General features: G+C 30.9%; 40 protein-coding genes and 1 pseudogene. 31 read left to right on the top strand and 10 right to left on the bottom strand.

Going from position 1 to position 41,486, the window contains the following annotated elements; all coding sequences use genetic code 11:
• Positions 1 to 296: 296 nt before the first annotated feature.
• Complete coding sequence (locus FYJ26_RS09610) at positions 297 to 2,258, bottom strand: sodium-translocating pyrophosphatase (RefSeq protein ID WP_154541897.1); 1,962 nt, start codon at positions 2,256 to 2,258, stop codon at positions 297 to 299.
• A 171-nt stretch (positions 2,259 to 2,429) separates the two neighbouring features.
• On the opposite strand from FYJ26_RS09610, the gene FYJ26_RS09605 reads away from it, so the two are divergent.
• The gene (locus FYJ26_RS09605) at positions 2,430 to 3,803 is read left to right on the top strand and encodes a leucyl aminopeptidase (RefSeq protein ID WP_154541895.1); all 1,374 of its coding nucleotides are present in this window, start codon (positions 2,430 to 2,432) and stop codon (positions 3,801 to 3,803) included.
• Positions 3,804 to 4,304: 501 nt separating this feature from the next.
• Here FYJ26_RS09605 and FYJ26_RS11465 read toward each other — a convergent pair.
• The 3 genes from FYJ26_RS11465 to FYJ26_RS09590 all read right to left on the bottom strand — a co-directional run bounded on the left by FYJ26_RS11465 (position 4,305) and on the right by FYJ26_RS09590 (position 5,575).
• Positions 4,305 to 4,643 (bottom strand): helix-turn-helix domain-containing protein, encoded by a 339-nt coding sequence (locus tag FYJ26_RS11465; protein WP_154541893.1) that lies wholly within the window; start codon positions 4,641 to 4,643, stop codon positions 4,305 to 4,307.
• A 290-nt stretch (positions 4,644 to 4,933) separates the two neighbouring features.
• Entirely contained in the window at positions 4,934 to 5,323 is a 390-nt protein-coding gene (locus FYJ26_RS09595) for a DUF5633 domain-containing protein (RefSeq protein WP_154541891.1), read from the bottom strand.
• 111 nt (positions 5,324 to 5,434) lie between these two features.
• Positions 5,435 to 5,575, bottom strand: a complete 141-nt coding sequence (locus FYJ26_RS09590; RefSeq protein ID WP_154541889.1) for a hypothetical protein — start codon at positions 5,573 to 5,575, stop codon at positions 5,435 to 5,437.
• A 212-nt stretch (positions 5,576 to 5,787) separates the two neighbouring features.
• Between FYJ26_RS09590 and FYJ26_RS09585 the strand changes: the two are divergent.
• From FYJ26_RS09585 to FYJ26_RS09490, 20 genes and pseudogenes are all read left to right on the top strand, one after another.
• Positions 5,788 to 6,020: pseudogene (locus tag FYJ26_RS09585) on the top strand (transposase); the annotation flags it as partial.
• 145 nt (positions 6,021 to 6,165) lie between these two features.
• Positions 6,166 to 6,570: a tRNA (adenosine(37)-N6)-threonylcarbamoyltransferase complex ATPase subunit type 1 TsaE gene (gene tsaE / locus FYJ26_RS09580; RefSeq protein WP_154541887.1), complete on the top strand. Its 405-nt coding sequence runs from the start codon at positions 6,166 to 6,168 to the stop codon at positions 6,568 to 6,570.
• Positions 6,571 to 6,583: 13 nt separating this feature from the next.
• Positions 6,584 to 7,252 carry a tRNA (adenosine(37)-N6)-threonylcarbamoyltransferase complex dimerization subunit type 1 TsaB gene (tsaB, locus tag FYJ26_RS09575; RefSeq protein ID WP_154541885.1) on the top strand — a complete coding sequence of 223 codons (669 nt, stop codon included), beginning with the start codon at positions 6,584 to 6,586 and terminating at the stop codon, positions 7,250 to 7,252.
• Positions 7,245 to 7,682, top strand: coding sequence for a ribosomal protein S18-alanine N-acetyltransferase (gene rimI / locus FYJ26_RS09570; RefSeq protein WP_154541883.1), 438 nt, complete (start codon positions 7,245 to 7,247; stop codon positions 7,680 to 7,682). Before tsaB ends, rimI begins: the two co-directional genes overlap by 8 nt.
• On the top strand, positions 7,682 to 8,692 hold the full coding sequence (gene tsaD, locus FYJ26_RS09565; RefSeq protein ID WP_154541881.1) for a tRNA (adenosine(37)-N6)-threonylcarbamoyltransferase complex transferase subunit TsaD: 1,011 nt from the start codon (positions 7,682 to 7,684) through the stop codon (positions 8,690 to 8,692). The genes rimI and tsaD overlap by 1 nt, the downstream gene beginning before the upstream one ends.
• Before the next feature lie 15 nt (positions 8,693 to 8,707).
• Positions 8,708 to 9,070 carry a hypothetical protein gene (locus FYJ26_RS09560; protein ID WP_154541879.1) on the top strand — a complete coding sequence of 121 codons (363 nt, stop codon included), beginning with the start codon at positions 8,708 to 8,710 and terminating at the stop codon, positions 9,068 to 9,070.
• On the top strand, positions 9,054 to 10,448 hold the full coding sequence (locus tag FYJ26_RS09555; protein WP_154541877.1) for a S41 family peptidase: 1,395 nt from the start codon (positions 9,054 to 9,056) through the stop codon (positions 10,446 to 10,448). Before FYJ26_RS09560 ends, FYJ26_RS09555 begins: the two co-directional genes overlap by 17 nt.
• 1 nt (position 10,449) lies before the next feature.
• Complete coding sequence (locus FYJ26_RS09550) at positions 10,450 to 11,301, top strand: ROK family protein (protein WP_154541875.1); 852 nt, start codon at positions 10,450 to 10,452, stop codon at positions 11,299 to 11,301.
• 517 nt (positions 11,302 to 11,818) lie between these two features.
• Entirely contained in the window at positions 11,819 to 13,045 is a 1,227-nt protein-coding gene (hemA, locus tag FYJ26_RS09545) for a glutamyl-tRNA reductase (RefSeq protein WP_154541873.1), read from the top strand.
• Positions 13,042 to 13,641, top strand: a complete 600-nt coding sequence (locus FYJ26_RS09540; protein ID WP_154541871.1) for a precorrin-2 dehydrogenase/sirohydrochlorin ferrochelatase family protein — start codon at positions 13,042 to 13,044, stop codon at positions 13,639 to 13,641. Before hemA ends, FYJ26_RS09540 begins: the two co-directional genes overlap by 4 nt.
• Positions 13,634 to 15,976 carry a hydroxymethylbilane synthase gene (gene hemC, locus FYJ26_RS09535; RefSeq protein WP_154541869.1) on the top strand — a complete coding sequence of 781 codons (2,343 nt, stop codon included), beginning with the start codon at positions 13,634 to 13,636 and terminating at the stop codon, positions 15,974 to 15,976. The genes FYJ26_RS09540 and hemC overlap by 8 nt, the downstream gene beginning before the upstream one ends.
• Positions 15,973 to 16,938 (top strand): porphobilinogen synthase, encoded by a 966-nt coding sequence (gene hemB / locus FYJ26_RS09530; RefSeq protein ID WP_154541867.1) that lies wholly within the window; start codon positions 15,973 to 15,975, stop codon positions 16,936 to 16,938. The genes hemC and hemB overlap by 4 nt, the downstream gene beginning before the upstream one ends.
• Complete coding sequence (gene hemL, locus FYJ26_RS09525; protein WP_154541865.1) at positions 16,938 to 18,215, top strand: glutamate-1-semialdehyde 2,1-aminomutase; 1,278 nt, start codon at positions 16,938 to 16,940, stop codon at positions 18,213 to 18,215. The genes hemB and hemL overlap by 1 nt, the downstream gene beginning before the upstream one ends.
• Positions 18,216 to 18,632: 417 nt before the next feature.
• The gene (gene asrA / locus FYJ26_RS09520; protein ID WP_154541863.1) at positions 18,633 to 19,673 is read left to right on the top strand and encodes an anaerobic sulfite reductase subunit AsrA; all 1,041 of its coding nucleotides are present in this window, start codon (positions 18,633 to 18,635) and stop codon (positions 19,671 to 19,673) included.
• Positions 19,673 to 20,509: an anaerobic sulfite reductase subunit AsrB gene (asrB, locus tag FYJ26_RS09515; protein WP_154541861.1), complete on the top strand. Its 837-nt coding sequence runs from the start codon at positions 19,673 to 19,675 to the stop codon at positions 20,507 to 20,509. Before asrA ends, asrB begins: the two co-directional genes overlap by 1 nt.
• Positions 20,510 to 20,518: 9 nt before the next feature.
• Complete coding sequence (gene asrC, locus FYJ26_RS09510) at positions 20,519 to 21,544, top strand: sulfite reductase subunit C (protein WP_154541859.1); 1,026 nt, start codon at positions 20,519 to 20,521, stop codon at positions 21,542 to 21,544.
• A gap of 9 nt (positions 21,545 to 21,553) precedes the next feature.
• Entirely contained in the window at positions 21,554 to 22,033 is a 480-nt protein-coding gene (locus FYJ26_RS09505) for a ferritin-like domain-containing protein (RefSeq protein WP_154541857.1), read from the top strand.
• Between the two features lie 111 nt (positions 22,034 to 22,144).
• A complete protein-coding gene (locus FYJ26_RS09500; RefSeq protein WP_154541855.1) occupies positions 22,145 to 22,348 on the top strand; it encodes a helix-turn-helix transcriptional regulator in 204 nt (67 codons plus the stop codon).
• A 6-nt stretch (positions 22,349 to 22,354) separates the two neighbouring features.
• Positions 22,355 to 22,771, top strand: a complete 417-nt coding sequence (locus FYJ26_RS09495) for a histidine kinase (protein ID WP_154541853.1) — start codon at positions 22,355 to 22,357, stop codon at positions 22,769 to 22,771.
• A gap of 166 nt (positions 22,772 to 22,937) precedes the next feature.
• Entirely contained in the window at positions 22,938 to 23,888 is a 951-nt protein-coding gene (locus FYJ26_RS09490; RefSeq protein ID WP_154541851.1) for a magnesium transporter CorA family protein, read from the top strand.
• Positions 23,889 to 24,197: 309 nt separating this feature from the next.
• On the opposite strand, the gene FYJ26_RS09485 is transcribed toward FYJ26_RS09490, so the two are convergent.
• The 6 genes from FYJ26_RS09485 to FYJ26_RS09460 form a co-directional block, all read right to left on the bottom strand.
• The gene (locus tag FYJ26_RS09485) at positions 24,198 to 24,458 is read right to left on the bottom strand and encodes a kinase to dihydroxyacetone kinase (protein WP_154541849.1); all 261 of its coding nucleotides are present in this window, start codon (positions 24,456 to 24,458) and stop codon (positions 24,198 to 24,200) included.
• A gap of 15 nt (positions 24,459 to 24,473) precedes the next feature.
• A complete protein-coding gene (locus FYJ26_RS09480) occupies positions 24,474 to 25,583 on the bottom strand; it encodes a toxic anion resistance protein (RefSeq protein ID WP_154541847.1) in 1,110 nt (369 codons plus the stop codon).
• Complete coding sequence (locus tag FYJ26_RS09475) at positions 25,576 to 26,691, bottom strand: 5-bromo-4-chloroindolyl phosphate hydrolysis family protein (RefSeq protein ID WP_154541845.1); 1,116 nt, start codon at positions 26,689 to 26,691, stop codon at positions 25,576 to 25,578. The genes FYJ26_RS09480 and FYJ26_RS09475 overlap by 8 nt, the downstream gene beginning before the upstream one ends.
• Positions 26,692 to 26,819: 128 nt before the next feature.
• A complete protein-coding gene (locus FYJ26_RS09470; RefSeq protein ID WP_154541843.1) occupies positions 26,820 to 27,332 on the bottom strand; it encodes an IS630 family transposase in 513 nt (170 codons plus the stop codon).
• A gap of 5 nt (positions 27,333 to 27,337) precedes the next feature.
• Entirely contained in the window at positions 27,338 to 27,871 is a 534-nt protein-coding gene (locus tag FYJ26_RS09465) for a helix-turn-helix domain-containing protein (RefSeq protein WP_154541841.1), read from the bottom strand.
• Positions 27,872 to 27,892: 21 nt separating this feature from the next.
• Positions 27,893 to 30,754, bottom strand: coding sequence for an insulinase family protein (locus FYJ26_RS09460; protein WP_154541839.1), 2,862 nt, complete (start codon positions 30,752 to 30,754; stop codon positions 27,893 to 27,895).
• Between the two features lie 167 nt (positions 30,755 to 30,921).
• Between FYJ26_RS09460 and FYJ26_RS09455 the strand changes: the two genes are divergently transcribed.
• The 10 genes from FYJ26_RS09455 (at position 30,922) to FYJ26_RS09410 (ending at position 41,361) form a co-directional block, all read left to right on the top strand.
• On the top strand, positions 30,922 to 31,926 hold the full coding sequence (locus FYJ26_RS09455; RefSeq protein WP_154541837.1) for a PTS sugar transporter subunit IIB: 1,005 nt from the start codon (positions 30,922 to 30,924) through the stop codon (positions 31,924 to 31,926).
• Positions 31,927 to 31,935: 9 nt separating this feature from the next.
• Positions 31,936 to 32,748, top strand: coding sequence for a PTS mannose/fructose/sorbose transporter subunit IIC (locus FYJ26_RS09450; RefSeq protein WP_154541835.1), 813 nt, complete (start codon positions 31,936 to 31,938; stop codon positions 32,746 to 32,748).
• 8 nt (positions 32,749 to 32,756) lie between these two features.
• Positions 32,757 to 33,686, top strand: coding sequence for a PTS system mannose/fructose/sorbose family transporter subunit IID (locus FYJ26_RS09445; RefSeq protein WP_154541833.1), 930 nt, complete (start codon positions 32,757 to 32,759; stop codon positions 33,684 to 33,686).
• Positions 33,687 to 34,073 (top strand): DUF956 family protein, encoded by a 387-nt coding sequence (locus FYJ26_RS09440; RefSeq protein ID WP_154541831.1) that lies wholly within the window; start codon positions 33,687 to 33,689, stop codon positions 34,071 to 34,073.
• Between the two features lie 310 nt (positions 34,074 to 34,383).
• On the top strand, positions 34,384 to 36,447 hold the full coding sequence (gene fusA / locus FYJ26_RS09435; protein ID WP_154541829.1) for an elongation factor G: 2,064 nt from the start codon (positions 34,384 to 34,386) through the stop codon (positions 36,445 to 36,447).
• Positions 36,448 to 36,478: 31 nt separating this feature from the next.
• On the top strand, positions 36,479 to 38,470 hold the full coding sequence (locus tag FYJ26_RS09430; protein WP_154541827.1) for an alpha-amylase family glycosyl hydrolase: 1,992 nt from the start codon (positions 36,479 to 36,481) through the stop codon (positions 38,468 to 38,470).
• On the top strand, positions 38,470 to 39,009 hold the full coding sequence (locus tag FYJ26_RS09425) for an SGNH/GDSL hydrolase family protein (RefSeq protein ID WP_154541825.1): 540 nt from the start codon (positions 38,470 to 38,472) through the stop codon (positions 39,007 to 39,009). Before FYJ26_RS09430 ends, FYJ26_RS09425 begins: the two co-directional genes overlap by 1 nt.
• A complete protein-coding gene (locus FYJ26_RS09420; RefSeq protein ID WP_154541823.1) occupies positions 38,972 to 39,799 on the top strand; it encodes a mechanosensitive ion channel family protein in 828 nt (275 codons plus the stop codon). The genes FYJ26_RS09425 and FYJ26_RS09420 overlap by 38 nt, the downstream gene beginning before the upstream one ends.
• A gap of 1 nt (position 39,800) precedes the next feature.
• Positions 39,801 to 40,028 carry a DUF951 domain-containing protein gene (locus tag FYJ26_RS09415; RefSeq protein WP_154541821.1) on the top strand — a complete coding sequence of 76 codons (228 nt, stop codon included), beginning with the start codon at positions 39,801 to 39,803 and terminating at the stop codon, positions 40,026 to 40,028.
• A gap of 13 nt (positions 40,029 to 40,041) precedes the next feature.
• The gene (locus FYJ26_RS09410; RefSeq protein WP_154541819.1) at positions 40,042 to 41,361 is read left to right on the top strand and encodes a glutathionylspermidine synthase family protein; all 1,320 of its coding nucleotides are present in this window, start codon (positions 40,042 to 40,044) and stop codon (positions 41,359 to 41,361) included.
• The last annotated feature ends 125 nt before the right edge of the window (positions 41,362 to 41,486 follow it).

Below are 41,486 nucleotides of genomic sequence, written 5' to 3'. Positions count from 1 at the left end.
AGTGAAGGTAAACATCATCTAGTTGCTACAAATGCTGTTGCTAGAAAACTTTGTCATACTATTTACGCTGTTTTAACTAAAAACGAAGATTATCAAGTTCAAGCTTAATTTCAATACTTATTTTTAGACTAAGTCTTTAGGTTTGTTTCTCATGCCTATTTTTAGTTTTTATTATGTTATTTTTATTCAATATCTTTTTCTAATTTTTTTCATTTTTACTCTTGACTTTTAATGGTTAGTCTTTTTTTCTTATAATAGGCTAAAAAAAGAAAGCCCTAGGGCTTTCTTTAATATAATTAGATAAATAATCCTGCACAGACTACAGATACTACTGTAATAAGTTTTATAAGGATATTTAATGATGGACCTGAAGTATCTTTGAATGGATCACCTACTGTATCACCTACTACTGCTGCGTGGTGAGCTGGTGAGTTTTTACCACCTTCTTCTCCAGATTCTATGAATTTCTTAGCATTATCCCAAGCACCACCAGCATTTGACATAAATATTGCCATTAGTACACCAGTTACAAGGGATCCTGCTAGAAGACCTCCTAATGTTTCTGGTCCGAATACTTTTCCTACAAATAGTGGAACTATTATTGCAAGAGCTCCAGGGATAATCATTTCTTTTAGTGATGCTTTTGTAGAAATATCAACACATGAAGCATAGTCTGGGTGCTCAATTCCTTCAAGGATACCTGGTTTTTCTCTAAATTGTCTTCTTACTTCATTTATCATTTCTGTTGCAGCTTTTCCAACTGAATTCATTGTTAAAGCTGAAAATAAGAAAGGAAGCATACCACCGATAAACATTCCTGCTACTACTTTTGAGTCAAGTAGGGAAAGTGTGTCAAGATTTACTGTTTCTGTATATGTTACGAATAGTGAAAGTGCAGTTAAAGCTGCAGATCCTATTGCAAATCCTTTACCAATAGCTGCTGTTGTATTTCCTACTGAGTCAAGTTCATCTGTAATTTCTCTTACTGATTCATCAAGTCCACTCATTTCAGCAATACCACCAGCGTTATCTGAGATTGGACCATAAGCATCTACTGTTACTGTTGTTGCTGTAATTGAAAGCATACCTACTGCTGCAAGTGCTATACCATACATTTGCATTGTGTGATATGAAACAAGTATTCCTATGGATATAAGGATAATTGGTCCTACTGTTGAAAGCATACCACTTGAAAGACCTGCTATGATGTTTGTGGCAGCTCCTGTTTGGCTTTCTTCTGCTATTCTTTTGACTTGGTTGAATTTTTCAGATGTAAAGACCTCTGATAAAAATCCTATTAATATTCCTACAAGTATTCCGACAACTACACATATAGCTGCTTTCATATTACCAAAATACATACTTGAAAGTATAAATGATGCTATTAGTACAATTGCCCCTGATATATAGATTGTAAACATAAGGGCAGATTGTGGTGAATTTTGTCTTTTTCTTAAGAAAATGAAAGCTGCCAAAATTGATGAAAATATGCCTATAGATGATAGTACAAGTGGAAATTTGATACCATTATCTCCAAATAAGGCAAAACCTAATACCATAGCTGAAAGAATTGCTCCAGCATATGATTCAAAAAGGTCAGCCCCCATTCCAGCTACATCTCCTACATTATCTCCTACGTTATCAGCGATTACAGCTGGATTTCTTGGGTCATCTTCTGGGATTCCCTCTTCTACTTTTCCTACAAGATCAGCTCCAACATCTGCAGCTTTAGTATAAATTCCTCCGCCTACTCTTGCAAAGAGTGCTACAGAACTTGCACCAAATGAGTATCCCATAAGTGTTGCAGGATCTCTAAAGATTAGATAAACCAAACCTACTCCAAAAAGTCCAAATCCTGTTACTGCAAATCCCATTACAGAACCTCCAGCAAAAGCAACTTTCAAAGCGTCAGGAAGTCCCTTACTCATTGCTTCGTTTGTACATCTAGCGTTTGATGCGGTTGATATTCTCATACCTACGTATCCTGCTAGCATTGATAATAAAGAACCAAAGATATAGCAAATCATAGTGTTTATATCAATAAAAACAGCTATAAGAATTGCAACTATGACTACAAATAAGATTACATATTTATATTCACGAGATATAAAAGCCATGGCTCCTTCTTTGATATTTCCTGATATAGCCTTCATTCTTTCATTGCCTTCGCTTACTGGAAGAATATTTGATTTAATTTGAAATAACATAAATAAAACTGCAATGATTGCTGCTATAACAGGTAAAAATTCTGAAAACATAAACTCCTCCTATTATTTAATAAGTTTTACTTATCTATTATATAACATATTAATAGTGAAAACAATTTATTTTAAAAAAATTCACATAATAAAATTAAAAAAGCAAATAAGCAAGGTAATAATAACTTAAAAATTTCTAAAATTGGCGTATGATAAAAAAGGGAGGATATTATGAATTATAAATACAATGATAGTAATAGAAATCTAATAGAATTTGTTTTCGAAAATGAAAAAGGAAATCCATTTTTTAAGGGAAATATGGGAGAAATCTTTCCAAATATTGGAGAAGATAAAATTCTTTTAGGGCTAGGAAAAAAGAATGAATTTAGTAAAGAAGTTCTAAAAGAAGCAGTGTATAAGTTAATAAGATATATAAAATCAAAAGATATAGAAGAGATAAGCTTTATTGAAAATCAATTTAACTTTAAAGATAAGGAATATCTTTTAAGTATAGTTGAGGCGATAGAATCTGGTATTTATGAATTTGACCATTACAAAAAAGAAAAAAGTCTAGTAAAGCTTGAGAATATAAATCTTCCTAAAAACTTAGAAGAATATAAGGAAGACTTAGATGAACTTTTAAATGTACTTTTAGGACAAAAACTTGCTAAGGATTTAGTAAATTTAAGATCTAATGATATTTACCCAGAAACTTTAGCAAATTACGCTAAAAAAGAGCTAGAAGATCTTGGTGTTGATGTAAAAATATATCAAAAAGATGAGATTCTTAATATGGGTCTTACTGCCTACTACAATGTTGCTAAAGGCTCAGATAATGAACCAAGATTTATAGTAATGGAATACCTACATGGAAAAGATGATGAAAGACCTTATGTATATGTAGGAAAGGGTCTAACTTATGATTCAGGTGGATATTCTATAAAAACAAGTGATGGAATGAAAACAATGAATTCTGATATGGGTGGATCTGGTACAGTTATTGGAGCAATGAAGGCCATATCGAAAAATAAACTTAAGAAGAATATAGTTGGCATAGTTGCAGCTTGTGAAAATTCGATTTCTGGAAGATCCTATAAGCCTGGTGATATAATAAAGGCAAGAAATGGGATGACCATAGAGGTTGACAATACAGATGCTGAAGGAAGAATAACTCTTGCTGATGCGGTAAACTATGGTGCTACAGAATATAATCCAGAGCTAATGATTGACCTTGCAACCCTTACAGGAGCAGTTTTAGTAGCTCTTGCAGAAACCTATACAGGAGCTATAACAAACAATGATGAAGCCTTTGCTAAGGTTATAGAAGCAAGTAAAGTTAGTGATGAAAAAGTTTGGCAACTTCCAAATGATCCATTTATTAGAAAATACAATGAATCAGAAAATGCCGACATCAAAAACACAGGCGGAAGGATGGCAGGTTCAATTACTGCTGGACAATTTATAGAAAACTTTGTGGAAAACACTCCTTGGGTTCACTTAGATATAGCAGGAACAGCTTATCTTTCAGCTCCACAAGGTCTAAATCAAAAAGGAGCAACAGGAGTTCTTGTAAAAACTCTTTATAATCTAGCAAAAAATAAATAATCATAGAAAAAAGCTTGTTGCAAGGACTAATTATCCTGCAACAGCTTTTTTACGTTCATGAATAAGCGGAATCAGACTACTTACTTCGAACGCAGTGAGATAAAACCCCTATCACAATTGAGGAATTGAATTGATGAAGGTGTTATGTAGTAGCAGTCTTTGTATAGTTAGACTGAGGTTTTGTCTAGGAAAGTAGATTAGGTTAATACAGCTATTCACTAAATATAAAAGCTAAACATATAGGTATTATAAAAATCACGGAGACTTCTCCTTACAGTCGAAGTAAGGGGTGTGACCATAGCTTATTTCAATATAAATAAGCCATAGACTCTCTAAGACAACCCCAAAAAGTTGTACCAAATACCAGATTGAGTTTTTACTTACTCTGGTATTTATTTGCCTTTCCTACCCCTAGGGGTAGGAAAATTTTCATGCTGAATTCTTCTTTCTAAACTCTACTGGACTTAAATATCCTAATTTTTCTATTATTCTTTTAATTCTTCATATGAATAGAATTTTCTTCCATAATATATTTCTTGTTTTAAAATTCCAAATTAAAGTTGGATTATTGAATTTAAGTTCATTTGCTAGGCTTTGATAGGACATTCCTCCTATTATATACAAGTTTACTACTTTTAGTTTAAATTCTAAAGTATATTTGTTATTTTTTCTTGATACTTTTAGCCCTTTATAGCCTTGTGTTTGATAAGAGTTTACCCATCTTCTAACAATAGATTCTTGTGGTATTTTATATTTTTTAGCTAATTGATTGTATCCTATTGTGTTTTTTAGATACTCTTTTACGACCATCACTTTAAATTCTGTACTGTATTTTGCCATTAAAAAACTGACCTACTTAAGTTGGTTTTTAGATCCAACTTTTGGGGGTCAGTTCACAAATGGGAGATCTTCTTTTTTTGATTATGGTAAATTTACGAGCAGTAAGAATTAAGTTTAATTCTAAAGTATATTCGATAATTGACACTATTAGTATAACAAAAACAATAAACTTTTTCACAGTAAATACTTACCTATATGAAATAATAAAAAAATGATACTACAAAGAAATAGGGAATTTGTAGCATCATTTTCTTTTTTTATTCTCGAATGTGAAAGATTATATAAGGCAATTATTTATTTTTCTTTTTTGTAGCTAAAAATTCAGCTAAGCTTAGGCCTAACATACCACCAATACCAGCTATAGAGCCAACACCTGTTCTTACATTGTTAGATCTATTAGTAGGATTGTTTACTTTTTTAACTTCATTTTCGTTTTCTACTCTTCTAACTTTTTTATCATCTTTATTATGATCATCTTCGGTTTTTTGAACGATTTTAGTATCTTTACTGTGATATTTTTCCTTATTTTCCTTATCTTCTTCTACAGCTTCAACTGGAGAAAGGGCTACATAATATTTACCATCTTTTTCTTTAGATATAGAATAAGACTTATTAATTTCATCATTTTCTAAAACTTTCTTAGCAGCATTTTCAGCTTCCTTTTTAGTAGCAAAGCCCATATCTGTAAGATCAGCTGCAGTTAAAGGTTTATTTTCTTCTTCCTTTTTACCATCTTGAGGATTTTTAGGATTTACTTTAGTACCATCATCCTTTTTACCATCACTAGGGTTTTATGGATTTACTTCAGTATTATCACCCTTTTTATCATCGCTAGGATTTTCAGGATTTGCTTCAGTTTTATCGTCTTTTTTATCTTCTTTAGGTTTTTCAGGATTAGCTACAGCTTCACCTTCTTCATTTATTTTATACATAACAACTGTTACATTATCTAAATTGTTATAACCTACTACTGGAACATCAAATACTCCCTCAACGAAATACTTTGAGCCTCTTTCGGATGTAGGTTTTATTTTAAAAGTAACTGTTGTCCCTCTTTTAGCTTCATAATCTACAACACTATGTGGATTAAAAGATTGGTCTACTCCATTTACACTTACAACAAGGTTCTCATTATTCTTTAGACACCTTAGATGAAGGCTTTGAAGATGCTTTTTCCTATTTATTAATGGAGTAATTCATAGTAGACTTAAATCAACCAATTGCTTAGAAAGACTAAACGAAGAAGTTAGAAGGCGTGAAAAAGTGATTAGAATATTTCCAAATCAAGAATCGGCTATTAGACTAATAGGAGCAATCCTCATTGATATCAATGAGGATTGGATAACTTCTTCTAAATTGTATATTAGAATGAAATAGTAAATATTGGACTAGTAATTTTTACACAATATTATGGACTTGACTGTAAATTTTTCTTGATTTTTTAATCTACTTGTATAATAATATATTACTATTAAGCTTTAATTTGAACTTCTTGTAGTATAATGAAAGTTAAGGAGTAAGTATGAGAATTAATTCTTTAAATGAAATGAGAGATTTTGCCTTTGATTTTGCTAAAAAGCTTAGGCCAGGTCAGGTTATAAATTTAGTTGGAGATATGGGAGCAGGTAAGACTACTTTTGTATCTTTTGTAGGTGAATATTTAGAAGTTTCTGATACTTCATCACCTACTTTTGCTATTGTAAATATTTACAATGTCAAGGATTTTGATATATACCATCTAGATCTTTATAGGTTTGAAAATGAGGATGATATTTTGGATATAGATTTTGAGACTTATTTTTATCCGGAAGATGCCATTACATTTATTGAATGGGCCGATAGGGCTAAGTCTTATCTACCAGATGATATGATTGAAGTTAGAATTGAAAAAATCAACGAGAACACAAGAGATATTAGTATAATTTAGTATAGGAGATAAAATGCGAGTTTTAGCCATTGATACATCTACTATGATTTCTACTGTAAGTATTAGTGAAGATGGTAAAATTATAGGAGATTTTAATGTAAATCAAGAAAAAACTCATTCCGAATCCCTTGTTCCTATGATTGAAAGTTTACTTTCATTTTTAGGACTTAGGCTTTCAGATATAGATATATTTGCTGTTGCAAAGGGACCTGGATCTTTTACAGGTCTTAGGATTGGGATGACTATAGCAAAGACATTTGCCCAAGTAAGGAATAAAAAGTTGATTCCTATTTCAACTCTTAAGGCACTAGCTTTAAATTCTTCAAGTAAGTACAAGGCAAGCATGTTAGATGCTAGGGGAAATAGGGTTTATGGAGCACTTTACGGTGAAAATTTAGAAGAAATTGTTAAGGAAGATCTATATAATATAGATGATTTTTCAAATTTTTGTAATGATTCAGGACTTTCTTTTGATCTAGTTTCAGAAATATCTATTAAGTATAAGGATAAGTTTAAAAGAGCTAATATCTTAGATTTTTCTTATACCTCGTGTATAGGTAGGAACTTATGTAAGCTTGCCATAGATATGAAAGATGAGGAATTTGAATTATTTAAACTTGTTCCTAATTATATGAGAAAGTCCCAAGCTGAAATAGATAGAAAGAAGAAGTTGAATGATTAGAAATATGACTTTGGCTGATTGTGATAATGTTTATAGGATAGAAAATGACTCATTCTACGAGCCTTGGAGTAAAAAAGACCTTATAAAAGATTTACAAATGAATAAACACAAAAGACACTTTGTCTACGATAAGGGTGGAGAAGCTGTTGGTTTTTACATAGTATCTGTAATTTTGGACGAGGCTGAAATATATACTATAGCTGTAGATGAGGCTTTTAGAGGTCAAAATATAGGTTCTTTTATGCTTGAAAGACTTATAAATGATTCTATAAGAACCGGAGTAAAAAAGATTTGGCTTGAGGTTTCTACTGAAAATGTCCCTGCCTTAAATCTTTATGAAAAATTTGGCTTTGAGAAGATAAGACTTAGGAAAAATTATTATTCTAAGATAAATGAAGATGCTTATATAATGTTAAAGGAATTAAAGTAATGAAAGACTTTTATACAATGGGAATCGAAACTTCTTGTGATGATTCTTCTGTAGCTATTTTAAAAAATGATAGGGAAGTTTTATGTAATTTAATATCTTCCCAAATTGATATACACAAGATATTTGGAGGGGTTGTTCCAGAGATTGCATCAAGAAAGCACCTTGAGGCTATAAATCCACTTATAGAAAAGGCCCTTATGGATACTGGACTTTCTTATGATGATATAGATTTAATATCAGTAACCAAAGGTCCAGGTCTTATAGGTTCACTTTTGGTTGGAATTTCTGCAGCCAAGGCCCTTTCTCTTTCAACCAATACTCCAATGATTGGAACAAATCATATGCAAGGTCATATTTGTGCAAACTATCTTTCAAATAAAAAATTAAAACCTCCTTTTATATCTTTAGTTGTAAGTGGAGGACATACTTATCTTGTAAGAGTTGATGATTATACAGATTATGAAATAATAGGACAAACTAGAGATGATGCCGCTGGAGAGTCTTATGATAAGGTGGCAAGGGCAATAGGTCTTGGATATCCAGGTGGACCAAAGATTGATAAACTTTCCAAAGAAGGAGATAAGGAAGCTATAGACTTTCCAAGGGTAATGCTTGAAAAAGACTCCTATGATTTTTCGTTTTCAGGACTTAAGACTTCAGTTTTAAATTATTTAAACCAAAAAAGCCAAAAAAATGAAGAAATAAATAAGGCGGATGTCGCTGCAAGCTTCCAAGAAGCTGTAGTAGATGTTTTAGTAGCAAAATCTATGAGATTGCTTGATGAAACAGGTCTTAAAACTTTGGCTGTTTCAGGTGGAGTTGCTGCAAACTCAAGACTTAAGGAAAGACTTAAAGAAGAATGTGACAAAAGAGATATCAGATTTTATAATCCAGATATAATCCTTTGTACAGATAATGCAGCCATGATTGCCATGGCAGGATATTTAAATTACAAGGCAGGGGAAAGATCTGACTCTTATTTGAAAGTATATCCAAACCTTGGTTTATAATGTTATAATATAGATATGAAAAAAGATGAGAAAAAACTAGTTTCACAAAAACTGAGAAATTATAATAAAAAAAATAAAATAATGTACTTTCTTTACTTTTTATCATCTATATCAGTTTTTGCTTTTGGTCTTTATTATAGAGAAGTTCTCGAACTTGTAGGAGGTGTATTTTTGGCCTTAAGATGTATTTATTTAATGAACAGGCACAGGGCCAATACAAGCTCTCTTATAAGGTTTGAAAGAAGGAAATTGTCATTTTTATTACTTATGATAATAATTTTTTCTCTCATTAATCCTATAGGTATTCTTCCATTTATAATGGAGATAGGAAAAAGAGATTGGGTTATAAATGGAGGATTAAATGAAGAAAAGAAGTAAACTAAGTCTTTTAGTCTTAAGCTTTTTAATTATTTTTTCATCTTGTGCCCAAAGAAGGATATCCTATCTTGAAAATAGAAGAGAAACATTTATCCAAAAAGAAAATAAGGATAAAAATGAGATAGTTAATTTTAATCCAGATGATTTAAATAAATTTAAAAATATGGAAGATTATTTATCTTGGTATAGGAAACTTAAAGGACCAGCAAAATTAAGCTTTGAAGATAAAAAGGAGAAAAAAGCCTTAAGTCAAGAGGAAATGGTAGAAGACTTTAATTATTTTTTTAAGCAAATTAAGGAAAATTATCCTTTTTTTGGTGTAATTAAAAGACAATATGGTATCGATTTTTTAGCAAATTACTCTTCCTACTTAAATGAGATAAAGTTTTGTAAAAATGACGATGAATTTATAAAAACCATGAAAAAAATAGTTAAAGACTTGAAAAATGACCATGCAAACATAGCAGACAAGAACTATGTAGAAGATAGCCTTGACTACTACTCTCATTTTTGGAAAGATCCTTCCATGTACTATGAATTCTTGGCTATGAACCAAGAATCTGTAAGAGATAGGTACAATATAAAAGGACTTCAGTCAAGTGAGTTAAGTGATGGAAATAGGAAAAGAAGTGATGGAAATTTAATATATGAAAATGACAATATAAGAATTGAAAATATAGCAAATGGCATAGGAATGATAAGGATAAAAGAGATGCTTGCAGAATATGAGCTAGATGATGATATGAATGCAATTGATAAATACCTCAATGATAATCCAGACCTCAAAGCTATTGTCATAGATATAAGAGATAATTCTGGTGGAAATATAGAATATTGGAAAAACTATCTTCTCCCAAGACTTATAAATAAAAAAGTAAGCTTAGACAATCATATGTTCTTTAAAGATGGAATGAGATCTAGAATGCTTTTAGAAAGTGAAGGAGTAGTATTTGAAAATATTTCAAATATAAATCTTGAAAAAATGAATATTAAACATAAGGAAGATTTAAAAGACTTTACTTACTATAGCAAAGATAGGGTGGAAGTTATACCATTAGAGGGAGTTAAATTTAAGGGAAAATTATATCTTTTGGTAAATAAGGGAGTATATTCGGCAGCAGAAGGGCTTGCAAATTTTTGCAAAAATACTCATATAGCAAGTATTATTGGAGAAAAAACAGGTGGAGATGGAATAACCTTAGGGATTATAAATGATGTCATGCCAAACTCAGGTCTTGTATTTACCTACACAAATACTTTAGGATATGCCCCAGATGGAAGCATAAATGAAGAAAGTAAGACTGAGCCTGATATAAAAGCAGAAAGTTTCAATGAGTCATTAGAATTTATAAAGAAGGAAGAAAATATAGGTAACTAATATGTATGGATCAATAGAATTTGGTGGAACCAAGATAAAGTGTGCTGCATTTGATGAGAATGGAAAGATGACTTCTGATATTTGGATTGATACAGGAAATCCTACTAATAATCTTAAAAAAATAGGAGAATTTTTTAAGAAAAATCCAGTAGAAAAAGCAGGAGTTGGAGCATTTGGACCAATAGACTTAAATGAGAAATCAAAAACTTATGGCCATATACAAAATACCCCAAAAAAACTATGGGTTGACTTTAATCTTTTAGAAAATCTCAAAAAAGAAGTATGTGAGAAGATAGGACTAGTAACAGATGTAGGACTATCTTTGATAGGAGAAAGTCAAAAGGGAGCTGGATTAGATACTAACTCAAGTTTATATCTTACCGTTGGTACAGGAATAGGAGGAGCATATGTCCAAGACGGAAAACTTTTAAATGGATACTCTCATCCAGAAATGGGACATATAAGTGTAGAAAGATTAAAAGATGATGATTTCAAATCAAGCTGTACCTACCATAAAAATTGCCTAGAAGGACTTGCATCAGGGCCAAGCATAAACAAGAGACTAGGTAAAAACCCAAAAGATGCAGACCTTAAAGAAAAACCATTTAAAATAGCAGCAAACTACATAGCCAAAGCAATCTACACCTATACTTTAGTACTTAGACCAGAAGTTGTAATAATAGGTGGTGGACTTATAAACAAAGAAGGCTTTATAGAGCTAATAAGAGAAGAATTTGACAAAATAAAAGGCGATTACGTAGAAGTAAAGACAAGCGAAAAATATATAGTAAAGCCAAAGCTTGGAAATGATTCAGCCCTTATAGGTGGGTATTTATTGGCGAAGTCTTTGTAGATAAGGCTTAAAAATTAAGGTGTTATGCCGATTTCATAATATTGATAAGATTGATTAATTGTTAGTTTTTCAATGCTTTAAAAACTTTGCTTTAAACTTCAATAAAAGCACAATCATTATTAATAAACGCAGGTATTACTGGGATAATATGCTCAATAAGTTTTTCTGCTTTAATAATAAGTTATTTTAATTTTAGTGAAACTTTTTGGATTGATGCTATTTTTTGATGATTGATTTGTTAAAATTTATTAAGATTTTATTTTAAAAAAAATTATTAAAGTTATTTACTTTTTTACTTTGCTATGATAGAATTTATAGCAAGAAGTACTTTTATTTATTGTACTTTTTGAAAAGGGCCTTTCTTTAGTTAATCCCCGAAATTATTAAAATTATATCTTTATATTGGCTCTTTCCTAGCTCGCTTACGGCGGGCTTTTTTTGTTTATCATTTTTAATGCTATAATAATAATATCAGTAATAATGCTGATAATAATATCAGTAATAAGGAGGGATTTTATTGTTTTTTTATTCTTTTGGTCTAAATCACCACAAAGCAGATATAGAAATTCGTGAGAAGGTTCACTTTAGGGACTCTGAGATTATTGATGCAAGTGAAATTTTAGAAAATAAGGGTATGGAGGAGGTCTTGATTCTTTCAACCTGCAATAGGTCAGAGATTTTTCTTGTAAGTCAGAGAAATATTGTTGACAGGAACTTTGCTATAAGCTTTTTTGAAGACTTTTTTAAGCTTAGAGGACTTTCTGAATTTATTACTTTCAGGAAAGATTTTGTAGCTATAAATCATTTATTTAGACTTGCAGCAGGTCTTGATTCGTTAATTGTAGGAGAAGACCAAATTCTAGGTCAAATTTCTGATTCATTTGAAACTTCTCTTTCTTTAGGATATGCAAAAAAAATTTTAAGTGAGATTTTTAGAAGAGCTATCAATCTTTCAAAAAACATTAAAACTGATTCAAATATTTCTCATATACCCTTGTCTTTACCATATATAGCTGTAAAAAAGGCTGGGGAGATTATGGACCTATCTAATAAAAATGCCCTTGTTGTTGGTATTGGATCAATTGGAGAGCTTACTATTAAAAACCTTTTAGAAACTGGGGCAAATATTTATATTTCAAATTGGCATATGGAGAAGTCTTTTGAGTTTAAAAGAAAGTATCCTGAGATTTCTATAATTGATTATGAAAAAAGAGTAGATTCTATAAAGGATATGGATTTTATTTTTTCATCAACTGCATCACCCCACCTTGTTTTTAAGAAAAATCAATTTAAGGACATAGATAAGAAAGTTTACATATTTGACTTGGCCCTACCTCGTGACTGTGAGCCGAGTATTGGAGATTTAGAAAATGTATTTTTAAAAGACATAGACTCTATTAAGGATATATCGAAGAAAAATTTGAACAAAAGAAGGGATATTTTAAATTCTTATATTCCAGAGATAGAAGACAAGGCAAAGGATACTTTGAAGTGGATGAAAGAAGTTAAGATTGACTATATTTTAAAATCTTTAAATGAAAGGTGCGATGAATTGGCAGATAAGACCTTAGACTATATTTTTAGAAAGACCGATATGACTACTGCTCAAAAGATTAAGGTTGATAAGGCTGTAAGAAATGCCTTAAAAAAGGTCGCAAGAGAGCCTATTTTAAGTCTTAAGGAAAACTATTATGAAGATTTTGATAGTGCTTTAAAAATTTTGACAAAGGTGTATAAAAAATGAGATATTTTCCAATTTCTATTGATTCTAAGGATAAGATATGCCTATTTTTAGGAGCAGGTAAGATTGCCTTTAGAAAGATTAGGTCTCTTTTAAAGGGAAACTTTGACTTTCTTGTTTTTGCTAAGGATATAAATGAGAATATTAAGCTCTTAAGTGAAACATACCCAGAAAGATTTGTAATAAATATAGGAGAATTTGATGAAAATTTCATCTTTCCTTCATGTGATTTTGTATTTTTGGCAAGTGGAGATGAAGTTTTGAACAAAAAACTTTTTAAAAAAGCCCAAGATAGAAATCTTTGGGTCCTAGATTTAACAAATTCTTCTGATAGCGACTTTTATTTAAGAAATAATATTAAAAAAGATTTTATAGATATTTCTATTTCAACCAATGGAAAGCTACCATTTTTATCAAAGATGATTGGAGATGATATAAAAAAGTACCTTGACGGGCTTGATATGGAAAAAATTTCTCTAATTATTAATATTAGGGATAAACTTAAGGTTAAGGGAGTCAATAGTAGGGGATTTTTACAAGATCTTTATAGAAAAGATAGAAAATTCTTGGATAAGTATTTGGAGAGTTTAGATGAATAGAGTAATAAAGATTGGGACTAGGGCAAGTAATCTTGCTATAAAACAGACCAACATTATTAAGGAGATTTTAGATTTGGAAGGAATCTCCACTAAAATTGTAAAGATTTCAACCAAGGGAGATAGGATTCAAGATAGAAGAATAGATGAGATTAATTCTAAGGGAGTTTTTGTAAAAGAGATTGAAAAGGCTCTTCTTGAAAAAGAAATTGACATAGCAGTTCATTCTCTAAAAGATATGCCATCTAGAATTGATGATAGGCTGATTTTTGCTCCACCTTTAAAGGCAGAAGATCCAAGGGATTCTTTTGTAGGTCGTGACTTTATTAAAAGTATGGATGATATGGAAAATACTCTGGTTGGGACAGGATCAAATAGGAGAACATGTCAGGGGATAAATTATTTTTCTAACATAGATTTTAAGCCAATAAGGGGGAATGTAGAAACAAGGATAAAAAAGATAGAAGATGAAAATCTTGATGGGATAATCCTTGCAAAAGCTGGTCTTATTAGGTCAAATTTAACTCATCTTATAAATTTTGACCTTGATCCTAAAATTTTTACTCCCTCAGTCTGCCAAGGTATTTTGGGTATTGAGATTAGAAAAGAAGATAGGGATATTTTTCAAATATTTAAAAAGTACTCAGACTTTAATACTCTTGTAAGGATGGAGACTGAAAGAGCATTTCAAGAGGAGCTTGGTGCAGATTGTTCAACCCCTATGGGGATTTTTACTGAAATTGATGGTGACAATATAAAACTTACTGGATCTATGGCCTATGATAGAGAAGGTAAAATATTTTATAGGGAAATTTCCGGAAAAATTGATCAAAGAATTAATCTTGGGAAAAAACTTGCAAGAAATTTGAAAAAGGCCCACTATAAAAAAATCATTATTGCAGGAGCTGGAATTGGCTCAAGAGATAATATTACTATAGCTTGTAAAAAGGCTTTAGATGATTCTGATGTCATAATATATGATAGGTTATTAAATCAAACAATTCTTGACCCTTATAGAAATAAAGAACTTTACTATGTTGGAAAGTCTATGGGAGAGCATATATTAAGTCAAGATAAGATAAATGAACTTATGGTGGCTAAGGCAAAGGAAGGAAAAAAAGTAGTAAGACTTAAGGGAGGAGATCCTTATGTTTTTGCAAGAGGGTCAGAAGAGGCAATCTTCATTAAAGAAAATGGACTTGAATTTGAAACTATACCTGGTCTTACATCAGGTATAGTTTGCCTTAATACTGCAGGAATCCCAGCAAGTCATAGAAATATATCAACATCTATATCTTTTATAACAGGACATAGGCAAAATGATAGTTCAGAAGATTTCAAGAAATTTGCTAAACTTCCAGGGACTCTTGTTTTTTATATGGGACTTAAAAATCTTCCAAACATTTTAGGTGAGCTTAAAAAAGGTGGTATTGATATGAAAAAAAAGCTTGCTATAATATCAATGGGCTCATCAAATCAGCAAAAAACCTATGTATCAACAATAGGAAATTGCCTTGATAAGATAGACTTAGGAAAAATAAAAAGACCAGCCCTTATAGTAATTTCAGATACAGTTGGACTTAGGGAGAGTTTAAATTACTTTGAAAAAAAAGTTCATTTTGGTAAAAAAATCGCCCTAACTCGTGACTATGAATCAGGGATAAAAGATAGGGAAACGTTTGAAAAACTAGGTTTTAGAACAATCATAATTCCAACTATAAAGATAAAACCTATAAACTTAGATAAGCTTGATGAGAAAATAAACGAGTTTTCCTATGACTATTTGCTATTTACATCTGTAAATGCTGTAAAAATATTTTTTAAAAGATTAACTTGTAAACATGATATAAGAAGACTCGGTCAAGTTAAGATTTGTGCAATAGGTGAAAAAACTAAAAAAGAGATAGAAAACTACCATCTTAAAGTAGAAATTATTCCGAAATCTTTTCTTGGAGAAAATTTAGTAGAAGAGATGAAAAAAAGGGTGAATAAAGATGATAGGATATTTTTTCCACACTCAAACCTATCTAGAGCAAAGATTATAGATAAGCTGAGAGAAATAGCTGATTTGGACGAGATGGTAATTTATGATAACCTAGTAGCAAAAAAAATAAAAGATGTTGATCTTGATTTTGATGCCATAATTTTTACATCATCATCAACTGTCAACAATTTTATAAAACTCTATGGAAAAGATTCACTTAAGGATACAAAGATATTTTCTATAGGAGAGATTACAAGTAGGACCATAAGAAATTACGGACTTGAAGTGTTTAAAGAAAGTAAAAAACAAACTGTAGACTCTCTTGTAGAAACGATAGGAGAAAGCAAAATATGAGAATGAGAAGAATAAGAGAAAAAAAGTTACTAAGAGAGATGACAAGAGAAACCACTCTATCAATTTCTGATTTTATATATCCGCTTTTTGTAGTTGAAGGTGAGAATATTAAAAAGGAAATTCCATCTATGCCAGACTGTTTCCATTTCTCAATTGATATGCTTGAAGATGAGATAAATGAGATAGTTAACTTGGGTATAAGGGCAGTTATTTTATTTGGAATTCCAGGACATAAAGATGCTTGTGGAAGCGGGGCTTATGCTGATGATGGGATAATACAAAAGGCTATAAGGAAGATAAAAGAGATAAATAAAGATCTTATAGTTATAACAGATGTTTGTATGTGTGAGTACACAGATCATGGTCATTGTGGAATTCTTGATGATGAAGGTCATGTTAAAAATGATGAGACAGTAAAATATATTGCAAAAATTGCCCTATCACATGCAAAGGCAGGGGCTGATGTTATAGCACCATCAGATATGATGGACTTTAGGATAAGGGCAATAAGAGAAATACTAGATAAAAATTGCTTTAAAAATATACCGATAATGGCTTATTCTGCAAAATATGCATCAAACTTTTATGGACCATTTAGGGAGGCGGCGGATTCTGCTCCAAGCTTTGGAGATAGAAAATCTTATCAAATGGATTATCATAATTCTGATGAAGCAATGAGAGAAATTGCTTTGGATATAGATGAAGATGCAGATTTCATAATAGTAAAACCTGCTCTATCATTTTTAGATATAATCCAAAGAACTAAAGAAAATTTCAACACTAATGTTGTAGCTTACAATGTAAGTGGTGAATATTCTATGGTTAAAAATGCTATAAAAATTGGCCTTGTAAATGAAGAGATAATATATGAAATCTTAATTTCTATTAAAAGAGCAGGTGCCAAGATGATAATAACATATCACGCAAAGGAAATGGCAAAATTTTTAAGGGAGATGAAATAATGACTCTATTTGATAAGGCTAAAAAATATATACCTGGAGGGGTAAATTCACCAGTCAGGGCTTTTGCTGCAGTTGGTGGTCATCCGATTTTTGCTAAATATGGAAAGGGTCACAATATAGTAGATGAAAACAATGATGCTTATATTGACTTTATCTCATCATGGGGACCCATGATTCTAGGACATGGAAAGGATGAGTTGATAGAAAAAGCCAAGGGATACCTTGAAGAAGGGTTAACTTTTGGACTTCCTACAAAAGTAGAAGTTGAAATAGCAGAGTTTCTAAGTAAAGCTTTTGATACAGATATGGTAAGGATGGTAAACTCTGGAACAGAGGCAACCATGTCTGCTATAAGGCTTGCAAGAGGATTTACCAATAAGTCAAAGATTATTAAGTTTGAAGGTTGCTATCATGGACACTCTGATGGACTTTTGGTAAAATCAGGATCTGGTAGTCTCACCTTTAATGTGCCAACATCAGCTGGAGTGCCAGAAAATGTTATAAAAGATACTCTAATCTGCAAATACAATGATATAGAATCGGTAAAAAAAACAATTAAAGAGAATAAGGACGATGTAGCTGCAATAATCTTAGAACCTATAGCAGGGAATATGGGTGTTGTTCCAATTGATATTGACTTTGTTAAAGCTTTGAGAAAAATAAGTGATGAAAATGGTATAATTTTAATTTTTGATGAGGTAATAACAGCATTTAGACTTAAATTTGGATCAATCTCAACAGAGCTTGGAGTAAAACCAGATATGTTCTGTTTTGGGAAAATTGTAGGAGGAGGAATGCCAGTAGGAGGTTTTGCAGGAAGGCGTGAAATAATGGAAAAATTATCACCAATGGGACCAGTCTACCAAGCAGGGACCCTATCAGGCTCACCTTTTATAATGAAAATGGGTCTTGATGTTTTAAGAATTCTTAAAGAAAATCCAGATATATACCAAAGACTTGAAAAATATGCACAAATGCTTGAAGAGGGTTTTAACGACAATCTAAAAGCCACAGGTGTAAAGGCTTGTGTCACAAGATATAAGTCAATGATGAGTCTATTTTTTGGAGATTTTGATGAAATTAGATCTTTTGATGATGTAAGCAAAGCAGACCTTGATAATTATTCTAAGTACTTTAACTTTATGAAAAATAGTAAAATCCTAATGCCACCATCACAATTTGAGGCCATATTTATGTCAGATGCCTTGGATGAGTCAGTCATAAATTATACAATAGAAGAAAATAAAAAAGCTTTAGAATATATAAAGGAAAATTAAAAATAAGTCTATCCTAATATTAAAACTAGGGTAGGCTTTTATTATTTTTACATAATTTTCTTATATCAATTAAAATTAATGATGTTCAAAATAATAGTTACCTTAAAATATAAGATTAATAAAGAAAGCAAATAAGCTAATATTATAAGCAATAATAATCTAATTAAAGCATTAATTTTAATTGCATATATTTCAGAAATACTAATGAAAACACTTTTTTTATTTTTATAGATATGATATATTAAAATAGAAATCGAATTCATATGAATTATAAGAAAAAGAGTCGCTAACAAAATGAATTAAATCCAATATCTTACATATAAGGATAAAATTCATAACTTTGTGAGGACGCTTTTTTAGGTTGGAGAATAATCTGAAAAAGATTATCAATACTATAACAAATTATTAGGAGGTTATATGACTTATAATGATTTCCTCATCAAAAAAGATGAGGTATGCGATTTTTTTGATCTTCTTAAGTCAAAGTACACAATATTTGCACCAAAAAGAATCCCTAGGGGTGGAAGATACTGTGATACAGATGCGATAATGTATGAGAATATCGAAAGTTTTGATGAACTAGAATACAAGGAAAAATCTACATATTCACCAAAAGAAGCTTTATTACCAATGACAGAAAATCTTTTCTATTTTACAGAAGATGATTATACAGAAACTAAAAACCCTTATAAAAAGGAAGTTTTAGTATTTGCAAGAGCTTGTGATATAAATGCAATAAAACATTTAGATGATATGTTCATCAAAAATGGACCTTTTGAAGACTTCTTTTACTTAAGACGTAAAAACATGGTTCACTATGCACTTATGGAATGTGATGGGGACTTAGATAGAAATTGTTTCTGCTGTTCTACTGATTCTAATAAGACTGATGGCTATAAATATGCATTTAGATTTAATGAAGACGGTTCAATGAATGTTAAGGCAGATGATAATCTTGATTTTGGAGGTTTTGAAAATATTGATTTTGATTTAAAGTTTCCAGAAGAAAATGAACTAAAGGTTACATTTCCTGATATAAGGGACAATGAGGAAGCAAATCTTATTGCAAATTCAGATATTTGGGATGAATATAATTCAAGATGTATAGGATGTGGTTCTTGTACAACTTCTTGTTCTACCTGTACTTGTTTTACAACCAAGGATATTACTTACAATGTTAATAGACGTGTAGGTGAAAGAAGAAGGACTAATGCATCTTGTATGACAAAAGATTTTGATCTTGTAGCAGGAGGTGCTCATTTTAGAACATCATTTAAGGAAAGATATAGGTATAAGGTAATGCATAAAATCTATGCTCATAATAAGAGATTTGGAGATGGTCCGATGTGTGTAGGTTGTGGTAGATGTTCGGCCCACTGCCCAGAATTAATTTCTTATCCAGAATCTATCAATAAAGTAAATAAAGAATTAGAGAGAATAAGAAGTGAGGTAAAATAATGGAAGCTAAGAATAATATAAAAAGAGCAAATGAAGATTATTTAAATTATGTTTTACCAAAATCTTATGAAATTTTGGATATATTAAAACATACTGATCTTGAATGGACTTTCAAGGTTAAATTTGATAAGGAAGTTAAGCCAGGACAATTCTTACAAGTTTCTCTTGCAAAGATAGGTGAAGCGCCTATTTCTGTATCTGGAATGGGTGATGGCTTTGTAGAAATGACTATAAGAAATGTTGGAGAAGTTACCTCAAAGCTTTTTAAGTCAAAAGCAGGTGATTATATCTTTTTAAGAGGACCTTATGGAAATGGGTGGCCACTTAGCGAGCTTAAAGGCAAAAATGTAGTAGTTATTGCTGGGGGAACCGGAGTAAGTCCAGTCAGGGGACTTATAGAATACATAAAAGATAATCCAGATGAATTCGGAAGTCTTTACCTAATATTAGGTTTTAAAAACCATGAGTCAGTGCTTTTTAAAGATGATCTCGAAAAATGGAGAAAAAGCGAAAAGATTAATACGATATATTCACTGGATAACGAAGAGATTGAAGGTTTTAGAAAAGGAATGGTAACAGCCTTTATACCAGAATTACCATTTGACTCATTTGATGGAAACTATTCAGTAGTTATGGTAGGACCTCCTATAATGATGCGTTTTACATCACTCGGGCTACTAAAAGAAGGAGTACTGGAAGATAAAATTTGGACAAGTTTTGAAAGAAAAATGTCTTGTGCTGTTGGGAAATGTGGTCACTGTAGGATAAATGAAACATATGTATGCTTAGACGGACCAGTTTTTCCCTATACAGTTGCTAAAGACCTATTAGACTAAGGAGATTTTATGACATTAGATATAAATGTAGGAAAGGTTAGAAATAATTGTTTTCGTCAATCAAAAATACCTGGAGAATTTTTGCTTCAATTAAGATCACCTGGAGGTCTAGTTGATGCTAAGTGGCTAGAAATGATTCAAATGCTTTGTCAAGAATATGGAGATGGAAACTTCCATTTTGGGACAAGACAAACATTTAACATTACAGGTATTAAATACGAAGATATACCAAAGATAAATGAAATAATTAGACCATATATTGAAGAGATAGAAGGTTCTCGTGGGGTAGATATAGAATACAATGATGAAGGATACCCATATATAGGGCCTAGAAATATTATGGCATGTATTGGGGGAAGACATTGCATAAAAGCTGCCCAAAATACACAAAGACTAGCTGACAAGCTTGAACCAATAATCTATGGCTCACCATATCAAATAAAAACTGCAATAGCAGGTTGTCCAAATGACTGTGTTAAGGCTCACTTTACAGATTTTGGTTTTATAGGAGTTACAATACCGGAATATGACATAGATCGTTGTATAGGTTGTGGGGCCTGCGTAGATAGGTGTAAGGCTGTTGCCACAAGAGTACTTGAATTAAATGATCAAGGAAAAGTAGATAAGGATTTATGTTGTTGTGTAGGTTGTGGAGAGTGTGTAACAAGATGTCCAAACTCCGCTTGGAGAAGACCAAACAGAAGAATGTGGAATGTAATTATAGGTGGACGTACAGGAAAACAAAATCCAAGAATGGGACAAATGTTCGCAAGATGGATGGATGAAGATGTCGTTATAAAAATGATGAAAAATTGGAAAGAATTTTCAGCATATGTTCTTGACAACAAACCAGTATATCTTCATGGAGGTCATTTAATAGACAGGGTAGGATTCCCAACATTTAAAAAAATGATGTTAAAAGACGTTGAACTTAACGAAGAATGTTTAATAGCCGATAGAATCAATTGGACAGAAAAAGAATATCGTTCATCAATAAATGTAATGAAGCTTGAAGATCATAAAACTGTAAAATAAGGAGATAATATGAGATCACAATTTCAACCAAAAGATTTATTAGAATCTTTAGTAAGACTTGAACAAAATGGTGAAACATTTTACAGAGAAATGGCTAAAAAATTCTCAACTGATAAGGAAAGTGCTGACTTTTTTACCTTCCTAGCAGACCAAGAAACACACCACGAAGCCCTATACAAAAAATTATCATCTCAAATCGACAATAATCAAGCAATCGATGAAGAATTTGATGATGAATATAAGGCTTATATTCAAAACCTAATAGAGCAAATCTTTAATCTAGACTCATCAAAAGTTGGAGATGATACAATTGATATCTATAGATTTGCTATAGGACTCGAAAAAGATACCATACTTTTCATAAAAGAAGTTAAATCAATAGTACCAAATTTCGAACCAGAACTACTCGATAAGGTAGAGGCTGAAGAAAGAGGACACATCAAACTTATCCAACAATGGTATGATAGCCATATTAATGATATAAAATAATAATATCGACTTTAAAGAGAGCCTAGGCTCTCTTTTTTTGACTTTTTTTATTTTATATAGTACTATAAATGTAACAAAAAATGTACTAAAAATGTAACATAAGGATAATTTATGGAAGTTGAAATTGAAAATAAAATAAGAATTTTTAGGAAAGAAAAAGGATTATCTCAACATAGACTTGCAAAGCTTGTTGGGCTTAAAAGAAGGTCTATTATGGCCTATGAAAATAATACAATAAGTCCAACGCTTGAGACTGCCTATAAGATATGTAAGGTATTGGATAAGGATATTAAGGAAGTATTTATATTTAAGTGAGGAATTATGGGATTTTTATTTAATGACAATAAAGAGATAGAAGATAAGGTTTTCGAAAGTTTTGATGATAGGGAAAATTATTTGCTTACTATAAAAAATGATAGCAATGCGAAATCTTTTGCTAAACTTCTTTTAAGTAATATTTTTAATACCTTTGATTCTAATAGGACTTTTATCTTGTATTTTTCTAGTAAGGGGATTTATGAAAAGGAAATAAGTTCTTCTATTAAAGGAGATTTTACCTTAATCCCTTGGCATGAGGTAGAATCATTTCGTATAGAGAAAAAAGATAAGCAAGCTTTTATTTATTTTAATCACATAGGTAAGAAAATGAGCTATGAAGCTCCTTTTGATGGGAAATTATTTAAAAAAAATAAAGATAAATTTAAAATTTTAGAAGATAGAAATTGGAATAAAATATAAGAAATTTTAAGTGAAACTTGTTAGATAAGCTAGCAAGTTTTTATCGGTAAATTACTTTATTATTAATTAGATTAATGATTAATTTATTGACTTTCCCCTTGCCAATTCATATAGTTATAATAATTGAAATTTAAAGAAGATGAGTTGCCTAATTTAAGGAGAAGATATGGATTATATATATAAATTTGATACTGATAATGGTTTTGAACAAACTGATATATCTAGTTTCTATGATGTAATTGAAGATGATGACTTTTATTTGATGTATTTGGGCAAGACAAGCTTTATTGAATTTGCTAATACTTATGACCTAGACAATGCAATCATTGATCTTCTTTTAACTGATACAGGTAAAAAATCTTATATAGCAGTGGAGGATAATTACACATTTATTATCCTTGAAATGCTTGATATTATGGGAAATCTTGACACATCGGACCTTATAGGCTTCTATATAGAAAATAACAGACTAATAATTGTAGATATGTACGATAGGGATCAATCTACATCAGAGGCTTTTAGGGAAATTCTTAGAAAGAGGATTTATGCAAGATCTCCAGGAAGACTATTAAAATATTTTATAACAGCCCTTATTAACAATCATACAAAAATTTTTGACCAAATCAAAAATTCTACTGCTGAGATAGAGGATTCTATAGTTAGAAATAGAAAACAAAGTAATAGTATTGAAATAATTTCAGATAATAGGCATAAGGCACTCAATTTATATACTTCTTATGAAAGACTTCTTGATACTTTAGAAGTTCTTGCTGAGAATGAAAATGAAATTTTTGATGATGATGATATAAAACACTTAAAGTCGGTGGCTTTTAGGGTTGAAAGATATTCATCGAATATATCTTATCTTAGTGATTATATAACTAATGTCAAGGATTCCTATACTTCTAAAATGGACCTATCTACGAATAATACTATGAAAATTTTAACTGTCGTAACAACTATTTTCACACCAATTACGGTTCTTACAGGTTGGTATGGGATGAACTTTGAAAATATGCCAGAATTAAGGTGGGATTTTGGATATTTGTATGTGATAATTTTATCTATATTAAGCGTTTTTATTTGCTTTTATTTATTTAAAAAAATTGATAAGTAATAGTAAGATTTCAAGAAATCTTGGATTTAGTTTTGATAATTCTAACATCTTAATATTTATTTTTAGTTGAGAGCTTAAAATTTTATACTAACTTATTCTTATATAAACTCAATTGTTATTATTGTATATTAAAAGGGGCTGTTGCAGAATGAATTAATCGTTTCAAAATCATTACAAGCTCTTTCATGACAATTCGCCTCCATGAGTGGCAGGCTATTTTCAAATTGCCTATGAGAAGCTTGTAAGATTGTGATGTTAGAAATTCATAATTTTACAACAGCTCCTAAAATTAACTTTATTTGAAGTATTTTATCCTTGTAGTCCATCAGCTTGTCTTTGCATATTTTCTACTACAACATCAAATATATCCCCAATTGATTGACCATATTCTAAGATTTCCCATGGTTTATTTGTGTGGAAGTGGATTTTTATAAGGTCTTCATCACCTACTGCAAGAAGACTGTCTCCTTCAAAATTTTCTGTTATATAATCGAATATTTCATCTTCATCTAAGTCTTCACCAGCTATTAAAAGTTGAGTATCAAATTTAAATTCTATTTTTTCTGTCATTTTTATCTCCTAACATTAATCTCTTTTTAGTAGATTTTTCTTTAGCTCACTTTCAAGTCTTTTAAGTTCATCCTTAGCTTGAGCTCTGTTTGCTCTACCTTCTATTTGGATATTTCTTACTTCTTCTATTGCAGAAATAAGGCTATCGTTTGTGTGCTTGATTGTATCCAAATCTATTATACCACGCTCGGTTGCCCTTGCTGTATCAATAGTGTTTTGTTTTAGCTTATCAGCATTTGACTTAAGTAGATCATTGGTGAGATTTGTTACTGCTTCTTGAGCTCTTATGGCACTTTCAGTATGTTTCATACCTAGGGCTAAAACCATTTGATTTTTCCAAAGAGGTATTGTGTTTACTATAGTAGTTTGGATTTTTTCAGCCATAATTGAGTTGGATGATTGCACCATCCTTATTTGTGGAGCCATTTGCATGGAGACCATTCTTGTAAGATCCAAATCATGGAGTTTTTTCTCAAATCTGTTTGCCATTGATTTCATATCATTTACTTTTTGAGCATCCATTGGTAGGTTCGACTCAGCGGCCTTTCTTTCAAGCTCTGGTATTTGTTCGTTATAGGTTTTTTGAAGTTTTCTATTTCCAGCTTCTATATACATAGAAAGCTCTTTATAATAGTCTTCATTTAAATCATACATTTGATCTAGCATAGAAATATCCTTAAGTAGGGTTATTTGATGGTTGTCCAAGGCCTTTGCTATTTCATCTATGTTTTTTTCAGTTGATTGGTACCTAAGTTTTAAACTTTCCATCTTAGATTTTTGTTTTTTGAAAAAGCCAAATACTCCACCTTCATCATCTTCATCCATGGACTTTATCTCACTTACAACATTATCTAAAAGATTTCCTATTTCTCCAAGGTCCTTATTTCTTACAGTATCAAGAGTTTTTTCTGAGAAGTTTGATATCTTTTTTTGGGCCCCAACACCATATTGTAAGATGATATTTGAGTCTGTAAGGTCAATTTTTTCTGAAAATTCTTCTATCTGTTTTAGCTCATCATCAGAGAAATTGATGGCTTTATCAATTTTAATTTCGTCTTTTTTCTCAATTTGGTCAAATCTTGGATCTTTGTCAGATCCATCTAGACTTAATTTAATATCACTCATTTTTACTCCAATCTTTTTTTAGGTAACCTTCTTGATTTAGTAGAAGTTTCATAGTATCTATGTCTGTTTTAATATCCATAGTCCTATCTTCCAATAATTCCAGTTGTATTTTTTCAAAAGCTTCGTTTATAGTAAATATAGATGAATCAATTTCTTTCATAGCAGAAAGTATATCTTTTTCATCACTTCCCATTATTTCATATTCTGTATAGGCATCTATTAGCTTTACAGTTGTAGGAAGATAGTAATTCATAAATTTATCAAGAGCTTGAGCTTTTTCTGGATATCTTTTTACAATATTTATTATATTTTGTATGGTCTTTTTTAATTCTATTACTTTTTCTAAAAAGGCTCTATTTTCTATTCTCGATATAGAAAGTTTTATTGAAGATAAGTATTGGTTAGAAGATTTAACCAAGTCTTCAGCTTTCTCTATGGTCACATCATCATGGGCGCTTTCAGCTATAAGCTTTTCCTTTTCATAAATATTTTCTTTTGGTAGTTTCATATTTTGGTTTTTATAAAGATTAAAGGTTGGTATATCAAGTAAAAATAAGGAATCATTTTCTACTATTCTTGCTTGTTTGAAATATCCCTTATCCATCATATATAAAAGCTCTTTTATAGTATCTTTTTCACTTTTCTGTACAGCTGATGCCAAATCTCTTATACTTATTACAGTATTATTGCCAAGTTCCTTTATAAATCTTTCATAGTCTTTTGATATAATATCTATTCTTTTAGCAAATCTATAAAGTCCTATTCCTACAACTGTAAAAAGCACAAAGAGATTAAAATCTGAAAAGCTAAAATCATCTAAGATAGATATAAGCATACCAAAGGATGTGAAGGCTGATATGCCGGAAAAAGTCTTGAAAAATGAAGACTTTGATTTTTCTGGTGGTTTTTGCACACATACCATAGGATCTTTTATGGGGATGACTGGCTTTCTCTCGCTTTTTTTATTTACAAAATTGATAGTATTTTCTATAAAATTATCAAGGCTATTCTTGACTTTTTCGCTTATATTTGAAAAATCCATATCAGCTATAGCTTTATTTAGGCTATTTTCCAAGGATTTTTCGTTATCTTCATTTAAATTATTCATAAATATCTCCTCAATTAAACTATACCCGAATATCAAATGAGTTTTATAAATCTAACATAAAAATTGATATTTCAAATATACTTTTTAAATCATCTTAAATCTAGAATTAAGATTGTTGATAGTTAATACTAATACCTATTTAACTCCATATATTGTATCCAATCTCTATGAGTTATACTTTTAACCATTTCTTTAGTAAGGTGATTTATAGTTTCACATAATCTATTTACAACATCTGTTAATGAATGAAAAAACTCATTTCTAAATCCCATTGACCTTATTTGTTTCCAAATTTGTTCTATGGGGTTCATTTCTGGAGTATAGGGTGGTATATGTATTATTTCTATGTTTTCTGGGATTTTAAGTCCATTTGATTTATGCCATGTTGCACCATCACAAACTAGTAGTATCTTATCTTCCTTATAATCTTTTGATAACTCTTCTAAAAACACGTTCATGCAATCTGTGTTGCAATAAGGAAGTACTAAAAAGAAATTTTCGCCAGTAATTGCTTCTACTGCACCATATGCATATCTATATTCCCTTATGTGGTGGCATGGGACTTGTGGTCTTATCTTTTTATTGCACCAGCAATATTTTGGCTTGTTTATGCGTCCAAATCCTGCTTCGTCTTGAAACATGATTCTTACTCTTTTATTCGGGTTAACGTTTCTAATTTCTCCTGTTTTGGATTTAATTTTTTTGAGGCTTCTATAGCCTCTTCGTTTGCTTTTTTGGGATGTCTACTCCTTGGCATTATTTTTCTGAATCCGTGTCTTTTTAGAACATAATATATTTGTCCATTACCTATAGAGTGACCAACTAGTTCTCGGTAAGCTTTTTCTATTTCTTTGGCTGTTATTATTTGACCTTTTTCTGCCCTTTCTTCGAATTGTCTTAAAAATTCTTTTTCCTCTTCGAATGTCAAATTTCTATTATTACCAATTCTTTTTTTATTTTTGAGTCCATCAATAGAACTTTTTATATATTTTCTTAACCATTCAAAGATTGTAGACATTGCAACATCAAGCTTTTCAGAAATTTCTCGTGTTGTTACCCCTTGAAGTTTTAAAATCATTGCTTTTAGTCTAACTTCTTCTTTTTTATTGTTTGTATTTTTTATGGCTTTTTCAAGCTCATAAATTTCTTTTTTTGTTTTTTCATCTATTATCTTTTTCATATTCTTATTATACGCTTTTAATTAGGTTTTAGTATAAGAGTCTATGTCTATTATATCATCAAATAAGTCTTTATTTTCTTCTATCATCCCCCTATTTCCAAACACACTTATATTATCTTGGTCAAAAATATATTTAAAATCATCTTTTAAAGCCTTTATATCAGAGATACTAGCATTTTTTATATCATCAAGCTTTTCTTCTATTTCTTTTATATCAACTTCTTGAATATATCTTATAAAGTCTGTTGAACCTTTTTCACTTAAAGACTTTGGCTTAAGATATGAACCCATTTTTGAGATTTTTTGATTAGTAAAGTCTCTTTGGTCAAGGTTCAAGTTTTCTAGAATTTCTGGGATTTTTTTGTAATTATCTATGGTTTTTTCTATATTAGGATCCCTATATGAGTAAGCTCCTATATTTCCATACTTATCAATCATAATTCCTGCACCATATGCTCCACCTTTGGCACGGATTAAATCATGGAGATATGGATTTGATAGGATTTGGCATGCAAAAGTTATATGATTTAATTTCTTTTGATCATTTTCTTTAAGTCTTGCTCCAATAGAAACATAGTTTACGTTGGCATCAGACTTTATGGCTTCTTTAAAATATTTATCATTAAAATCTATTTCTAAATCATTATAAGTTTTATCTTTAAATCCCTTAAACTTGTCATCAATAAGATTTTTTGAAAGCTCATAATCCTTATCATCTGATGTGATATTTAAAATATAATCCTTTGTGATAGCTTTTTTATATACAGATTCAAGCTTTTTTCTAAAAGTGTCAAAACTATTATTTGATAAATTTTCTATATCTTTTAAGAAGTAATAGTGGCCTATACCACTTAAGTTTTCTTTTATATAAGAAAGCTTATCAAAGTGAGCAAAGTTTCTGGTAAGGGCAAGCATATGTCCTGAATCATACATAGTCATTTCAAAAGAAGCCTTAATTTGCTTTATTAAATCTGTAAGTCTTTTTTTATCATCAAAGATTGAATTTTCTAAAATCTCCATAATTATATTAAGGGATGACTCATACCTATCACTAGTTGTCTTAAAATCTACTTTTAAAAGATTTGTAATTTTTCCATCTTTTTTCTTAAGGCTTACTATATTAAGATTAAATCCAGACATATTTATAGGGATTATATCATCTAATTTTTGGTAGGAATAGGATTTTGTATCTATTGATCCTAAATAGTCACTTATAAGACTTAAAATCTTTATTTCTTCAAGATTTAAATGATTTATATCAAAATAGATAGATGTATAAATCATTCCAGCTGTATCATAGGAGTGGTGAATGAATTTACCTTCTATATATCTTGGTATATTTTCGACTTTTGTATCAAGGTCTTCTATATCAAGTTTTGGGATAGTATCTTTTTCTTCTTTAGTGTCAGGTCTATTTTGAAAATCTTCTAAAATTTTTTCTTTTTTCTTAAGTTCTTTTATCCCATTTTCATCTAAACTTTTCTTTAAATTTTTAAGCTCTAAATTGATTTTCTCTTCAATTTTATTAAAGTAGTCTTTTTTAGGCTTTGCTACAAGGATAAGCTTGGTCTTGTTATTTAAGAAATATTTATTAAGAAATTTTTCATAATAGTCAGTTTCTATTAAATCACCTAGTTCATTTATAATGTCAATTAATTCAAGTGTTTCAAATATTTCATTATCAAGATTATGCATTAAGATATATTCAATTCCCTTGCTAGCTGAATTTATTTGATCTCTTTGAGAAAAGTCAAAAAGTGAGTGGGCAGCTTTTAGAGAGTCTTTTGGAATCTCCTTACTATAAGATTTAAGCTCTTCTTCGATTATTGCTATAAACTTATCCAGTTTTTTATCGCTTGCCCCTTGGGCTGTAATTTGGATAGATGAACGAGAGCCATATCCCAATCTTGCATAAAAAGCTTCTGGCTCAATTTCATTGTAGATTCTTTGGCTTATTCTTGAAGAATCAGAATTGATAAGGGCAATTGATAAAATTCCATTTGTAAGACTTTCTTTTATATTAGAGGACTCATTTGTAAGGAACGAATAGGTAAGGTATGACTTGTTAGGATCTTCCTTATTTGATTGGAAATCCTCATAAATAACCTTATCATAGGAATTTTCTTTAACACTTAAATCCACATCAATTTTCTTATATTCATATTTTGATAAGTATTCCTCATCTAGATTTTTTAAATATTTATCTATATCCATATCCCCATAGTAGAAAATATTGGAATTTGTTGGATGGTAAAATCTCTTATAGTAGTCTACAAACTCATCATATGTAAGCTTTGCAATATCATAAGGATTACCACCAGAGATATACTCATAACAGGAGTCTTTATAAAGGTATTTATTGATGTGGTTTACAATAATTGTATCAGGATTTGTCATAGCTCCTTTCATTTCATTATAAACCACGCCCGATACTTCAAGTTCTCTATCTTCATTAAACCTATAATTTCTTCCTTCTTGTAAAAATATTTCTTCTTTTTCTAATACCCTTGGATTAAATACTGCATCAAGGTAGACATCTTGAAGGTTAAAAAAGTCTTTCTCATTCTCGCTTGCTACAGGATAGACTGTTTTATCTGGAAAAGTCATAGCATTTAGGAAAGTTTGAAGACTTGAAGCTATCATATCCATAAAAGGTTCTTTAGTTCTATATTTTTTGGATCCATTTAAGACTGAATGCTCTAAGATATGGGATATTCCTTTAGAGCTTTCAGGAGGGGTCTTAAAGCTTATAGCGAAAGTCTTGTTCTTATCATCTGTCTTTATATAATTAATCTTAGCCTTGGTTTTCTTGTGTTCGTAAAGGTAGACATCAAGGCCAAGTTTTTCGTATTTTTTATTTTTTAATAATGTGTATTTTTCCATTGATTAACCCTTTCTTTATATTAATATGACTATACTCTCTTTTATATTTTATCTCATTAATAAGTGCTTTTTATATATCTTTAAAAATTATAGAAAAATTTAGCTTGCTAAGGTTTAAGCATATGGTGTAAACTAATAATGATATATCAATCAAAAGGAGGTATAAGATGATAGGTATTATACTAGCAAGTCATGGAGAATTTGCCGAAGGTATAAGACAATCAGGTGAGATGATTTTTGGTGAGCAAGAAAAGCTTGAAACAGCAGTACTTTTGCCATCTATGGGTCCAGATGATCTAAGGGCTGAGCTTGAAGAAAAAATCAAAAGGCTTGATTGCGAGGAAATTATTTTCTTAGTTGACCTATGGGGTGGAACACCATTTAATCAAGTTTCAGCCTTATTAAATGGTCACGAAGAAAACTGGGCCATACTAACAGGTCTTAATTTACCAATGCTTATAGAAGCCTTAGGCTCAAGACTTATGGAAGAAAAATCCCATGATCTTGCAAAAGTTTTACTAGAACCTGCCAAGGAAGGAGTAAGGACAAAGCCTGAAAGTTTGATGGATGACTATAATAATAAAAATATTTCATCAGAGAAACCAAGCAAAGATTCTGCTATAAGTCAAGGCTCAATTCCTGAAGGGACTGTATTAGGAGATGGAAAAATCAATATAGTTCTTGCAAGAATTGATACAAGACTTCTTCATGGTCAAGTTGCTACAAGTTGGACAAAATCTACAAATCCTGACAGGATTATTGTTGTAAGTGATAATGTAAGCAAAGATAATCTTCGTAAGTCTATGATTATGGAGGCAGCTCTTCCAGGAGTTAAGGCGCACGTTGTTCCAATTTGGAAAATGGCTGAAATATTTAAGGATACTCGATTTGGCAAAACTAGGGCAATGCTTTTATTTGAAAACCCAGAAGATGCTCTAGAGCTTATAGAAAAAGGGATTGATCTTAAGGAATTAAACCTAGGTTCTATGTCACATTCTCAAGGAAAGGCCTATGTTACAAGTACAGTTTCTATGGGCAAAGAAGATGTAAAAACCTTTGAAAAACTTCTAGATTTAGGTGTAAATATAGACGTTAGAAAGGTTCCATCAGACCAAAGAGATAATTTTACTAATATTATGAGAAAAGCGAAATCAGAACTTGGTTTGGCTTAAGGAGGAATTATGTCAACAATTACAGTTATTTTAATTGTTATAGTTGCCCTACTTGCAGGTATGGAAGGAATACTCGATCAGTTTCAGTTCCATCAACCAATAGTAGCTTGTACTTTGATTGGACTTGTAAGTGGACACTTAAAAGAAGGGATTATGCTTGGAGGAGCCCTTCAAATGATAGCCCTAGGATGGGCAAATGTAGGAGCGGCAGTTGCACCAGATGCAGCACTAGCTTCAGTAGCAAGTGCTATAATTATGGTTATAGCCCTACAAGATGGGACAGGAAATGTAAACAACGCTATAAATACATCTATAGCTATAGCAGTTCCACTTTCAGTAGCAGGATTATTCTTAACAATGATAGCAAGAACACTTGCTATTCCTATAGTTCACGGAATGGATTCAGCAGCAGAAAAAGGAAACTTTAGAAAGATTGAAATACTTCAAATATTAGCTATCCTAATGCAAGGTTTAAGAATAGCTATACCAGCTTTTGCCCTTTGCTTTGTATCTCCAAAGGTTGTTACGTCAGTATTAAACTCTATGCCTGATTGGCTAAATCATGGCATGGAAGTTGGTGGAGGTATGGTTGCAGCAGTAGGTTATGCCATGGTAATAAATATGATGAGCACTAAGGAAACCTGGCCATTTTTTGCCATTGGTTTTGTATTTGCAGCAATACCACAACTTACCTTAATAGGACTTGGTGTTATAGGCTTTGCCATAGCTCTAATTTATTTGAAACTTAAAGAATCATCTTCATCAAATGGAGCCTCTTCAAATACAGGAGACCCACTTGGTGATATTATCAATGATTATTAGGAGGAAATATGACTGAAGCAAATGAAAAAAGAATACAATTATCAAGATCTGATAGAATAAAGGTATTTAACCGTCATCAATTTCTTCAAGGATCTTGGAACTACGAACGTATGCAAAATGGTGGTTGGTGCTATTCTATAATTCCAGCTATTAAGAAACTATACAAAAGTCCAGAAGATAGAAAAGCTGCTCTAAAAAGACACATGGAGTTTTATAATACTCATCCATACTTATCAAGTCCAGTTATGGGAGTAACTCTTGCTATGGAAGAAGAAAGGGCAAATGGAGCAGCTATAGAAGATAAGACTATAAACTCTGTAAAGGTTGGTATGATGGGACCTTTAGCAGGAGTTGGAGATCCTGTATTTTGGTTTACAGCAAGGCCTATTATAGGAGCTTTGGGAGCAAGCTTTGCCTTATCAGGTTCAGCTCTCGGACCACTTATCTTTTTTGTGGTATGGAATATCATAAGAATGGTATTCGAATGGAAGACTCAAGAATTTGGTTATAAGGTAGGAAATGAAATAACAAAAGACCTTTCTGGTGGACTTTTGGGTAAAATTAATTTAGTTGCCTCAATTGTAGGTATGTTTATAGTAGGAGCTTTGGTACAAAGATGGGTAAATGTAACATTTACAGTAAATGTATCAGAAGTAAGCCAACAAGCAGGATCCTTTATAGATTGGAACTCAATCTCACAAGGGACTGAAGGAATAAAAGAAGCTTTGAAACTCTACTCTTCGCTTGGAGCAGATGGACTTGAGCAAGTTAAGGTTACAACCTTACAAGAGAACCTAAATTCACTCATACCAGGGCTTGTACCAGTGCTTTTAACCCTAGGTATATGTAAGCTTTTAAAGAAAAATGTATCACCAATTACTATAATAGTTGCTCTATTTATAATAGGAATTGTTTCAAGCTTTTTTGGAATAATGTAGATGGTAGAAAGTAAAAATAAAAGTGTTGATTTGACCATTAAGGGAAGATTTCTTAATGGTCTAACATCCGATGGTAATATCATGGTAGGTGATAAGGCCTTTGAATATTATAATGAAAAAAATATAAAAGATTATATTCAAATCCCATATAAAGAAATTTCTTATATAAGTGCAAGTGTGATTTTCAAGAAAAAAATCACTCGTTTTGCAATCCACACCAGAAGTAGTGGATACTTTATCTTCACTACTACAGATAATAAAAAGACCTTGAGAGCAATAAATAAATACCTAGACTCAGACAAATTAAGAAGGTCTCTATCATTTTTTGAAGTTATAAAAAGAGGAATAAAAAATTTAATAAATAAAAGAGAAACTGTTGTAAAATAATGAATTTTTATCTTTGTATTATTACAAGTTACTCATAGATGATTTGAACACAAACTTACTGTTTGTCGATTTTAAGTTATTGTAGAGGAACTTGTAATAATTTTGCAAAGATTAATTATTATGCAGCAGTCTTTTTTTATAAGGAATGTTATTTAAATGGAAATACTTCAAGTGTTTTTTGCAAAAACATTTGCAAAGCTCTATATTATGAAAATAAATGAAAATATATTAGTAAATTTTAGGAAAATGGGTATAAAATATTTAGAAGACTAAAAAATGTTTTCATCGACAAAACGGAGGTTATTTTATTATGAAAGACTATAAAACAAACAAATTAAGAAATTTGAGCTTGGTTGGCCATTCAGGGGCCGGAAAGACCAGCCTAACAGAGGCTTTGCTTTTATCTACAAAGGCAATTAATAGGGCTGGGAAGGTAAGTGAAGGAAACACAGTTTCTGACTATGAAAAACAAGAAATCAAAAGAGGTATTTCTATTCAAACTTCGATAATACCTGTTGAGTACGGAGATTATAAAGTTAATTTTATAGATGCTCCTGGGTTTTTTGACTTTGAGGGAGAAGTTTTAAACGCTCTTAGAGCAAGTGAATCTAGTTTGTTTGTAATAGATGGAGAAAATGGAATAGAAGTAGGAACAGAAAAATATTGGAAATATACAGAAAATATTTCTCTACCAAGAATTATCTTTGTAAATAAGTTAGACAAAGAAAATGCCAACTTTAACAAAGTAGTAAGTGACCTACACATTGAATTTTCGAAAAAAATAATCCCACTAACCTTGACCCTTGGCGAGGGTGAAGAATTTGAAGGTTTAATCGATGTTATAGATAAAAAGGCTTTCAAATACACTAATGGTGTAGCTGAAGAAGTTGAAATTCCAGAATTAAGGAAAGAAGAAGTAGATACTGTTTATGAAGAAATCCTTGAAGTTGTAGCAGAAAGTGATGATGCTCTTATGGATAAGTATTTCTCAGGAGAGAAATTCACTAAAGAGGAGTTCAAAGAAGGATTTAGAAAAGCAATAATAGATGGTAGTGCAGTTCCTCTTTTAGCTGGAAGTGTCGAAAAATCTATAGGTCTTGATCTTTTGCTTGATATTATCACAAGATTTATGCCATCTCCTGACCATGCTGATGCAAATATAGGTTTTAGAGTTAAAGATGGATATGAAGGATTTGAAGTCAGCGAAGATAGTCCTTTTTCAGCTGTAGTATTTAAGACGATAGCAGATCCATTTTTAGGTAAGATTTCAATATTTAAGGTCCTATCAGGTATAATAAATAAGGATGATAATTTCTATAATATCAGCAAAGAAAAGGAAGCAAAAGCGTCAAATATTTTCTTCTTAAGAGGAAAAGAACAAATTAAAACAGATAAGGTTATAGCAGGAGATATAGGAGCATTTTCAAAACAAGAAAGTTTACAAACTGGGGATAGTTTATGTACTAAGGATAATCCTATAGAATATAAGAAGATAAAATATCCAACACCTGTCCTATCTTATGCAATAGAGGCCGAAAGTAAAAATGACGAAGATAAGATTTCGTCTGCTCTTAAAAAATTAGCAGAAGAAGATCCAACCTTTATAGATGAAAGAAATGCAGAAACACATCAAGAAGTCTTATCAGGACTTGGTAATGTGCAACTTGAAGTTTTAATGGATAAATTAAGAGATAACTATTCAGTAAATACCAAGGTAGTAGAACTTAAGATTCCTTATAGAGAAACTATAAAAGGTAAATCTGATGTTCAAGGAAAGCACAAAAAACAATCTGGTGGAGCTGGACAATATGGAGATGTATTTATAAGATTTGAACCATGTGATGAAGAGTTTGTCTTTGAAGAAGAAGTATTTGGTGGAGCAGTTCCTAAAAACTATTTTCCAGCTGTAGAAAAAGGGCTTTTGGAGTCAATGGACGAAGGTCCTCTAGCAGGTTATAAGGTAGTTGGAATTAAGGCGACTTTATATGATGGATCTTACCACCCAGTTGATTCTAATGAACAAGCCTTTAAATCAGCTGCAAGAATTGCTTTTAAAAAAGGGATTGAAGAGGCAAAACCTATTATTCTTGAACCTATAATGAAACTTGAAATCAAAGTTGATGAACAATATATGGGTGATGTTATGGGAGATATGAATAAAAGACGTGGTAGGATATTAGGTATGCAATCACAAGAAGATGGTAGCCAAGTAATTTCTGCCTTAGCACCACAAAGTGAAGTTTTGACCTATTCAATTGACTTAAGGTCAATGACTCAAGCTCGTGGCTCATTTTCAATGGAGTTTGAAAAATATGAAGAAGTTCCAAAGGAATTGACTGATAAGATAATAGAAAAGAGCAAAGAGGAAAAATAAAAATAATATTATAGAAAAAGAGGCAAAGAAAATGAAGGACTGGAAGATTTTGGAGATAGATCCTTGGATTAAGGATTATAAAAGTGATATAGATCTTAGGATGGAAGAATTTAAAAAGCAAAAGTCAAAACTTTTAAAAAAGGGAGAGAAACTTAAGGACTTTGCTAATGCCCATAACTATTATGGAATCCACAAAACAAGAACTGGTTGGGTTTACAGAGAATGGGCCCCAAATGCTAAGGGACTTTATTTGATTGGAGACTTCAATAATTGGGATAGGCATTCTCATCCTTTAGAAAAAATAAATAATGAAGATTGGGAAATAAATATAAAGGGAATTAGAACCATTCCTCATAAGTCAAGAATTAAGGTTATGATTGACTATGGGGATAGGACTCAAGATAGGATTCCTTTATATGCAAGAAGGGTTGAAAGAGATGAGAATCTAGATTTTTCTGCAGTGGTTTTAAATCCTAGAAAGAAATTTGAATGGACAGATGAGAAATTTAAGACTAAAAAGGATAATCTTTTAATCTATGAAACCCACATAGGTATGGCTCAAGAAAAAGAAGGCATAGGTACTTACAAAGAGTTTGAGAAAAACATACTCCCAAGAATAAAAGACGAAGGATATAATACAGTACAATTTATGGCCATAGCAGAGCATCCATACTATGGATCTTTTGGCTATCAAGTTTCAAACTTCTTTTCACCATCTTCTTGGTATGGTGAAAATGATGAATTAAAATCTCTAATAAATAAGGCTCATGAAATGGGTCTTAACGTAATAATGGATTTAGTTCATTCTCATGCTGTTAAAAACACTAATGAAGGTATAAATGAGTTTGATGGAACAGACTACCAATTCTTCCACAAAGGTGAAGAAGGTAATCACCCTGATTGGGATTCTAAATTGTTTGACTATGCTAAACCTGGAGTTTGCCACTTTTTACTATCAAATATAAAATATTGGCTTGAAGAATATCACTTCGATGGTTTTAGATTTGATGGTGTTACATCAATGATTTATAAAAATCATGGAAGAGGAGTAAGCTTTGATAATTACTCAAAGTACTTTTCTATGAATACAGATATAGAGGCTATAAATTACTTGCAAATGGCCAATGAGCTTATAAGAGAGATAAAAAAAGATGCTATAACCATAGCCGAAGATATGTCAGCTATGCCAGGGATGTGTCTTCCTATTAAATATGGTGGCATAGGCTTTGATTATAGATTATCAATGGGAATGCCGGATTTTTGGGAAAAAACTCTCTCAATACGAGATGAAGATTGGGATATGGGCAAGATGTGGTATGAGTTATCAACCTACAGACCAGAAGAAAAAAGAATAGCCTATGTAGAAAGCCATGACCAAGCCTTAGTAGGTTCAAAAACTACTATTTTTAGACTTGCAGATTCTGCAATGTATTGGGAGATGGAAAAAGATAAACACTCTATAGTAATTGACAGAGCCATAGCTCTTCATAAGATGATAAGGTGGATTACCATATCTATGGGAGCTGATGCTTATCTTAATTTTATGGGCAATGAATTTGGTCATCCTGAATGGATTGATTTTCCAAGAGAGGGAAACAATTACTCCTACCACTATGCAAGAAGGTTGTGGTCTTTGGCTGATAATGGATTATTAAAATATGAATGGCTTTTAAATTGGGATAAGAGAATGCTTGAAAATATCAAGGATAATAATCAATTAGGAAATGATATATTTAGATTATGGCTTGATAATGATAGAAAAGTTATAGCCTATAGAAATAATGACTTGGTCTACATTTTTAACTTCCACCCACAAAACTCTTATGATTCATTTCAAGTTCCAATCCACGATAAGGGAGAGTTTAAGGTGGTTCTAGATACAGATGATATAGAATTTGGAGGACTTGGAAGGATTTCTAAAGACTATGTATATGAGTCTAAGAATCTTGAACATACTGATTATGATGGAATTGAAATATATCTACCATCAAGAACAGCCCTTGCCTTAAAGAAGGTAAAATAATGAAAGTAACAATAGTTGGAGATTCCTTTTCTAAGGGATACTTAATCAACAACTCTTATGCCCGCCTTTTATCAAAGGCGGGTTTTAGTGTTTTAAATATATCAAAAAATGGAGCGACAAGTTCAGACTGCTTTAAGATGTTCAAAGAAAGAAGAGAATATGAATCAGATGTTTTAATTGTTTTTGTTGGTGTCAATGACTTTTATCAGGGGATAAGTGCGAAATTTGCATATAATAATGTCAAAAGTATATTAGAATTAAGTCTAGCTAAGAAAAAAATTTTAATTCTTCCTCCTTTTATAGAAGAGGAAACTTGCTTTAGTCCATATGAAACCATAAATAATAAGATTGATTCTTATGATGAAAGCTTGAAAGAGCTTGGCGACTATCATATAGATGGTAGGAATATTCCTGGAAGATATCTAGATGGACTTCATATGGCTGAGGATTTTCATGAAAATCTTAGCAAAGAAATTATTAAAATATTAAAAGAGGTAGAGGATGCTAAAAAAAACACTAGAAAAATTCATAGAAAATGAGATAATCCTTGATATAGTTTCTATCTTAATAGTTATAATAGTGGCTAAAATATTTTTAGCTATTTTAAGTTCAATAATACAAAAGACCTTAGATTCTAAAAAAAGAATCTCCGTTTTGAATTCAAATAAATTTGAAACCCTATCAAAATCTTTGCATTCATTTGCAAGATTTGTGGTTATATTCTTTGCAATAACTATGATTTTAAACATAATAGGAATAAATACAAGGTCAATTTTAGCAACTGCTGGTATAGGAGGTATTGCAATAGCTTTCGGTGCCCAAAGCATAGTTCAAGATTTTATTAAAGGCATGTTTATAATTTTGGATGATACAATAAGAGTTGGAGATTGGGTCAAGGTAGCTGGAATTGAAGGAGAAGTTGAAAGTGTTGAACTTAGAAATACAAAAATCAGAGATTATGATGGCTCATTACATGTCATACCAAATTCTCAAATATCTAGTGTAAAAAACTATAATAGAGGATTTCAAAAAGCTGATGCTTATTTTAATGTCTCATATGATACAAAAATTGATGAGGTAATGGATCTAATAAATACAGTATCTCAAAAGCTTTTAAGCGATAAGGAATATAAGAACTATTTTATAAAAAAACTTCAGTTTTTTGAAATAAATGAATTTTCGGAACTTTCTTATAGGATAAGGGTAACTAGCACAGTTAAGGCGGGAAGCCAATGGATGGTGGCTAGAAAAATAAGACTTCTCCTAAAAGAAGAGATTGAAAAGAGAAATGTTAAAGCATCTGAACTTGATATTAAAAGTGGAGATTAATATGAAAAAATATAAGTTAAATGATATAGTAAGCCTAAAAAAAGGTCACCCATGTGGAGAAAATAAGTGGAAAATTGAAAGAATGGGTGCTGATATGAAACTTAGGTGTTTAGGTTGTGATAAGATAGTATGGATGAAACGAATTGACTTTGATAAGAGGATTAGAAAAATCAAGGATAAAAATGATAAATTTGTTTCAATAGTAAATTACAACCCAGAAGAAGATTAGGTGATAAGAATTAATGATAAATAATAAGATAAAAGAATATTTACTTGATGAAATCAATAAAGACTTTAAAAAATATAAAAAAGATTATAAAAAACTATTAGATAATAGGAAATCCTACGGAGCAACTTACAAAGAAGAAGTAATACCAACCTTGTATGATGCTTACTTTTATAGTGACGAGGATTTTAATAGATATAAGAAAATGATTGATATCTTAATGTCTATAGTAGAAAAAGTCACCAAAGAATATGTAAGAAATGAAGAATATAGAAAGTTATTTTCCCTAGATTCCTTAAGTGAGAAACTTATATTAAAAGATCCAGGTTATGACATATCAACACCGATAGCAAGGTTTGACGTGATGTATGATGGTCGTGATGAGTATAAATTTTGTGAACTAAACACAGATGGGTCTTCCGCAATGCTTGAAGATAAGTCCTTACAAAATTTAATAAAAGATAGCGAAATTTATAAGAAACTTTTAGAAAAATACAAAATAAGCTATTCTGACTTACTCCAAACTTTAGTAGATTCTATAGAAAGTTTATATAAATCTATAAAGGGAGATAGAAAGATAAATATCGCAATAGTAGATATAGTAAAATTTGATAATATTGAATTTAGAACTATAAGGGATTTATTTATAAAAAAGGGTCATAATTGTAAAATAGCTAATCTCAAAGACTTAAAAAGAAAAGATGGTGGTCTATATATTGATGATATGAAAATCGACCTAGTATATAGAAGGCTTGTAACAAGTGATCTTATAGAAAATAAGGAGATAGGAAAGGACTTCATAGACTCCTACTTAAATGATGAGATTGTCACAATAGGTTCATTTAGGTCAACACTTTTTTATACTAAAGATATATTTAGAATACTAAGACTTGAGCAAACAAAGAAAATTCTAACAAATGAAGAAAATCTTTTTATAGAAAAACATATACCTTTTACAGAAAAACTAATATACGAAAGAGACAAAGAAAAACTACTTGAAAATAAAGATAAGTATATATTAAAGCCAATTCAAGGTTACGCATCTCATGGGATTTATGTAGGTAAAGAAGAGGATAAAGAAAACTTTGAAAAAATCTTAACCAGTATAAAGAATAAAAACTATATTTACCAAGAATATTATGAGGTAGAACCACTAAAATTCATAGAAGTAAAAGAAGATAGGGCGATAATTACAGACTTTTCATTTGTGACAGGATTATTTGCCTATAATAAAAAATTTATAGGACCATATATGAGAATAGGAAATGCTGCTTTAATTAGCTCACTTAGGGACTACTATGTGGTAAGTTCTATGAATGTAAAAGAAAATAAATAAATATTTGACAAAACAAAATAAAAATAATATACTAATATAGCTATCAAAAAGATAGCTATATTTTATTGATATTAAAAGCCAAATTGTGAAAAGAAAAAAGCAAAGAAGCGAGAGAGCAAGTCAAA

The organism is Anaerococcus porci (genome assembly GCF_009696575.1).
GTDB classification, from domain to species: Bacteria; Bacillota; Clostridia; order Tissierellales; family Peptoniphilaceae; genus Anaerococcus; species Anaerococcus porci.
This window is presented reverse-complemented; position numbering and strand designations above follow the sequence as displayed.

Coding starts and splice junctions, on each gene's coding strand:
- FYJ26_RS09610 (WP_154541897.1), bottom strand. CDS start 2,258: ATGTTTTCAGAATTTTTACCTGTTATAGCAGCAATCATTGCAGTTTTA.
- FYJ26_RS09605 (WP_154541895.1), top strand. CDS start 2,430: ATGAATTATAAATACAATGATAGTAATAGAAATCTAATAGAATTTGTT.
- FYJ26_RS11465 (WP_154541893.1), bottom strand. CDS start 4,643: ATGGCAAAATACAGTACAGAATTTAAAGTGATGGTCGTAAAAGAGTAT.
- FYJ26_RS09595 (WP_154541891.1), bottom strand. CDS start 5,323: ATGGGCTTTGCTACTAAAAAGGAAGCTGAAAATGCTGCTAAGAAAGTT.
- FYJ26_RS09590 (WP_154541889.1), bottom strand. CDS start 5,575: ATGTATAAAATAAATGAAGAAGGTGAAGCTGTAGCTAATCCTGAAAAA.
- tsaE (WP_154541887.1), top strand. CDS start 6,166: ATGAGAATTAATTCTTTAAATGAAATGAGAGATTTTGCCTTTGATTTT.
- tsaB (WP_154541885.1), top strand. CDS start 6,584: ATGCGAGTTTTAGCCATTGATACATCTACTATGATTTCTACTGTAAGT.
- rimI (WP_154541883.1), top strand. CDS start 7,245: ATGATTAGAAATATGACTTTGGCTGATTGTGATAATGTTTATAGGATA.
- tsaD (WP_154541881.1), top strand. CDS start 7,682: ATGAAAGACTTTTATACAATGGGAATCGAAACTTCTTGTGATGATTCT.
- FYJ26_RS09560 (WP_154541879.1), top strand. CDS start 8,708: ATGAAAAAAGATGAGAAAAAACTAGTTTCACAAAAACTGAGAAATTAT.
- FYJ26_RS09555 (WP_154541877.1), top strand. CDS start 9,054: ATGAAGAAAAGAAGTAAACTAAGTCTTTTAGTCTTAAGCTTTTTAATT.
- FYJ26_RS09550 (WP_154541875.1), top strand. CDS start 10,450: ATGTATGGATCAATAGAATTTGGTGGAACCAAGATAAAGTGTGCTGCA.
- FYJ26_RS09540 (WP_154541871.1), top strand. CDS start 13,042: ATGAGATATTTTCCAATTTCTATTGATTCTAAGGATAAGATATGCCTA.
- hemC (WP_154541869.1), top strand. CDS start 13,634: ATGAATAGAGTAATAAAGATTGGGACTAGGGCAAGTAATCTTGCTATA.
- hemB (WP_154541867.1), top strand. CDS start 15,973: ATGAGAATGAGAAGAATAAGAGAAAAAAAGTTACTAAGAGAGATGACA.
- hemL (WP_154541865.1), top strand. CDS start 16,938: ATGACTCTATTTGATAAGGCTAAAAAATATATACCTGGAGGGGTAAAT.
- asrA (WP_154541863.1), top strand. CDS start 18,633: ATGACTTATAATGATTTCCTCATCAAAAAAGATGAGGTATGCGATTTT.
- asrB (WP_154541861.1), top strand. CDS start 19,673: ATGGAAGCTAAGAATAATATAAAAAGAGCAAATGAAGATTATTTAAAT.
- asrC (WP_154541859.1), top strand. CDS start 20,519: ATGACATTAGATATAAATGTAGGAAAGGTTAGAAATAATTGTTTTCGT.
- FYJ26_RS09505 (WP_154541857.1), top strand. CDS start 21,554: ATGAGATCACAATTTCAACCAAAAGATTTATTAGAATCTTTAGTAAGA.
- FYJ26_RS09500 (WP_154541855.1), top strand. CDS start 22,145: ATGGAAGTTGAAATTGAAAATAAAATAAGAATTTTTAGGAAAGAAAAA.
- FYJ26_RS09495 (WP_154541853.1), top strand. CDS start 22,355: ATGGGATTTTTATTTAATGACAATAAAGAGATAGAAGATAAGGTTTTC.
- FYJ26_RS09490 (WP_154541851.1), top strand. CDS start 22,938: ATGGATTATATATATAAATTTGATACTGATAATGGTTTTGAACAAACT.
- FYJ26_RS09485 (WP_154541849.1), bottom strand. CDS start 24,458: ATGACAGAAAAAATAGAATTTAAATTTGATACTCAACTTTTAATAGCT.
- FYJ26_RS09480 (WP_154541847.1), bottom strand. CDS start 25,583: ATGAGTGATATTAAATTAAGTCTAGATGGATCTGACAAAGATCCAAGA.
- FYJ26_RS09475 (WP_154541845.1), bottom strand. CDS start 26,691: ATGAATAATTTAAATGAAGATAACGAAAAATCCTTGGAAAATAGCCTA.
- FYJ26_RS09470 (WP_154541843.1), bottom strand. CDS start 27,332: ATGTTTCAAGACGAAGCAGGATTTGGACGCATAAACAAGCCAAAATAT.
- FYJ26_RS09465 (WP_154541841.1), bottom strand. CDS start 27,871: ATGAAAAAGATAATAGATGAAAAAACAAAAAAAGAAATTTATGAGCTT.
- FYJ26_RS09460 (WP_154541839.1), bottom strand. CDS start 30,754: ATGGAAAAATACACATTATTAAAAAATAAAAAATACGAAAAACTTGGC.
- FYJ26_RS09455 (WP_154541837.1), top strand. CDS start 30,922: ATGATAGGTATTATACTAGCAAGTCATGGAGAATTTGCCGAAGGTATA.
- FYJ26_RS09450 (WP_154541835.1), top strand. CDS start 31,936: ATGTCAACAATTACAGTTATTTTAATTGTTATAGTTGCCCTACTTGCA.
- FYJ26_RS09445 (WP_154541833.1), top strand. CDS start 32,757: ATGACTGAAGCAAATGAAAAAAGAATACAATTATCAAGATCTGATAGA.
- FYJ26_RS09440 (WP_154541831.1), top strand. CDS start 33,687: ATGGTAGAAAGTAAAAATAAAAGTGTTGATTTGACCATTAAGGGAAGA.
- fusA (WP_154541829.1), top strand. CDS start 34,384: ATGAAAGACTATAAAACAAACAAATTAAGAAATTTGAGCTTGGTTGGC.
- FYJ26_RS09430 (WP_154541827.1), top strand. CDS start 36,479: ATGAAGGACTGGAAGATTTTGGAGATAGATCCTTGGATTAAGGATTAT.
- FYJ26_RS09425 (WP_154541825.1), top strand. CDS start 38,470: ATGAAAGTAACAATAGTTGGAGATTCCTTTTCTAAGGGATACTTAATC.
- FYJ26_RS09420 (WP_154541823.1), top strand. CDS start 38,972: ATGCTAAAAAAAACACTAGAAAAATTCATAGAAAATGAGATAATCCTT.
- FYJ26_RS09415 (WP_154541821.1), top strand. CDS start 39,801: ATGAAAAAATATAAGTTAAATGATATAGTAAGCCTAAAAAAAGGTCAC.
- FYJ26_RS09410 (WP_154541819.1), top strand. CDS start 40,042: ATGATAAATAATAAGATAAAAGAATATTTACTTGATGAAATCAATAAA.